The organism is Paraburkholderia diazotrophica (assembly GCF_900108945.1).
Lineage (GTDB): Bacteria > Pseudomonadota > Gammaproteobacteria > Burkholderiales > Burkholderiaceae > Paraburkholderia > Paraburkholderia diazotrophica.
Genome location: NZ_FNYE01000012.1, coordinates 171,394 through 219,293, shown reverse-complemented (window position 1 = coordinate 219,293; position 47,900 = coordinate 171,394). Strand labels below are relative to the sequence as shown.

At 64.5% G+C, this 47,900-nt stretch carries 39 protein-coding genes (1 of these 39 running past the window's edge); 23 read left to right on the top strand and 16 right to left on the bottom strand.

Going from position 1 to position 47,900, the window contains the following annotated elements; all coding sequences use genetic code 11:
• Positions 1 to 453, top strand: a 453-nt coding sequence (locus BMW76_RS17740) for a 4Fe-4S dicluster domain-containing protein (RefSeq protein ID WP_177200417.1), incomplete at its 5' end; no start/stop codon positions are given.
• Between the two features lie 90 nt (positions 454 to 543).
• Here the strand turns inward: BMW76_RS17740 and BMW76_RS17735 are convergent.
• The 4 genes from BMW76_RS17735 to BMW76_RS17720 all read right to left on the bottom strand — a co-directional run bounded on the left by BMW76_RS17735 (position 544) and on the right by BMW76_RS17720 (position 5,933).
• Positions 544 to 2,019: a tetratricopeptide repeat protein gene (locus tag BMW76_RS17735; protein ID WP_177200416.1), complete on the bottom strand. Its 1,476-nt coding sequence runs from the start codon at positions 2,017 to 2,019 to the stop codon at positions 544 to 546.
• Positions 2,020 to 2,077: 58 nt separating this feature from the next.
• Positions 2,078 to 3,178 carry a chorismate synthase gene (aroC, locus tag BMW76_RS17730; RefSeq protein WP_090867281.1) on the bottom strand — a complete coding sequence of 367 codons (1,101 nt, stop codon included), beginning with the start codon at positions 3,176 to 3,178 and terminating at the stop codon, positions 2,078 to 2,080.
• Between the two features lie 143 nt (positions 3,179 to 3,321).
• Positions 3,322 to 5,259 carry an MFS transporter gene (locus BMW76_RS17725; protein ID WP_090867279.1) on the bottom strand — a complete coding sequence of 646 codons (1,938 nt, stop codon included), beginning with the start codon at positions 5,257 to 5,259 and terminating at the stop codon, positions 3,322 to 3,324.
• A 206-nt stretch (positions 5,260 to 5,465) separates the two neighbouring features.
• Complete coding sequence (locus tag BMW76_RS17720; protein WP_087733662.1) at positions 5,466 to 5,933, bottom strand: CBS domain-containing protein; 468 nt, start codon at positions 5,931 to 5,933, stop codon at positions 5,466 to 5,468.
• Between the two features lie 377 nt (positions 5,934 to 6,310).
• On the opposite strand from BMW76_RS17720, the gene BMW76_RS17715 reads away from it, so the two are divergent.
• From BMW76_RS17715 to BMW76_RS17705, 3 genes are all read left to right on the top strand, one after another.
• Positions 6,311 to 7,672, top strand: a complete 1,362-nt coding sequence (locus BMW76_RS17715; protein WP_090867278.1) for an O-acetylhomoserine aminocarboxypropyltransferase — start codon at positions 6,311 to 6,313, stop codon at positions 7,670 to 7,672.
• Positions 7,669 to 8,526, top strand: coding sequence for an alpha/beta fold hydrolase (locus BMW76_RS17710; RefSeq protein ID WP_090867276.1), 858 nt, complete (start codon positions 7,669 to 7,671; stop codon positions 8,524 to 8,526). Before BMW76_RS17715 ends, BMW76_RS17710 begins: the two co-directional genes overlap by 4 nt.
• A 131-nt stretch (positions 8,527 to 8,657) precedes the next feature.
• On the top strand, positions 8,658 to 8,981 hold the full coding sequence (locus BMW76_RS17705) for an Mpo1-like protein (RefSeq protein ID WP_090867317.1): 324 nt from the start codon (positions 8,658 to 8,660) through the stop codon (positions 8,979 to 8,981).
• A gap of 104 nt (positions 8,982 to 9,085) precedes the next feature.
• Here BMW76_RS17705 and BMW76_RS17700 read toward each other — a convergent pair whose 3' ends face one another.
• Positions 9,086 to 10,405 carry a YihY family inner membrane protein gene (locus BMW76_RS17700; protein ID WP_090867315.1) on the bottom strand — a complete coding sequence of 440 codons (1,320 nt, stop codon included), beginning with the start codon at positions 10,403 to 10,405 and terminating at the stop codon, positions 9,086 to 9,088.
• Positions 10,406 to 10,615: 210 nt separating this feature from the next.
• On the opposite strand from BMW76_RS17700, the gene wrbA reads away from it, so the two are divergent.
• The 4 genes from wrbA (at position 10,616) to BMW76_RS17680 (ending at position 14,107) form a co-directional block, all read left to right on the top strand.
• Entirely contained in the window at positions 10,616 to 11,218 is a 603-nt protein-coding gene (gene wrbA / locus BMW76_RS17695; RefSeq protein WP_090867272.1) for an NAD(P)H:quinone oxidoreductase, read from the top strand.
• Between the two features lie 2 nt (positions 11,219 to 11,220).
• Positions 11,221 to 11,649 (top strand): DUF2069 domain-containing protein, encoded by a 429-nt coding sequence (locus tag BMW76_RS17690; RefSeq protein WP_090867270.1) that lies wholly within the window; start codon positions 11,221 to 11,223, stop codon positions 11,647 to 11,649.
• Between the two features lie 139 nt (positions 11,650 to 11,788).
• Entirely contained in the window at positions 11,789 to 13,216 is a 1,428-nt protein-coding gene (locus tag BMW76_RS17685) for an FAD-binding oxidoreductase (protein WP_090867268.1), read from the top strand.
• 27 nt (positions 13,217 to 13,243) lie between these two features.
• Positions 13,244 to 14,107, top strand: coding sequence for a metallophosphoesterase (locus tag BMW76_RS17680; RefSeq protein WP_090867265.1), 864 nt, complete (start codon positions 13,244 to 13,246; stop codon positions 14,105 to 14,107).
• 51 nt (positions 14,108 to 14,158) lie between these two features.
• Here the strand turns inward: BMW76_RS17680 and BMW76_RS41170 are convergent, their stop codons facing one another.
• A complete protein-coding gene (locus BMW76_RS41170; RefSeq protein ID WP_177200414.1) occupies positions 14,159 to 14,317 on the bottom strand; it encodes a hypothetical protein in 159 nt (52 codons plus the stop codon).
• A 220-nt stretch (positions 14,318 to 14,537) separates the two neighbouring features.
• Complete coding sequence (locus BMW76_RS17675) at positions 14,538 to 15,476, bottom strand: LysR family transcriptional regulator (protein ID WP_090867263.1); 939 nt, start codon at positions 15,474 to 15,476, stop codon at positions 14,538 to 14,540.
• A gap of 162 nt (positions 15,477 to 15,638) precedes the next feature.
• Between BMW76_RS17675 and BMW76_RS17670 the strand changes: the two genes are divergently transcribed.
• Genes BMW76_RS17670 through BMW76_RS17655 form a run of 4 tightly spaced genes read left to right on the top strand, consistent with a single transcriptional unit; the run spans position 15,639 to position 20,573 of the window.
• Positions 15,639 to 17,258, top strand: coding sequence for an efflux transporter outer membrane subunit (locus tag BMW76_RS17670; RefSeq protein WP_090867261.1), 1,620 nt, complete (start codon positions 15,639 to 15,641; stop codon positions 17,256 to 17,258).
• 16 nt (positions 17,259 to 17,274) lie between these two features.
• On the top strand, positions 17,275 to 19,506 hold the full coding sequence (locus BMW76_RS17665; protein WP_090867259.1) for an FUSC family protein: 2,232 nt from the start codon (positions 17,275 to 17,277) through the stop codon (positions 19,504 to 19,506).
• A complete protein-coding gene (locus BMW76_RS17660) occupies positions 19,496 to 19,696 on the top strand; it encodes a DUF1656 domain-containing protein (RefSeq protein WP_090867258.1) in 201 nt (66 codons plus the stop codon). Before BMW76_RS17665 ends, BMW76_RS17660 begins: the two co-directional genes overlap by 11 nt.
• Before the next feature lie 13 nt (positions 19,697 to 19,709).
• A complete protein-coding gene (locus tag BMW76_RS17655; protein ID WP_090867256.1) occupies positions 19,710 to 20,573 on the top strand; it encodes an efflux RND transporter periplasmic adaptor subunit in 864 nt (287 codons plus the stop codon).
• Between the two features lie 11 nt (positions 20,574 to 20,584).
• Here the strand turns inward: BMW76_RS17655 and BMW76_RS17650 are convergent, their stop codons facing one another.
• The 3 genes from BMW76_RS17650 to BMW76_RS17640 form a co-directional block, all read right to left on the bottom strand.
• Positions 20,585 to 21,427 carry a nucleotidyl transferase AbiEii/AbiGii toxin family protein gene (locus BMW76_RS17650; RefSeq protein ID WP_245763260.1) on the bottom strand — a complete coding sequence of 281 codons (843 nt, stop codon included), beginning with the start codon at positions 21,425 to 21,427 and terminating at the stop codon, positions 20,585 to 20,587.
• Positions 21,428 to 21,446: 19 nt separating this feature from the next.
• Entirely contained in the window at positions 21,447 to 22,514 is a 1,068-nt protein-coding gene (locus BMW76_RS17645; protein ID WP_090867251.1) for a type IV toxin-antitoxin system AbiEi family antitoxin, read from the bottom strand.
• Between the two features lie 181 nt (positions 22,515 to 22,695).
• Positions 22,696 to 24,366: a methyl-accepting chemotaxis protein gene (locus BMW76_RS17640; protein WP_090867249.1), complete on the bottom strand. Its 1,671-nt coding sequence runs from the start codon at positions 24,364 to 24,366 to the stop codon at positions 22,696 to 22,698.
• 462 nt (positions 24,367 to 24,828) lie between these two features.
• On the opposite strand from BMW76_RS17640, the gene BMW76_RS17635 reads away from it, so the two are divergent.
• Both BMW76_RS17635 and BMW76_RS17630 read left to right on the top strand, forming a co-directional pair.
• Entirely contained in the window at positions 24,829 to 26,094 is a 1,266-nt protein-coding gene (locus BMW76_RS17635; RefSeq protein WP_090867247.1) for an MFS transporter, read from the top strand.
• Positions 26,095 to 26,403: 309 nt separating this feature from the next.
• Positions 26,404 to 28,320, top strand: a complete 1,917-nt coding sequence (locus tag BMW76_RS17630) for a propionate--CoA ligase (RefSeq protein WP_090867244.1) — start codon at positions 26,404 to 26,406, stop codon at positions 28,318 to 28,320.
• Positions 28,321 to 28,353: 33 nt separating this feature from the next.
• On the opposite strand, the gene BMW76_RS17625 is transcribed toward BMW76_RS17630, so the two are convergent.
• A complete protein-coding gene (locus BMW76_RS17625; RefSeq protein ID WP_090867242.1) occupies positions 28,354 to 29,145 on the bottom strand; it encodes a 5'-methylthioadenosine/adenosylhomocysteine nucleosidase in 792 nt (263 codons plus the stop codon).
• A complete protein-coding gene (locus BMW76_RS17620; RefSeq protein WP_090867239.1) occupies positions 29,142 to 31,511 on the bottom strand; it encodes a UvrD-helicase domain-containing protein in 2,370 nt (789 codons plus the stop codon). Before BMW76_RS17620 ends, BMW76_RS17625 begins: the two co-directional genes overlap by 4 nt.
• Positions 31,512 to 31,823: 312 nt before the next feature.
• Between BMW76_RS17620 and BMW76_RS17615 the strand changes: the two genes are divergently transcribed.
• Together BMW76_RS17615 and galU are read left to right on the top strand one after the other, a co-directional pair.
• Positions 31,824 to 34,706: a valine--tRNA ligase gene (locus BMW76_RS17615; RefSeq protein ID WP_090867237.1), complete on the top strand. Its 2,883-nt coding sequence runs from the start codon at positions 31,824 to 31,826 to the stop codon at positions 34,704 to 34,706.
• 71 nt (positions 34,707 to 34,777) lie between these two features.
• Positions 34,778 to 35,659 (top strand): UTP--glucose-1-phosphate uridylyltransferase GalU, encoded by an 882-nt coding sequence (gene galU / locus BMW76_RS17610; protein WP_012400984.1) that lies wholly within the window; start codon positions 34,778 to 34,780, stop codon positions 35,657 to 35,659.
• 142 nt (positions 35,660 to 35,801) lie between these two features.
• Here the strand turns inward: galU and BMW76_RS17605 are convergent, their stop codons facing one another.
• The 4 genes from BMW76_RS17605 to BMW76_RS17590 all read right to left on the bottom strand — a co-directional run bounded on the left by BMW76_RS17605 (position 35,802) and on the right by BMW76_RS17590 (position 39,087).
• Positions 35,802 to 36,032 (bottom strand): sulfurtransferase TusA family protein, encoded by a 231-nt coding sequence (locus tag BMW76_RS17605; protein ID WP_087733718.1) that lies wholly within the window; start codon positions 36,030 to 36,032, stop codon positions 35,802 to 35,804.
• A gap of 139 nt (positions 36,033 to 36,171) precedes the next feature.
• Positions 36,172 to 37,194 (bottom strand): Gfo/Idh/MocA family oxidoreductase, encoded by a 1,023-nt coding sequence (locus BMW76_RS17600; protein WP_090867235.1) that lies wholly within the window; start codon positions 37,192 to 37,194, stop codon positions 36,172 to 36,174.
• Entirely contained in the window at positions 37,194 to 38,213 is a 1,020-nt protein-coding gene (gene iolG / locus BMW76_RS17595; protein ID WP_090867232.1) for an inositol 2-dehydrogenase, read from the bottom strand. Before iolG ends, BMW76_RS17600 begins: the two co-directional genes overlap by 1 nt.
• The gene (locus BMW76_RS17590; protein WP_090867230.1) at positions 38,206 to 39,087 is read right to left on the bottom strand and encodes a MurR/RpiR family transcriptional regulator; all 882 of its coding nucleotides are present in this window, start codon (positions 39,085 to 39,087) and stop codon (positions 38,206 to 38,208) included. Before BMW76_RS17590 ends, iolG begins: the two co-directional genes overlap by 8 nt.
• A gap of 271 nt (positions 39,088 to 39,358) precedes the next feature.
• Between BMW76_RS17590 and BMW76_RS17585 the strand changes: the two genes are divergently transcribed.
• The 7 genes from BMW76_RS17585 to iolB all read left to right on the top strand — a co-directional run.
• Positions 39,359 to 40,411 carry a sugar ABC transporter substrate-binding protein gene (locus tag BMW76_RS17585; RefSeq protein WP_090867228.1) on the top strand — a complete coding sequence of 351 codons (1,053 nt, stop codon included), beginning with the start codon at positions 39,359 to 39,361 and terminating at the stop codon, positions 40,409 to 40,411.
• A 331-nt stretch (positions 40,412 to 40,742) separates the two neighbouring features.
• Entirely contained in the window at positions 40,743 to 41,933 is a 1,191-nt protein-coding gene (locus BMW76_RS17580; protein ID WP_090867226.1) for an ABC transporter permease, read from the top strand.
• Between the two features lie 80 nt (positions 41,934 to 42,013).
• A complete protein-coding gene (locus BMW76_RS17575) occupies positions 42,014 to 42,817 on the top strand; it encodes an ATP-binding cassette domain-containing protein (protein WP_090867224.1) in 804 nt (267 codons plus the stop codon).
• A gap of 66 nt (positions 42,818 to 42,883) precedes the next feature.
• The gene (locus BMW76_RS17570; protein ID WP_090867222.1) at positions 42,884 to 44,923 is read left to right on the top strand and encodes a bifunctional 5-dehydro-2-deoxygluconokinase/5-dehydro-2-deoxyphosphogluconate aldolase; all 2,040 of its coding nucleotides are present in this window, start codon (positions 42,884 to 42,886) and stop codon (positions 44,921 to 44,923) included.
• Positions 44,920 to 46,857, top strand: a complete 1,938-nt coding sequence (iolD, locus tag BMW76_RS17565; protein ID WP_090867220.1) for a 3D-(3,5/4)-trihydroxycyclohexane-1,2-dione acylhydrolase (decyclizing) — start codon at positions 44,920 to 44,922, stop codon at positions 46,855 to 46,857. Before BMW76_RS17570 ends, iolD begins: the two co-directional genes overlap by 4 nt.
• A gap of 10 nt (positions 46,858 to 46,867) precedes the next feature.
• Positions 46,868 to 47,788 carry a myo-inosose-2 dehydratase gene (iolE, locus tag BMW76_RS17560; RefSeq protein ID WP_090867218.1) on the top strand — a complete coding sequence of 307 codons (921 nt, stop codon included), beginning with the start codon at positions 46,868 to 46,870 and terminating at the stop codon, positions 47,786 to 47,788.
• Positions 47,785 to 47,900, top strand: the 5' portion of a protein-coding gene (gene iolB, locus BMW76_RS17555; RefSeq protein WP_090867217.1) for a 5-deoxy-glucuronate isomerase. Its footprint extends 691 nt past the window's final position; only the first 116 of its 807 coding nucleotides appear in the window; the start codon lies at positions 47,785 to 47,787; its stop codon lies beyond the right edge, outside the window. Before iolE ends, iolB begins: the two co-directional genes overlap by 4 nt.

Sequence of the window (47,900 nt, the reverse complement as noted above, 5' to 3'; positions counted from 1 at the left end):
GGCACGCTGATGGTCGGCATCGAGCAGAAGCTGCTGGGCGGCAACGTGCCGTGGACGCTGCATCACCAGCACTGGGATCACGAGATGCTGAAGCCGGCTTCGCAGTGCAAGCCGATCGACTATCCGAAACCTGATGGCAGGCTCACATTCGACCGGCTCTCGTCGGTGTTCATCTCGAACACGAATCACGAAGAGAACCAGCCCGCGCATCTGACGCTGAAAGATCCGTCAGTGCCTGTCAAGGTGAATCTGCAAACCTACGCGGGCCCCGAGGGCCGCTACTGCCCCGCCGCCGTGTACGAGTTCGTGAAGAACGACGACGGCAGCGAGCGCCTCGTGATCAACGCGCAGAACTGCGTGCACTGCAAGACGTGCGACATCAAGGACCCGACGCAGAACATCGTGTGGGTCACGCCCGAAGGCGGCGGCGGGCCGAACTATCCGAACATGTGACGCGCGCCGCGTCTGGGCAAACGAAAAACGCCGCTCCTGGAGCGGCGTTTTTGTATGACGGCTTGTTGACATCCACACGGCCCACACGATTCAAGCCGCGAGCGCCTCCAGCCGCGCGCGCACCCGTTCGATAACAGGCGTCCACACACCGACGGACGGCTGGCGAAACAGCTCGACAGTCTGATACCACGGCGCGCGCTCCGTCTCTTCGCCCCAAAACCACGCGGACACGTAATCGATCATCAGCCACGTCGGCACGCCGAGCGCGCCTGCCAGATGGGCGGGACCGCTGTCGATGGTCACGAGCGCATCGAGATTCACGAGCAGCGCAGCCACATCGTCGAAGCCCGCTTCGAAGTGCTCGGTCGGATCGACGATATCGACACCTCGCGCCCGCCATTGTTCGACGGTTGTCTGACGCCCCGGCGACACCGCAAAAAACGTGATGCCCGACACGTTCAAAAGCGGCGCAAGCAGCTCGACGGGAACCGAGCGCCGCGCATCGCGGACGTGGTCGGGATTGCCGTTCCACACGAGGCCAACGGTCTTGTTCCCCGCCTTCGCAGCGCCCGCGACACGCTCGCGCCACAGCGCCGCACGCTCGGGATCGGCGCTCAGATACGGACGCCCCCACATCGACGGATCGTCGATGCCGAGCCGCAGCGGCAGACTCATCAGCCCGCAGTGACAATCCGGCTTCGTTTCGAGGCTTGTTTCGATCCTGATGCCGGCAGGCAGCATGCGTTCGAACAGATGCTGCATCGGCCCCGCATAGCCGAAGATCACGCGACCGCCTTCGCGTTGCGCGCGTTCGGCGAGCAGACGCAGAAAACGCACCGACCACAGGCAATCGCCGTTGCCCTGCTCGCCATATACGACGAGCGTCTTGCCCGCCAGCGATTCGCCGCGCCAGTTGGGGCTAATCGCGGCAAGTGCGACTTTCGCGGCGTTCACATCGTCGGCGAATGCGACGCGCGCTTCATAGTCGAGCCAGCCTTGCGCATATCGTCCCGCGCGCATCTCCAGCTCCGACAGATCGAACAGCGCGTGCGCATTATTCGGCGTCAGTTCCAGCACGCGCCGCAGCAGCGCCTCGGCTTCTGCGAAACGGCCCTGCTCCTTGATGCACAACGCGAGCTTGTGCAGCACGATGTGGTTGCCTGGCGCGGCCCGTGCAGCTTCATGCAGCAGACGTTGAGCTTCGGCGAAATCGTCGCGTTGCTGGAAAGCAGCCGAGCGCCAGACAAGCGCGTTCGCGTCGTTGGCGTCGCGCGCCAATAGCAGCGCCGTCGCCGATTCGACGAGCACCCAGTCCCGCAGAATGAAGGCCGTCTGTGCGATCTCGTGCAGCAGCCGCGCGTCGCAGTTCGCGTCGAGGCGGTATGCGCGCACGAGCGCATCGACCGCCTGGCGCAGTCGTGCCTTGTCGCCGTTCGCTCCCGCCAGCAGCGCATTGCCGAGCGCGAGCCAGTCCGTCGCAACGGCGTCGGGCGCCGACGTGCGCGCGTAAAGCTGCGCCAATGCGTCGGCGCGCGTGGAGTCGTTGTGATTCACGTTGTGACTCATGCTGACCGCCCTGTCGATAACCAGCGAGCGTGCAAAGCCGAGTTTCGACTATTCGACTTCAGGGCGCGCTCGCCGCGATCTTCGGCGTATCGACGACGACATCGCCGCACTGCGCGCGATGCCGAAGCGCATGGTCGATCAGCACGAGCGCAAGCATTGCCTCGGCGATCGGCGTCGCGCGAATGCCGACGCACGGATCATGGCGTCCGAACGTTTCGACGACAGCGGGCTGCCCGCTCTTGTCGATCGAGCGGCGCGGCGTGCGGATGCTCGACGTCGGCTTGATCGCGATCGACACCGTGATGTCCTGCCCCGTCGAAATGCCGCCGAGCACGCCGCCCGCATGATTGCCGACGAAACCTTCCGGCGTCAGTTCGTCGCCGTGCACCGAACCGCGCTGCGCGACGCTCGCGAAGCCCGCGCCGATCTCGACGCCCTTCACCGCATTGATGCCCATCATCGCGTGCGCGATATCGGCGTCGAGCCGGTCGAAAAGCGGTTCGCCCAGGCCGACGGGCACGCCCGACGCCACCACGTTGATGCGCGCGCCGATCGAATCGCCGTCCTTGCGCAGCGCGTCCATATACGCTTCGAGTTGCGGCACGATGTCCGCGTTCGGCACGAAGAACGGATTCTCGCGCACGTGCTGCCAGTCGACGAATGGCACGTCGATCTCGCCGAGCGCCGCCATATAGCCGCGAATCTCGGTGCCGAACTTCTCGCGCAGCCATTTCTTCGCGACGGCACCCGCCGCCACCGTCGGCGCCGTCAGCCGCGCGGACGAACGGCCGCCGCCGCGATAGTCGCGGATGCCGTACTTCTGCCAGTACGTGTAGTCGGCGTGGCCCGGACGGAAGGTTTCGGCGATATTGCCGTAGTCCTTGCTGCGCTGGTCCGTGTTGCGGATCAGAAGCGCAATGGGCGCGCCCGTCGTCTTGCCCTCGAAGACGCCCGAAAGAATCTCGACCTTGTCTTCTTCCTGGCGCTGGGTCACGTGCCGCGACGTGCCGGGCTTGCGGCGATCGAGTTCGAACTGGATGTCGGCCTCGACGAGCGACATGCCCGGCGGGCAGCCGTCGATCACACAGCCGATAGCCGGGCCATGCGATTCGCCGAAGGTCGTGACGGTGAAGAGCGTACCGAGGGTATTGCCGGACATGAGCGTCGTCCAAAGAAATGCGGGGAGAGCGTTATTATGCCAGCCCGGCCGCCCCGCCGTGGCGCGCGGGGACTCGGGCGATCGTTATAGGACAAACGCACAAAAGCGCGTTGCGCGCGCGGCGGGCAGCCGCGCCCGAAACGCTATTTCCGTGCGCCGCGCAGTTCGGACACGATCTGCTGCAGGACTTCCGGCGTCGCCTGCGCGGGTTCGAGCGGCTCGCCGACCGCCAGCGTCAGACGGCTCATCACGCCCTTGTGAATCGGACGCGGGAATCGCGCATCGGCGCTGCGCGACCAGACGCTGCCCCACAGACCGCGCAACGCCATCGGCACGACGGGCACAGGCGCCCGCCGCAGGATTTCCGACACGCCGTGACGGAACGGATTCATGTCGCCCGTATTGGTCAGCTTGCCCTCGGGAAAGATGCAGACGAGATCGCCATCGTCGAGCGCCCTTGCGCAGGCGTCGTAGGCACGCGTGAGCAGATCCGCGTCTTCGTGCGCGGGCGCAATCGGAATTGCCTTTGCATGTCTGAACAGCCAGCCGGCAAACGGCGTACGGAAGATCCGATGGTCCATCACGAAGCGGATCGGCCGCGGACTTTCCGCCATGATCACGAGCGCGTCGACGTAGCTGACGTGATTGCACACCAGCACGGCCGCGCCCTCTTCGGGAATGCGCTCGGCGTGAACGAGACGAATCCGATAGAACGTATGCACGAGCAGCCATGCGACGAAGCGCAATAGGAACTCGGGCACGAGCGAATAGATGTAGACGGCCACGATCACATTGAGCAGCGCCGTCACGAGAAAGAGCCCCGGAATGCCGACGCCCGCCGACGTCAGCCCAACGGCCATCAGCGACGACACGATCATGAACAGCGAGTTGAGGATGTTGTTCGCCGCGATGATCCGCGCGCGATGGCTCGGCTGGCTGCGGCTCTGGATCAGCGCATAGAGCGGCACGCTGTAGAAGCCGCCGAACATCGCGAGCAGGAACAGATCGGCCAGCACGCGCCAATGCGCGGGCTGCGTCATGAATTCGGCCACCGTCAGCAGATGCGCGGCTTTCGGCAATGCGTGGCTCGCGAAGAACAGGTCGATCGCGAACACGCTGATGCCGATCGAGCCGAGCGGCACGAGGCCGATCTCGATGCGCTTTTTCGACAAGCGCTCGCACAGCAGCGAGCCCGTGCCGATACCGATCGAAAAAGTCGCGAGCAGCACGGTCACGACATCGGGGTTCGCGGACAGCACGTCCTTCGCGAAACGGAAGAACGACGACAGAAATGTCGCGCCGACAAACCACAACCAGGAAATGCCAAGCAGGCTAAGAAAGACGGTCCGGTTTTCGCGCGCCAGTTTCAGATTGCGCCAGGTCTCGCTGATCGGATTCCAGTTGATGCGCAGATCGGGCTGCGATGGCGCCGATTGCGGCACGAAGCCAGATGCCACGCGACCGATCAGCGCAATCGCCACGCAGCCGAACGCGAGGATCGCCGCGCCATGCGCCTCGGAGCCCGCCGCCGCGCCGCCCGCAATCGTGCCGAGCAGAATCGCGACGAACGTGCCCATCTCGACCATTCCGTTGCCGCCGACCAGTTCCGTCTTGTCCAGATGCTGCGGCAGATACGCGTATTTGACGGGGCCGAACACGGTCGAATGGACGCCCATCAGGAACGTGCACAGATACAGCAGCAGCGCGTCATGCAGCCAGAAGCCCGCGCCGCCGACCAGCATTACGCCGATCTCAAACGACTTCACGAAGCGCGTGAGCATCGCCTTATCGTACTTGTCGGCGACCTGGCCGGACGTCGCCGAAAACAGGACGAACGGCAGAATGAAGATTGCAGAAATCAGAAAGGCTGCGGTGTCCGCATTCACGCCTGAGAATCGCGCGGCCTGATACGTGACGAGCGACGTAAAGCCGATCTTGAACACGTTGTCGTTCATCGCGCCGAGAAACTGCGTCCAGAAAAACGGTGCAAAACGGCGCTCGCGCAACAGGCGAAACTGCGAGCCGTGTTCGCGCGAGGTGCGCCTTGCGTGTTGGGCGGTGGACAACGGACGATCGCTCATCGAATGCGTGACAAAGAGGGCAGGCTTCGCGCAGATTCACAGCGGCGCTGCGGGAATGGCGGGCACAAAAAAGCGCACGCTTTTCGCGCGCGCTTCGAGGATGGTTCAGTCATGCGACAGCGGCATGTCGGCGCATTGCAAGCCGGCCAGACAGACCGATCGAGGCAACGAGGCCAAACGGCAGGCCAACGACGGGCCAACAAAAATCAGCGCGAGGGCTGCTCCTGCTGCGGCTCGTCTTCTGCGGGCCAGTCGCGAATATAGGCCTTCAGCATCCGGTTCTCGAAGCCCTGCTCTTCGACTACAGCTTTGGCGACGTCGTAGAACGAGATCACGCCCATCAGCGCGCGGCTTTCCATCACAGGGAGATAGCGCACGTGATGCTCGAGCATCATGCGGCGCACCTCGTTGACATCGGTTTCCGGCGTACATGTGAGCGGATGGTCGTCCATGATCTTGCGGATCGTCGTGCCGCCGACGCTGCCGCCATTGCGGCTCAGCACGAGAATGATCTCGCGGAAGGTCAGCATGCCGACGAGATCGCCATATTCCATCACGACGAGCGAGCCGATGTCGTGCTCGGCCATCGTGTTGACGGCCTCGTTGAGCGGCGTATCGGGTGTGACTGTGAACAGGGTGTTGCCCTTGACCTTCAGAATGTCGCTGACTCGCATGATTTGTCTCCTGTCGACCAGAGTTGGCGCCTTGGCGCGTTACCTTGCTCTGGTCCCATGCAGCATGGTGGCAGATGAGGCCCGGTGAAACATTAAGGGCATGACTGACTTTCGATGCTAGCGGAAAGGCCCGCAAAAAGAAAGCGGACGGGACGGACGATAGCGCGTCATCGAACGTCCGGCAGACGGCGCTCGCAGGCATGTCGGAACAGTGGCAGAGCGCGGGCCGTGCGATTCGCAACACCGCTGACCATGGCGGAATCATGCCCGCGAGCGCGTCGACATGCGGGCGAAAACGGAGTGGTGCGCACGCGGCCCGGTGATACGATGGCCGTCACTTTCACCTTCGCCGGGCCGCCGACGCCCGGCCGTCCACGATGCCTGCCAACCGTTTCGATACGCTTGCGCTGCATGCGGGCGCCGCGCCCGACCCCGCGACGGGCGCGCGCGCGACGCCCATCTATCAGACCACGTCGTTCTCGTTCCGCGACTCCGATCATGCCGCCGCGCTCTTCAACATGGAGCGCGCGGGCCATGTCTATTCGCGCATCTCGAACCCGACGGTCGCCGTCTTCGAAGAGCGCGTCGCCGCGCTCGAAAACGGCGCGGGCGCGATCGGCACGGCGAGCGGCCAGGCCGCGCTGCACCTCGCCATCGCGACGCTGATGGGCGCGGGCTCGCACATCGTCGCGTCGAGCGCGCTGTACGGCGGCTCGCACAACCTGCTCAGCTACACGCTGCCGCGCTTCGGCATCGAAACGACGTTCGTGAAGCCCGGCGATATCGACGCATGGCGCGGCGCGCTGCGCCCGAACACGAAGCTGCTGTTCGGCGAGACGCTCGGCAACCCCGGCCTCGACGTTCTGGACATCGCGACAGTCGCGCAGATCGCGCACGAGCACCGCGTGCCGCTGCTGGTCGACTCGACGTTCACCACGCCGTATCTGTTGAAGCCGTTCGATCACGGCGCCGATTTCGTCTACCACTCGGCGACCAAGTTTCTCGGCGGTCACGGCACGACGATCGGCGGCGTGCTCGTCGACGGCGGCACGTTCGACTTCGAGGCTTCGGGCCGCTTCCCCGAATTCACAGAACCCTACGAGGGCTTTCACGGCATGGTGTTCGCCGAGGAAAGCACCGTCGCGCCCTTCCTGTTGCGCGCGCGACGCGAAGGGCTGCGCGACTTTGGCGCGTGCCTGCATCCGCAAGCCGCCTGGCAACTGCTGCAAGGCATCGAAACGCTGCCGTTGCGGATGGAACGACATGTGGCGAATACGCGCAAGGTCGTCGAATTTCTGGCTGCGCATGCTGCCGTCGAATCCGTCGCGTATCCGGAACTGCCCACGCATCCGGACCATGCGCTGGCGCAACGCCTGCTGCCGCGCGGCGCGGGCGCCGTGTTCAGCTTCAACTTGCGCGGCGACCGTGCCGCCGGCCGCGCGTTCATCGAAGCGCTGTCGCTGTTCTCGCATCTGGCGAATGTCGGCGACGCCCGCTCGCTCGTGATCCACCCGGCATCGACGACGCACTTCCGCATGGACGCCGCTGCCCTCGCCGCAGCGGGCATCGCGGAAGGCACGATCCGCCTTTCGATCGGCCTCGAAGACCCGGACGATCTGATCGACGACCTCAAGCGCGCGCTCAAGGCTGCGCAGAAATCCGCGGGCGGCTCCTCCCCACAATCCGCCCCGCAATCCGCCAACAAGCCGGCGGCCACTGGACGCAAGGAGTCCGCATGATCGTCGACGTGAACGGCAAACCGGCCTATGCATACACAGGCGGCAAGGCATTCGATGCCGCGCTGCCCACGGCCGTCTTCATACATGGCGCCGAGCACGATCACAGCGCGTGGGCGCTGCAGACGCGCTACTTTGCGCACCACGGCTTCAGCGTGCTCGCCGTCGATCTGCCCGGCCATCATCGCAGCGCCGGCCCCGCGCTGACCAGCATCGGCGCGATGGCCGACTGGCTGGCCGCATTGCTCGACGCGCTGAGCGTCGCGCGCGCGTTCGTCGCCGGACACAGCATGGGCTCGCTCGTCGCGCTCGACTTCGCCGCCCGCTACCCGTCGCGCGCGACGAACATCGCCCTCGTCGCGACGGCCGTGCCGATGGCCGTCTCCGACACGCTGCTCGACGCCGCCCGTGAGCGCGAGCCCGACGCGATCGAGATGGTGAACCAGTGGTCGCATTCGACCATCGCCGCCAAGCCGTCGTGCCCCGCGCCCGGCTTCTGGTTGCACGGCATGAACCAGCGGCTGATGGAGCGCGTTTCGGCAACGGGCGAGCCGCAGCTTTTTCACACCGACTTCAGCGCGTGCAACGCATACACGGACGGCCTCGCCCGCGCTGCGCAAGTGACGTGCCCAGTGCGCCTGATCGTCGGCCGGCGCGATCTTATGACGCCGCCGCGCGCCGCCAGAGCGCTCGCCGACGCGCTGCGTGAAGCGGGCGTGCCCGTCGACACGATCACGCTCGACGCCGGTCACGCGCTGATGTCCGAGCAGCCCGACGCGACTCTCGATGCGCTCTACACGTTTGCGACCACACGCAGTTCGAACCGTCCACCTGCGTCACCCACCGCTACACACTAACCGCGCCGGAAAGCGCGCGCCATATGCCGGATGGCCAGGTTGCACGTGCCTGTCGATAGCAGCACAATGATTCCATGCCTGGGCGGGTCGGACGAAACCTGCGCCGACGCGGGCAGGCAATGGAGGCGATCATGAGCCATCAGACAACGCACGACGCGCACTTCGCGAGCTTCGCGGAGTTCTATCCGTACTATCTGACCGAGCATCGCAACACGATGTCGCGGCGGCTGCATTTCATCGGATCGCTGGGTGTGATCGGCTGTGTCGCGATGGCCGTCGCGACGGGCGACTGGCTATGGCTGCCTGCTGCCGTCGTGTGCGGCTACGGGTTCGCGTGGGTCGGGCACTTCTTCTTCGAAAAGAACAGACCCGCGACATTCCGGCATCCCGTCTACAGCCTGATGGGCGACTGGGTGATGTTCAAGGACATCTGCACGGGGCGCATTTCGCTCTAGCGTCGGCGCCGGATGAAGTGCGCAAGTTCGTGCGGAAGAGTCGAAGCGACAGTCAAAAAGCAGCAGTTGAAGGTCAAGCAGCTTCAGGCGAAGGGCAAACAGCTTCAAGCCGTCTGTTGCGGCAACGCGGGCGTGCCGTTCGCGCCCGTCTCAGGAGGCTGCTGCGCGATTCCACGAGAAGCCTCTCGCGCCGCCAGCAAGCTCGCGAGCGACACGCCGAGCCGCTCGGTATCGAGGGCGGCGAGCAGCATCGCGCTGTCGACGCGCGTCGAATCGAGTTTCAGCTGATAAGCCAGCTCGTCACGGTCGATCACGAACAGGTCGAAGAGCCGTTTGACCGTGATCTGATTCGGATTCGCGACCAGCAGAAAATGCGGCCGCTGGCCGTTCTCGTCGAGCTGGACGATCCAGTCGATCGCCTCCAGTTGCTGCAACAGGCGCACGGTCGTCGCCAGATCGCGCCGCAATGCCCGAGCGAGTTCGGGCACCGTGTAGCCGTGCGTGCCCGCGTCGCGCGCTTCGGCGAGGTGCGCAAGCAGTTCGAGCGAATCGAGCAGATCGCTGCCCGGAAAGTCCCGGCGATGAAACTGCCCGATGCGTATTGCCGGCAGCGCCGACGCGATCATCGCGCCCGCCAGTGTGATGAACCAGCTGAGGTACATCCACAGCAGAAAAAGCGGCACGACGGCGAACGCGCCGTACACAGCCGTATAAGTGGGAATGCGCCGGATGTAGAAGCCGAAGCCGCGCTTCGCGATCTCGAACGCAATCGCGGCCGTCACGCCGCCGACAATCGCGTCGCGCCACTCGACGCGGCAGTTCGGCAAGAACACGTAGAGCAGCGTGAACGCGAGCACCGTCAACGGCAGCGCCGCGCCCGCCAGCGCCCATTCGATCAGCGGCGTGATGCGCTGCGCGGCCGTATAGCTCATCGACTGCGTGAACAGATACGACGAGATCGACAGGCTGACGCCGATCAGGATCGGCCCGAGCGTCAGGATCGCCCAGTAGACCAGCACGCGCTGCGCGAATGGCCGCGCCTTGCGCACGCGCCAGATCACGTTGAACGCGGATTCGACCGTCATCATCGTCATCACGGATGTGACGAACAGCACGATCATCCCGAGCGTGGTCAACCCCTTCGCCTTCGACGCGAACTGGTTCAGATACTTGAAGATCTGGCTGCTGACCTGATCGGGCATCAGGTGTTCGGCGAGAAACGTCTGCAGCGACGCCTGGAATTGCGCGAAGATCGGGAACGCAGTGAAGAGCGCGAACGCGACCGTCGCGAGCGGTACCAGCGACAGCATCGTCGTGAACGTCAGACTGCCAGCCACCTGCGGGATGCGATCCTCGCCGCTGCGCTTCGCGGCGAATTCCGCGAGACGCTTCAGCGCGTCGAGATCGAGACGCAACCTGGACAACAAGACAACCTCCTCCGACTTTCGACTTCGATACACGCGCCTGCATGCGCGTGACGGCCGACGCATCATCAGGCGTTCGATGAACCTGCGGTCAATTCATCCGAAAGCGGTCACCCGAAAGCGGACCGCAAGCAAGAGAGAGGAACGCCGACAGACTCGCGGCACCGTCAGCAGACCCACCCCTATAATACCCGTTCACTGCAAATGCCTATGAAAGACATCCTCGTGCTTTACTACAGCCGGCACGGCGCCACGCGCGAACTCGCGCTGGCGATCGCGCATGGCATCGACAGCGTTCCCGGCATGCAGGCGCGCGTGCGCACGGTGCCGCCCGTCTCGACCGTCTGCGAGTCCACGCAACCCGACATCCCGGAAGAAGGCCCGCCCTACGCGGAACTGCGCGATCTCGAAGAATGCGCGGGACTCGCGCTCGGCTCGCCGACGCGCTTCGGCAACATGGCCGCGCCGCTCAAATACTTCCTCGACGGCACCACGCCGCAATGGCTCTCGGGCGCGCTCGCGGGCAAGCCCGCTTGCGTGTTCACGTCGACGGGCAGTCTGCACGGCGGCCAGGAATCGACGCTGCTGTCGATGATGCTGCCGCTTCTGCATCACGGCATGATGATCCTCGGCATTCCGTACACCGAAAGCACGCTGACCACGACGCTCACGGGCGGCACGCCGTATGGCGCGTCGCATTTCGCGCGCGCGGACTCGGCGGGCCACGGCATTTCCGCCGACGAGAAAACGCTCGCGATCGCGCTGGGCGCGCGCATCGCCCGCGCGGCGGCGTCGATGAGCGAGCGGCCGTGAACATGCCGCGCGACGCAACCGGCATGGGCGCGCAAGGCAATCGCGCCGCCGCATCGGGCGCGGCGCTTGCGCTCATCGCGTTGATCGCGCTGTGCGTCGCCTGGGAATGGTGGCTCGCACCGTTGCGCGCGGGCGGCTCGCTGCTGGTGCTCAAGGCCGTGCCGCTGCTGCTCGCGCTGCCGGGCGTGTTCCGCAAGCGGCTCTATACGCTGCAATGGGCGTCGATGCTGAGCCTGCTGTATCTGATGGAAGGCATCGTGCGCGGCATGTCCGACCGCGGCCTGAGCGCTCGCCTCGGCTGGTGCGAGGTGCTGCTCGCTGCAACGTTCTTCGTCTGCGCGCTCGTCTATGTCGCGCCGTTCAAGCGCGCGGCGAAACGCCATGCGCGCGAGAATGGACCAGCAAGCGGACCTGCGAGCGGTTCCGCCTGAATTGCGCGCCGCCGCGCGACGCCAGCCCCGCCGCGCAGCGCCCTGATGACCCGGTGGCCGCCATGGCCACGGCGGCCCAACCCGCGCGAACCGATTCGCGCACCAGCCGAACATGCGCTACCCGTTCTGACCGACCAACATGAATTCCGCCGCCACTTCGCCCTTCGTCGCCGCATGCATCGATGCCATCGGCGCCGCGCACGTCCTCACCGATCCGCACGACACCGCGCCCTTTCTGACCGACTGGCGCCGCCGCTACACGGGCAGCGCGTGTGCAGTGCTGTGTCCGTCGACGGCTGAAGAGGTCGCCGCGCTCGTGCGGCTCGCGAACGAGCACCGCGTCGCGATCGTGCCGCAAGGCGGCAATACGGGCCTCGCCGGCGGCGCCACGCCCGATGCGAGCGGCGCGCAAGCGGTGCTGAGTCTCAAGCGCCTGAACCGCGTGCGCGACGTCGATCCGCACAACAACACGATCACGGTCGAAGCAGGCGTCGTGCTCGCGGACATGCAGGCGCGCGCCGAAGCGGCGGGACGCCTGTTCCCGCTGAGTCTCGCGGCGGAAGGCAGTTGCTCGATCGGCGGCAATCTGTCGACGAACGCGGGCGGCACGGGCGTGCTGCGCTACGGCAATGCGCGCGAGCTGTGTCTCGGCCTCGAAGTGGTGACGCCGCAAGGCGAGCTGTGGGACGGGCTGCGCGGACTGCGCAAGGACAATACGGGCTACGATCTGCGCGATCTTTTTATCGGCGCGGAAGGCACGCTCGGCATCATCACGGCCGCCGTGATGAAGCTGCATCCGCAGCCGGCCGCTCGCGTGACCGCGCTCGCCGCGTTGCCGTCGCCGCATGCCGCGCTGGATTTTCTGTCGCTCGCGCAGCGTCACGCCGGACCGCTGCTGACGGGCTTCGAGCTGATGTCGGATTTCTGCCTGCAACTCGTGGGCAAGCATTTCCCGCAGATGCGCTATCCGTTCGCACAACGGCATGCGCAGATCGTGCTGCTCGAACTGTCGGACAGCGAGAGCGAAGAGCATGCGCGCGCGCTCTTCGAGCGGCTGATGGAAACGGCGCTTGGAGACAACGTCGTCGAAGATGCCGTGGTCGCGGAGAATCTCGCGCAGTCGAAGGCATTCTGGAATCTGCGCGAGCACATTCCTCTCGCGCAGGCCGAAGAAGGGTTGAACATCAAGCACGATATCGCCGTACCGATTTCGCGCATCGGCCACTTCATCGGCGAAACCGACGCCGCGATCGCGAAGGCCGTGCCGGGTGCGCGCATGGTCACGTTCGGTCATCTCGGCGACGGCAATCTGCACTACAACGTGCAGGCACCGGAAGGCGTCGATGCGAAAGCGTTTCTCGCCCAGTACCAGAGCACGATGAATCAGATCGTCTACGACAGCGTGCATCGGCATCGCGGCAGCATCAGCGCGGAGCATGGAGTCGGGCAGCTGAAAATCGACGAAGCCGCGCATTACAAGTCGGACGTCGAAGTGCGTCTGATGAAGACATTGAAAGCCGCGTTCGATCCGCTCAACCTGATGAATCCCGGCAAGGTGCTACGCTAACGGCATCGGTATCGACGAGAGGCGTTTATGAAAATTCGCGTGCTGTCCGACCTGCATCTCGAGTGCGACCAGCCGGAAGTGATCCCGCATGCAAACGCCGATCTCGTCGTACTGGCAGGCGACATTCACAACCATGCGGAAGGCTTGCGCTGGGCGGCCGAGACGTTCGACGGCGCGGTGCCCGTCGTCTACGTGCCGGGCAATCACGAGTACTACGACGGCGAGTTCGGCGCGCTCGAAGCGGCGATGCACGACGCGGCCGCGAGCATCGACAACGTTCACTTTCTCAACAACGCGACGCTCGTCGATCCGGACGGCAACTGGCGCGTGCTCGGCACGACGCTATGGACCGATTTCGACCTGTATGGCGTTGATGAAGAGTCACGCTCGAAATCGATTGCAGCCGCCGAGCGCGTGATGCTCGACTATCGCGGATGGATTCAGGTGACGTGGACGGCGGGCAACGATGCCGGCCATGCAACCGATCCGCAACGCGCCAACCGCGCACAGGACCGCGTACAGGACAACACGCCGCGCAACCTGACCCCCGCCGATACGCTTGCGCTTCACAGGCACGCACGCGCGTGGCTCGAAGCGGAACTGGCCAAGCCGTTCGATGGCAAGACGATCGTCGTCACGCATCACGCGCCGCATCGGCGCAGTCTCGCCGAGCGTTACGCGGACGACCCCGTGTCCGCAGGCTTCGTGAATCATCTGCCGTCGCTCGTGCGCGCGCCGGTCGCGCTGTGGGTGCACGGACATACGCACACGGCCTTCGATTATGTGGAGAACGGCACGCGCGTCGTCTGCAATCCGCGCGGCTATATCGATCGCCGCTCGCGTCGGCTCGAAAATGACGAGTTCGCGTGGGACAAAGTCGTCGAACTCTGAAGGTCTGCCTGACGGTTGCCTGAGTCTGCTTAAGGGCTTGCTATCCGCGGGCTACATGCTGCTGGCATCGCGCGAGCGCCGCGCGGGCCGCTCCGCGCGCACGGGCACGAGCCGCGCCTGAGGCCGCAACCACCGGAGAATGTCGCGCGACGCGGCGATTCCGATCAGTCCGAACATGACGGCGACGCCGATCATCAGATGCGTATCCATGATTTCCCCTTCGTTTCAATGTGCCTGCGTGCCGGAAGCTCTCGGCCTTGACGCAACGTTAGCAAACCCGATGCGGTGCGGAAGTAAGGAAGTGTTGCGACGCAACGGCGGGATGTAACAGAGCGTCAAAGGTCCTTTCTGCGTCTTTCCTGCATCACGCAGTACCAGTACATCACACGCCGCATATCGCATGCCGCCCTTCGCGCCGCGCCGGTTGGTGTCAGGTGCGCGCGAACTTGCGCAGTTCCGCCTGATCGGCGGCGAGCGTCGCGGGCAGTTCGTCGCGCAGGAATTCGACCCATGTGCGGATCTTCGCGTCCAGATACTGCCGTGACGGATACAGCGCGTACACGTTCATCTCCTGCGAGATGTACTCGGGCAGAATCCACACGAGTTCGCCGCTGCGCAGGCCCGCAATCGCCGAATAGATCGGCAGCACCGCGACGCCCATCCCTTCGCGCACGGCCACGGCCATCGCTTCCGCGACGTTGATCTGGAACGTGGTCGCGCCGAGATGCAGCGTCTCCTGGCCGTTGGGACCGTCGAACGTCCATTCGTCGGCGGGCATGACGGGCGTGATCATCTGCAGGCAGGTATGGCCGCGCAGATCGGCGAGCGTCTGCGGCACGCCGTTGCGCTCCAGATAATCGGGCGACGCGCACGCGATGCTGAACGCGCTGCCCAGGCGCTGCGACACGAGCCCGGAGTCCGGCAGGCTCTGCGCGAGCACGAGCGCGACGTCATAGCCTTCGTCGAGCAGATCGGGCATGCGCTGCGCGAGCGTCAGTTCGAGATGGACATCGGGATAACGCCGCTGATAGCGGCTGACGGCGGGCACCACGTAGTGCTGGCCGAAGCTCGTCATCGCATGGACTTTCAGCTTGCCCGACGGACGCGCGTGCGCGTCGCTAGCTTCGGCTTCCGCCTGGTCCACGTACGCGAGAATCTGCTCGCAGCGCTGCAGATAGCGCTCGCCCGCTTCCGTGAGCGCGATGCGGCGCGTCGTGCGGTTCAACAGACGCGTGCGCAGATGCGCCTCCAGATCGGACACGGCACGCGACGCATAGGCCGTCGTCGTGTTGAGATGCTGGGCCGCGCCCGTAAAGCTGCCCGCTTCGACGACGCGGACAAATACGCGCATGTTCTGAAGCGTATCCATATTTCGAATCCAATCTCTCTGTACAGGAAAGATTGTTGCACGATTTGGAAAGACGATTATCTCATTCTGCGTAAGTATGCGTTGCACCCTTACGGGTTATTCCTTAATTACCCAAAAAATATAATGAGGCCCTAGCTTAAATAGCCTCTTGGAGAGCAAATCGTGCAGTTTCCGGTTAAAAAAGGGATCGCCGCACTGTCGGTTCTTACGATCTCGTTGATAATCGCCGGCTGTGCGAGTACCGGGCACATTGCTCCCGAATCCACCCGCACCGATCCCGCGACGCTCGACGTCGGCGCGGCGATCCGCGCGGCCGATGCCGACGCCCAATGGCCCGCCGCCGACTGGTGGCGCGCCTATAACGATCCGCAGCTGAATGCATGGATCGAAGCGGCGCAGGCGGGCAATCCGTCGCTCGCCGCGGCGCAGGCGCGCGTGCGCGAGGCGCAGTCGATGGCGGGTGTCGCGAAGTCCGCGCTGCTGCCGCAGGTCAACGGCGGCATGCAGATCCAGCGCAAGCAATGGCCGGACAACGTCTTTTACGGCCCCGGCCCGCTCGCCGGCCAGGAATCGTGGAACAACACGGCCGAGCTCGGCTTGTCGTACCACCTCGACCTGTGGGGCAAGGACAAGAACGCCGCGGAACAGGCGCTCGACGTCGCGCATGCCCGCGCCGCCGACTACCGCGCCGCGCAGCTCGAACTCGAATCGAACATCGTGCGCACCTACATCGAGATGTCGCTCAACTACGCGCTGCTCGATATCGCGAAGTCGACGCTCGAACAGCAGCAACAGGTCGCCGCACTGGCGAACGGGCGCCTGAAGGGCGGCATCGGCACGCAGCTCGAAGTCGCGCAGGCGCAAGCGCCGCTGCCCGAATACGAACGCCAGATCGACGCGCTCGAGGAGTCGATCGCGCTCGGCCGCAACCAGCTTGCCGCGCTCGCGGGCAAGGGTCCCGGCGCGGGCGATTCGATCACGCGCCCGCAGCTGTCGCTATCCGCGTTCGCCGGCCTGCCGTCGACGCTGCCCGCCGAGCTGATCGGCCATCGCCCCGACATCGTCGCCGCGCGCTGGACGGTCGCCGCGCAGGCGCGCGGCATCGACGTCGCGAAGGCCGACTTCTATCCGAACATCGACCTGCTCGCGTCCGTCGGCGGCTATGCGGCGATGGGGCCGCTGTTCGGCTTTCTGAAGTCGGCATCGGGCGGCTGGACGGCGGGTCCCGCGCTGTCGCTGCCGATCTTCACGGGAGGACGTCTGCGCTCGCAACTGGGCGCAGCATCGGCGGGCTACGACGTAGCCGTCGAGCAGTACAACCAGACGATCGTCACCGCGCTCAAGGAGATTGCCGACGAGGTCGTGCGCATGCGCTCGCTCGATACGCAGCTGAAGGACGCTCAGCGTTCCGTCGCGGCGGCGAACAAGAGCTACCAGCTTGCGCGCGAGGGTTATCGGCGTGGCCTGACGGATTACGTGAACGTGCTGATCGCGCAGACGCAATTGCTGCGCGCGCAGGAAGGCGTCGCGAAGGTGCACGCCGAGCAGCTGTCGGCGCACGCGAAGCTCGTCACCGCGCTCGGCGGCGGCCTGATCGATCCTGCCGATGGCCCGACTCAAAAGGACGTGCTGCCCGCGCACGGCAAGGGCAAGGACAGGTCTGCGGACCGCGCGGCCGCCTCCACGGCCGACACGTCGAAGGGCGTATCGAAGGGCGTATCGAAGGACGCGCCGAAGGGCACATCGATGGGCGCGATCACGGGCGCGTCCAGCGTCCGCTAACACGGAGAAGCCGCCGATGTCCACCAACCATTCCGTCTCGCGCACGCCCCAGACACCCGGCGCGCTCTACGCTGCGTTCGTCCACTGGGCGCGCACCGACGGCCGCACGTGGATCTACCTCTTCAAGGCGCTCGCCGCGTGTTTTCTCGCGCTCGGCATCGCGATGCGGCTCGACCTGCCGCAGCCGCGCACCGCAATGACGACCGTATTTATCGTGATGCAGCCGCAAAGCGGCATGGTGTTCGCGAAGAGCTTCTACCGGATCTGCGGCACGCTGATCGGTCTCGTCGTGATGCTCGCGCTGATCTGCCTGTTCGCGCAGCAGCCGGAACTCTTCATCGCGTCGACGGCGATCTGGGTCGGCATCTGCACGGCGGGCGCCGCGCGCAACCGCAACTTCCGCTCATACGGCTTCGTGCTGGCGGGCTACACGGCAGCGCTGATCGGCATTCCCGCCTCGCAGCATCCCGATGGCGCGTTCATGACGGCCCTCACGCGGGTCGCCGAAGTCGTGGTCGGCATCGTCTGCTCGGGCGTCGTGAGCGCGCTGGTGTTTCCCGAGCACGCGGGCGAGCAGATGCGCAGCACGGTGCGCGCGCGCTTCTCGTCGTTCGTCGACTATGTGTGCGCGGCGCTGTCGGGCAAAGCCGATCGCGCGCAGATCGAGGACACCAATGCGAAATTCGTCGCGGACATCGTGGGCTTCGAAGCCGTGCGCAGCGTCGCCGTGTTCGAGAGCCCCGATTCGCGGATGCGCAACGGCCGTCTGTCGCGTCTGAACAGCGAGTTCATGACGGTATCGACGCGCTTTCACGCACTGCATCAGTTGATGAACCGCCTGCGCGCGGCGGGCGCGACGGCCGCGGTGGCTGCGCTCGAGCCGTACTTCCGCGAGATCGCGCCGTTGCTCAGCAAATCGGGCGAGCCCGTGCTCACGGCTGCCGACGCCGCGCATGCCGCCGCGCAGCTCGAAACCTACAAGGCCGAACTGCCGAAGCGCGTGCGGGCGACGCGCGCCGAACTCGAAGGCAACGCCGATGTGCCGTTGCTCGATTTCGACACGGGCGCGGAACTGCTGTACCGCTTTGTCGACGATCTGCACGCATATGCGGCGACCTACGCGTCGCTTGCCGTCGCGACGCATGAACGCGAGCGCTGGATCGAGCGCTATGAGCCGAAGACGAACGGCATCGCGGCGGGCGTCGCGGGTCTGCGCGCGGCGATCGTGATGTCGATACTCGGCGCCTTCTGGATCGCCACCGCCTGGCCGAGCGGCGCGACGCTCACACTGGACGCAGCCGCCGTCTGCGCGCTCGCGTCGTCGTCGCCGAATCCGACGCGCAGCGTGTTCCAGATGGCGGCCGGCACGACGTTGTCGTCGCTGCTCGCGATGATGCTGACGTTCGGCATCTATCCGCACATCGACGGCTTTGCGCTGCTGTGCGCGGCGCTTACGCCGTTCCTCGCGCTCGGCGTGTGGATGACGACGCGCCCGAAGCTGACGGGCTATGGCGTCGGCTATTGCATCTTCTTCTGCTACCTCGCGGGCCCCGACAACGTGATTCATTACGACCCAAGCAGCTTCATCAACGATGCGCTCGCGCTCGTGATCTCGATGCTGGTCGCGTCGATCGCGTTCGCCGTGCTGTTGCCGCCGTCGACGCCATGGCTGCGCAACCGTCTGCTGAACGACCTGCGCGCTCAGGTGGTGCTCGCGTGCCGTGGTCACATCGGGCCGCGGTGGGAACGTCTGTGGCGTCTGCGCACGCGCTTCGAGAGCGGCACGCGCGACCTGATGCACCAGATCAACGCGCTCGCGCCGAACGAGCCCGACGTGAAGCGCGACACGATGCGCTGGATGTTCGCGGTGCTGGAAATCGGCAACGCGACGATCGACTTGCGCAGCGAAATTGCGACGCTGCCGCGCGATGCGCGCTACGCGCCGTCGATGCCGTGGCGCGTGACGCTGCGCGCGACGTGCGACGCGATTGCGCGTCTTTTCGCGCGGCCGCGCGCGAGGCGCCTCGACCGCGCGCTCGCCACGACAGCCGATGCGATCGCCGCCGTCCAGCAGACGCTCGCGACGTTCACGCCGCCGCGCGAAGAGCGCCATCAGTTGCAACGCATCTTGAGTCACCTGCATTTCATCCGGAGCGCGCTGCTCGATCCGCAATCGCCGCTGGGGCAGCTCGGCGCCGATTGCGATGCGAGCGGCGACGCAACACAAGGAGTTCGCCGTGCCACGTGAGATCGCCGTCCTCGACGCGTACATGCCCGCGATCGTGCTGCTGTTCATTGCGGGTGCCGCGATCACGTGGCTGCTGGATCGCGTGATCGCCTATACGGGCGTGTATCGCGTCGTATGGCACCCGTCCCTGTTCCGCGCAAGCCTGCTCGTGTGTGTGTGCGGCGTGTTGGGCCTCGCCGTTTATCGTTGACCAGAGTCGAATCATGACTATCAGAAACATCATTGGGTTTATCGCGACGGCCATCGTATTCGTCGTCGCGATCTTGATCGGGCGTACGCTGTGGGTGCATTACATGGACGAGCCGTGGACGCGCGACGGCCGCGTGCGCGCCGAGGTCGTGAACATCGCGCCCGATGTGTCGGGCGCCGTCGTCGAGCTGCCCGTGCGCGACAACCAGTTCGTGCACAAGGGCGATCTGCTGATGCAGATCGATCCGTCGCACTATCAGATCGCCGTCGAGCAGGCGCAGGCCGCCGTCGCCGCGCGCAAGGCAGAGTTGCAGATGCGCCGTGACGATGCACGGCGTCGCGCGGATATGGACAGCCTCGTCGTATCGAAGGAAAGCCGCGAGAACGCGACGCACACCGCAACGGCCGCCGAGGCGCAGTACCAGCAGGCGCTCGCCGCGCTCGATGCGGCGAAGCTCAATCTCGAGCGGACTCGCGTCGTGTCGCCCGTCGATGGCTACGTCACGAACCTGAACGTCTATCGCGGCGACTATGCGATTGCGGGATCAGCGAAGCTCGCTATCGTCGATAGCCACTCGTTCTGGGTCTATGGGTACTTCGAGGAGACGAAGCTGCCCCACGTGAAGATCGGCGACAAGGCCGATATCCGGCTGATGAGCGGCGGCACGCTGAAAGGCCACGTCGAAAGCATCTCGCGAGGGATTTACGACCGGGACAATCCGGAAAGCCGTGAATTGCTGGCCGATGTGAATCCGACGTACAACTGGGTGAGACTGGCGCAGCGCGTGCCGGTGCGGGTGAAGATCGATTCGGTGCCGGACGGTGTGCTGCTTTCTGCGGGGACGACCTGTACCGTCGTGGTGACGCCTTCGTTGTGAGCCATGCCCTTTCAGGGCTCGGCCATGAAGCCGTCACGGAATGCCTCGACGTCTGCCTCCAGCTTGTCTGCAAAGCCCTCTTCGAATGGAACGGCGGCCGCGCGTGCCAGAAGATCTCTCACAAGCGTCTGGAAAGTGCGTTCGTCGCCGAGCAGCGAGCGAATCTTGTCACGCGTCGACGGCAACGCAAGATTGCGTGCGTCACGTCCGAGCAGCGCGCATGAGGCCGTCGAGTCGTTGAACGCATAGGCCTCCATTAAGTCGGCTGCCTCGGTCCACACGCGCTCTTCGTTACCCGCCCACAGATAACTTCGCAGAATGAGCAAGAGGTCGGACGCGTCCTTGTTTTCCTGTCGTCTGCGGTCTTCCCAGGCGAGCAGTTTGAGCAGCGTAAGTGCGGGAAGCGTGACGACGGGCACCACCAGACCGGCTTCGATCTCGATCTGGGACGCTGTGGCGACGGCCTCGCTGAAGCCGAGCACCGTGAGAACGAACTCCCTCTCGGGCGGCCACGCGATCGAACCCTTCGGTACTTCGATATCGCCGAAAGGCACCAGGTCAAGCGGGATCGTCATGCCCGTATCGGCGTGCGCCAACAGCAGCCGCTGCGGAGCGCGATGGTCCTGACGGAAGCCCTCCACGTTCACGAGCTCGCCGATCAGCATCTCGTACGATGCCCAGCTCACTGCACAGACAGCCACATCGACGTCTCGCGTAGCGCGTTCCGCGCGAATGCCGTGAACATGCCAGAGAACGATGTCGCGCGCCGTTGCTCCCGCGATGACGAACGGCGTGCCCAGACGCTTCGTCGCATCGCAGACTCGCCTGAGCAGCGCCGAAGTCGCGGGGTGCATGGGACGTTCTTCGCTGACTCTAAGCATGAAGATTTCCGACGTAGCGCTCGTACAGGTGTTTCGCGACGGACAGGTTTCGGCTGTCTCCGGATGCGATCAGATCGGCGTACACAAGCAATGGATGCACGACGGGAAGTGGCGGCGGCGTATCCCATTCATAATCGGCCGGTTCGCGCCAGAAGGAAGCAAGAACCTCGACCTCGCCGTCGGGACTCGGGCGCAGCCGCGCCGCCTTCAGAAAGTCTGCACCCGGGTTCTGTCGCGCGTAGATCGTCACACGAACCGCCTTGAGCTCCTGCGTGACGAGATCCGCCGCCGCTTCGCCGCCAAGGCGGGCGTCGAACTTGAAGAAGTCGAACGCACGCCACCAGTCCGGCGACGCGGCGGCGTACGTCGACAATGCCAGCTTCGGCCTCAGGCGCGTGGGGTACAGGCTCACCCATTCATCGACATATTTTTGCCAGTCCGGAAAGATTCGCTCGCCGTTTCGGCGCGTGACGAGCAGACCACGCGCCAGCAGATCGTCGACCACCTGATTCACCGTGCTCAAGGCTGCGCCGGAAGCCTCCGCGATCTTGCGGTATGGCTCGCTCGCGAGACCCGGTTGCGTGGCAAGCGCGAACATGACCTGCAAGCCTTTGCTGGTCGTGGATCGCGAAGTCTGTGTGCCCGTCGCCCACGGCAGGCGCGGGCGCCCCATGATCATGATCGTGGCCTCGGGCTCGCGGATGAACGTGTTGCCGACCGCATCGAGAAAAGGGATGTTGCGATCGATCAGATCCATTGCCAGGTCGGGGTCGACATAGGGCGCGACCAGCATGAGCGGACGGCCGTCGACGCTGACGGATTGCAGGCGGTCGGAGACGAGAAGAACGTTGGCACGGTTGGCACGGGATGCCACATGAACGGGCATCACCAGCTTCTTGCCGTCGAGATCGAACTGGATGGCGCCGTCGGCGCCCAGGCCGATTCTGGTGGCGGCGACGGGTTTAGCCTTGTAAATGCGCGTCGAAGACCGGAACGCACGACACGCTCCAGCCAGAATTTGCTGCCCGGTTATCGACAGAACATCGGGTCGCGAGATCATCCGGCACCTTTTGTACGATTTCTGAGTAGTGTACGAAAAAATCGTACAGAGTCAATAAATCGTACGATCCGGACTTAACCTATTGAAAAATAAAGATATATAAAACGCTTTGTATGCTTTTATGTCTCTGTACGAAAAAATCACACCCTATGATTTTTTCGTACGCGCCTTCCCTTCAGCGTCACTCCCGCAATGAAAACTTCGCCACCGCCGCCTTCAACGCCTGCGCCTGATCGTCGAGCGCCCGAGCCGCCGCCGTCGCCTGCTCGACGAGCGCGGCATTCTGCTGAGTTCCCGCATCCATCTGCGAAACGGCGAGATTGATTTCTTCGATTCCCGAACTCTGCTCGGCGGAAGCGGCCGAGATTTCCCCCATGATGTCGGTGACACGCTTCACGGCCTTGACGACTTCGTCCATCGTCTGCCCCGCGTCCTGCGCGAGTTGCGAGCCGTTGCTCGCGCGCTCGACCGATGTGCTGATCAAGCCCTTGATCTCCTTTGCCGCCGCGGCACTGCGTTGCGCGAGGTTGCGCACTTCGCCCGCCACGACAGAGAATCCCCGGCCTTCTTCGCCGGCGCGCGCCGCTTCGACGGCGGCATTGAGCGCAAGGATGTTCGTCTGGAACGCGATCCCCTCGATGACGCCGATGATGTCGCCGATGCTCTTCGCGCTGTCGTTGATCTCGCCCATCGTCGACACGACGCGGCTCACCACTTCGCCGCCCTTTTCCGCGATCGCCGATGCATTGTCGGCCAGCGTGCGCGCCTGCTTCGCGTTGTCCGCGTTCTGACGCACCGTCGATGTCAGCTCTTCCATGCTGCTCGCGGTACGCTCGAGCGCCATCGCCTGCTGCTCGGTACGCTGCGACAGATCGAGGTTGCCCATCGAAATCTCGCCCGATGCGGACGCAATCGCCTCCGCGCTCGCCGCGATATGCGCGACCGTCGACGAAAGGCCGTTCTGCATGTCGCGCAGCGCGAACAGCATGCTCGACTTATCGCGCTTGCCGAGCACGATGTCGTTCGACAGATCGCCCGCCGCGATGCGGCTCGCGATCTCCTTCGCGTACACAGGCTCGCCGCCCAGCTGGCGCGACAGACGCCGCACGACCCATTCACTGATCACGAACGCGAGCACGATCAGCGCGACGGTCATTACGGCCATCATCACGAACGAGGACTGATAGATGAACGACGACGCGTCGATGGTCGCCTTCGCCGCCTTGCCGCGCTGCGCGACGAGTTCGTCGACGAGCTTTTCGAGCTTGCCCGTCTCGACGAGCAGCGACACGTCGGTCGTGCCGACCTGCCAGTTCATCTGCGACAGGTCGAGCGGCTGCGCCTTCACGAGTGTCACGAAATCGCGCAGATGTCCGCTCCACACGCCGATTGCGTCGGCGAATTTCTTCTGCTGCGCGGCGACCTCGGCGGAATCGGCGTACTGCTGGAGCGTGTTGAGTTCGGCCGACAGGCCCGCCAGACCCTTGTCGATGTCGGCGCCGAGTTCGTCGCGTTCCTTCGCGGTCGTCGCCGTCAGCAGCATCTTCTGGGCGCGGCTTGCGCGCAGCAGGTAGCCGCGCGCTTCCTCGGCGGCCCGGCTCGCGACGTGGCCCTGCTCGTAAATCGAGCGCATCTGGCCGTTGAGCCGGCTGATCTGCGTCAGCGAGAACACGCCGATTGCCAGTGTGCCGACGAGCAGCACGGCGAAGGCGAAGCGCAACGTCGTCTTCACGGACCATCCGCGCGGCTTGCCGCCCGCTGCCCGCTGCCCCGAACGCGCCGGCCCACCGGCCGCTTCGCCATCCGGTACGAACCCCGCGCCCGGTTGGCCACCCAGCGAAACTGCTTTCATATTTCCTGTCCCCACATGACTAACAACAACCGGAAGGTCGGTTCCGGCATGCCTTCTTATCTCTCCGTGTTGACGGCATCGCGGGCGGTGTTCTTGAGGCCCGCCGTCCTGTCGTCGCCCGGTCCTCGACGCGCCGCTTCGTGGGCCGCGCGCCGCGCCGGATTTATACACGGCCAAAATTCGCCCGGCGCGCTTCCCGACGCTTTGCGCTGACCTGTCTCATCGGCTGGCGCGAATATCAGTGGCGCGAAAGGCGCTCCACGACAGTCCTCACGCGAGCCGCCCGCACCGGAAGCAGGCGCCGCCACCTGAATTGCGTGTCCGATTCGCGACAAAGCTTGGCCGGACAATTGGCGGGAGACACACTACACTTCATCAAACGCTAAAAACATCGGCCGCCGCCGACGGTTCCGCCCGACCGCCGGCGCTGGCATCCCAAGTCACTCTCTCCAGACCGACCACATGGAATCCAGCCTCGACAAAGGCGCCCTGGCGGGCGCCGCCGGTGCTTCCGGCGCCCCCGCTCCAGCTTCCGCCGCGGCAGGCAAGCCGCAGGCGCGCACCGTCTATTCGATCCTCGGCGCGATCAGCTTCTCGCATCTGATGAACGACATGATCCAGTCGTTGATCCTTGCGATCTATCCGATGCTGAAGGACAACTTCTCGCTGTCGTTCGGGCAGATCGGCCTGATCACGCTCACGTACCAGATCACGGCGTCGCTGCTGCAGCCGCTCGTCGGCATCTATACGGACAAGCATCCGAAGCCCTGGTCGCTGCCCGTCGGCATGGGCTTCACGCTGTCGGGCCTGCTGTTGATGTCGGTTGCGCCGAATTTCGGCGTGCTGCTCGTCGCCGCGGCGCTGGTCGGCTGCGGATCATCGGTGTTCCATCCGGAGTCATCGCGCGTCGCGCGGATGGCGTCGGGCGGCAAGCATGGCCTCGCGCAGTCGCTGTTCCAGGTGGGCGGCAATGCGGGCTCGTCGCTCGGGCCGCTGCTCGCCGCGTTGATCGTGATTCCGCACGGGCAGCGCAGCATCGCGTGGTTCTCGGCGGCGGCGCTCGTCGGCATTCTCGTGCTCACGCAAGTCAGCCGCTGGTACAAGCAGCATCCCACGACGAAGAAAGCGCGCGCGGGCCACGTTTCGCACGCGACGCTCTCGCGCGGCAAGGTTGCGTTCGCGATGGGCATCCTCGTGCTGCTGGTGTTCTCGAAGTACTTCTACCTCACGAGCATCAACAGCTACTTCACGTTCTATCTGATCGACAAGTTCCACCTGCCCGTGCAAGCCGCGCAGGTGCATCTGTTCGTGTTCCTTGCGGCCGTCGCAGCGGGCACGCTGATCGGCGGCCCCGTCGGCGACCGGATCGGCCGCAAGTATGTGATCTGGGTATCGATTCTCGGCGTCGCGCCGTTCACGCTGCTGCTGCCGTACGCGAACCTGTTCTGGACGGGCGTGCTGACGGTGATCATCGGCATCGTGATCGCATCGGCGTTCTCGGCGATTCTCGTGTACGCGCAGGAGCTGATTCCGGGCAAAGTCGGCATGGTCGCAGGGTTGTTCTTTGGCTTCGCGTTCGGCCTGGGCGGCATCGGTGCGGCGGTGCTCGGCCAGCTCGCCGACTCGACGAGCATCCCGTACGTGTACAAGGTCTGTTCGTTCCTGCCGCTGCTGGGCATCCTGACCGTGTTTCTGCCGGATATCGAGGGGAAGCGGGTGAAGGCATGAGCACGCGCTAAATCGCCGCAACCGTTCGGCTCGAAGCCAGCCCTCGACAAGGCGCCGCTCATCGCGGCGCCTTTGTTTTTGCGGCTGACGGCGCCACGTTCGACGAATCGTGCACTGCAGCGCTCATGGTGAACCCCCGTTGTCCACGAGCCCGCGCCTGCTCTATGCTGTGCTGACGTGCGCATGCACAGGCCAAGGGGTTCGCCACAACGGCCCCAACGGGTTCACCCCGTCGCCGTTCGTGCGCCGCCACGCCGCCGTTGTCGTTCATTCGCCCGCTCACCCACGCAGCCCGAAGGATCGCCGCCGATGACCACCTACCGCGAATTCCACCGCCGCTCGATCGAGGCCCCCGAAGACTTCTGGCGCGACGAAGCGCGGCGCATCCATTGGGAAACGCCGTTCGATACCGTGCTTGACCGCTCGAATCCGCCGTTTGCGCGCTGGTTCGTTGGCGGTCGGACGAACCTCTGTCACAACGCGGTCGACCGGCATCTCGCGCAGCGCGCGCAACAGAACGCGCTGATCTACGTGTCGACGGAAACAGGCATCGAGCGGCGCTACACGTATGCAGAACTGCACGCGGAAGTGAACCGGATGGCGGCCGTGATGCGCTCGCTCGGCGTCGGGCGCAGCGATCGCGTGCTGATCTATCTCCCCATGATTCCCGAAGCCGTGTTCGCGATGCTCGCGTGCGCGCGGCTCGGCGCGATCCACTCGGTCGTGTTCGGCGGATTCGCGGCGCCGAATCTCGCCGCGCGCATCGACGACGCGAAGCCCGTGCTGATCGTGACAGCCGACGCCGGCGCGCGCGCAGGCAAGGTGATCGACTACACGCCGCTCGTCGACGAAGCGCTGGCGCGCGCGACGCACAAGATGGCAAAGGTGCTGCTGATCGACCGGCAGCTCACGCCCGAGCGGCTGAACGCGCCCTATCTCGTCGCGTACGAGCCGCTGCGCGAGCAGTTCTTCGACGCGCACGTGCAATGCGAATGGCTCGAATCGACGGAGCCTTCGTATGTGCTGTACACGTCGGGCACGACGGGCAAGCCGAAGGGCGTGCAGCGCGACGTCGGCGGCTATGCGGTCGCGCTTGCGGCATCGATGGACTACATCTTCGAAGGCAAGGCGGGCGACACGATGTTCACGGCGTCCGATGTCGGCTGGGTGGTCGGCCACAGCTACATCGTCTACGCGCCGCTGATCGCGGGCCTCACGACCGTCATGTACGAAGGCACGCCGATCCGCCCCGACGGCGGCATCTGGTGGCGGCTCGTCGAGCAGTACAAGATCAACCTGATGTTCACCGCGCCGACCGCAATCCGCGTGCTGAAGAAGCAAGACCCGGCATTCCTGAAGCAGGCCGATCTGTCGAGCCTGCGCACGCTCTTTCTGGCAGGCGAGCCGCTCGACGAACCGACAGCGGCATGGATCGCCGATTCGCTCGGCAAGCCCGTCGTCGACAACTTCTGGCAGACGGAAACCGGCTGGCCGATCCTCGCGATCCAGCGCGGCGTCGAGGCGCTGCCGCAAAAGCTCGGCTCGCCGGGCGTGCCCTGCTACGGCTATAACCTGACGCTGCGTAACGAGCACACGGGCGAGCCCTGCGCGACGGGCGAAAAAGGCGTGATCACGCTCGGCTATCCGCTGCCGCCCGGCTGCATGTCGACGGTGTGGGGCGACGACGCGCGCTTCGTGAAGACGTACTGGGAAAGCGTGCCGAACCAGCAGGTGTACTCGACGTTCGACTGGGGCATCCAGGACGAGAACGGCTACGTGACGATCCTCGGCCGCACCGACGATGTGATCAACGTCGCGGGCCATCGCCTCGGCACGCGCGAAATCGAAGAGGCGTTGTCGAGCCACAAGGCCGTCGCGGAAGTCGCTGTCGTCGGCGTGACGGATCAGGTGAAGGGACAGGCGGCGATTGCGTTCGTCGTCGTGCGCGATGCGCCCGCGTATGAATCCGACGATGCGCGCGCGAAGCTCTCAGCCGAGTTGTGCGCAACCGTCGATCGCCAGCTCGGCGCAATCGCGCGGCCGGCTCATATCGTGCTCGTATCGATGCTGCCGAAGACACGCTCGGGCAAGCTGCTGCGCCGCGCGATTGCGGCGCTCGCCGAAGGCCGCGACCCGGGCGATCTGCCGACGATCGAAGATCCGTCGGCGTTGCAACAGATCCGCGATGCCGTTACGTCCGGCGGCACTGGCGCGCGGGGCGGCTGAACGTCGCGAGGAAAGCGGCGTGCTTCTTATTTGCTAACCGCGCGCCGCGAGAAACCGCCTGAGAATCCCGCTCGAATACGTGCCCGCGATCTCGGTGAGGAACGACACGAACGACACAGGCGCATGCGCGTCCGCGGTGTCGGAAATGGTTCGCACGATCGCGCACGGCACACCGTATTCGTAGCAAACCTGCGCGATGGCCGCGCCTTCCATCTCGACGGCAAGCGCGTCGGGCAATGCGGCGCGCAGCAGATCGACGGAAGTCGCGCTCGCGACAAACTGATCGCCGCTGATGATCAGGCCGCGATGCACGGTCGGCAGCGCCTCGGTCAGGAAACGCTGCGACAGCGCGGCGCCCTCCTCGTCGATGAAATGCTCGCACGCGGCCGCCAACGCGGTCGTCAAAGGCGCATCGGCGTCGAAGCGCGACATGCCCAGTAGCGGCACTTCGAAGCGCGGAAACAGCGGCGACGCATCCATATCGTGCTGCATCAGCGACTCGGCGACGACGATATCGCCGATCCGCACCGTCGGCCCGACGCCGCCCGCGACGCCCGTGAACACGACGGCTTCGACATCGAACGCATGAATCAGCGCGCTTGCGGTGGCGGCCGCCGCGACCTTGCCGACACGCGCAAGCGTCACGACGCATGGCGCGCCGTGCACCGTGCCGACGTGATAGTCGCGCTTGCCATGCGTGACGGTTTCGATGCCGCCCTCAGCGCGCATCGCCGCGACGAGATCGCCGAGTTCCTGCGGCAGCGCCGCCATCACGGCGAGCGGACGACGCGGAATCGCCGCTTCGAAAGGCAGCGGCGCGCTCATTCGACCGCCTGCAGTTTTGCAACGGCCAGCGCGAGCCACTTCTCGCCGTGGCGCTTGAACTTGACCTGCGCCTTCGCGTCGGCGCCGCCGCCTTCGAGCGCCGTGATCGTGCCTTCGCCGAACTTGGTGTGGAACACCTGCTGGCCAATGCGAAAGCCCGATTCCGCCGCGCGCTGCTCGTTCGCGAACGCGGGCAGCGGCGCATTGGTGGTCGCGTAGCTCTCGCGGCCCTGATAACCCTGCTGGCGATCGGGCCGCGCGAGCCAGTCGCGTCCCCAACCCGCATTGTCGGAGCGGCCGCCCCAGCGCGCGCCCGCTTCGACTTTCGGCGTGAGCCACTTGAGCGTTTCCTGCGGCAGTTCGTCGAAGAAGCGCGAGCGGATGTTGTAGCGCGTCTGACCATGCAGCATCCGGCTCTGTGCGAACGACAGATACAGCCGCTCCTTCGCGCGCGTGATCGCGACGTACATCAGGCGGCGCTCTTCTTCGAGCCCGTCCGCTTCGATTGCGCTGTTTTCGTGCGGGAAGAGCCCCTCTTCGAGACCGGTGATGAACACGGCCGTAAATTCGAGGCCCTTCGCCGCGTGCACCGTCATCAGTTGCACCGCTTCCTGGCCGGCCTGCGCCTGGTTGTCGCCGGCTTCGAGCGACGCGTGCGACAGGAAGCCCGCGAGCGGCGTCATCGTGTCGGGGTTCTGCGCGGGGTCGGCGGGATTCGCGGCGTCGAGCACGTCGACGCCGGGATCGTCGGTGGCGACCACGAGTTCCGGCGAGGCCGTCGCGCCCGGACGCAGCGGAATCGAACGCGCGGGCGTGTCGAGCCCGTAGCCTTCTTCGCTGACGAAGGCCGTGGCGGCGTTCACCAGTTCCTGCAGGTTCTCCAGCCGGTCCTGCCCTTCGCGCTCGTTCTGATAGAACTCCGACAGCCCGCTTGCGCGCACCACATGCTCGACCGTTTCGGGCAGGCTCATCTGCGCCGTTTCGGCACGCATCTTCGCGATCAGGTTCGCGAACCCGCCGAGGCTCGTGCCCGCCTTGCCCGTCACGTACGGAATCGCCGCGGCCATCGAGCAGTTGTACATGCGCGCGGCGTCCGCCAGTTGTTCGATCGAGCGCGCGCCGATGCCGCGCGCCGGGAAATTGACGACGCGCGCGAACGCGGTGTCGTCGTTCGGGTTGTCGATCAGGCGCAGATACGCGAGCGCGTGCTTCACTTCCTGACGCTCGAAGAATCGCAGGCCGCCATACACGCGATACGGAATGCCGACGTTCACGAGCGTGTGTTCGATCGTGCGCGACTGCGCGTTGCTTCGATACAGCACGGCGATCTCGCTGCGCGACAGGCCCGTGGTGATCAGCGCGCGAATCTCTTCGACGATCCAGCCCGCTTCCTGCGAATCCGTCGCCGCTTCGTAGACGCGCACTGGCTCGCCATGCCCTGCATCCGTGCGCAGGTTCTTGCCGAGACGCCGCGCGTTGTGCGCGATCAGCTGGTTCGCCGCATCGAGAATATGGCCGTGCGAGCGGTAGTTCTGCTCGAGCTTGATCAGATGCTGAACCTTGAACTCGTGTTCGAAGTCGCGCATGTTGCCGACGTTCGCGCCGCGAAACGCGTAGATCGACTGGTCGTCGTCGCCGACGGCGAAGATCGCGTTGTGCTCGCCCGCGAGCAGCTTCAGCCACGCGTATTGCAGCTTGTTCGTGTCCTGGAACTCGTCGACGAGAATGTGCCTGAAACGCGCCTGATAGTGCGCGCGCAGCGGCGGGTTATACGACAGCAGTTCGTAGCAGCGCAGCAGCAGCTCCGGAAAATCAACGACGCCTTCGCGCTGGCATTGCTGGTCGTACGCTTCATACAGTTCGACGAACTTGCGGTTGAAGTTGTCGGAAGCGTCGACGTCTTTCGGACGCAGCCCCTGCTCTTTCGCGTTGTTGATGAAGTACTGCAGGTTCTTCGCCGGATATTTTTCGTCGTCGATATTCAGACCCTTCATCAGGCGCTTGATCGCCGAGAGCTGATCCGACGTGTCGAGAATCTGGAACGTCTGCGGCAGGCCCGCGTCGCGGTGATGCGCGCGCAGCATCCGGTTGCACAGGCCGTGGAACGTGCCGATCCACATGCCGCGCGTATCGATGGGGAGCAGCGCCGACAGGCGCGACATCATTTCGCGCGCGGCCTTGTTCGTGAAGGTGACGCCGAGCAGGGTCGCAGGCGTTGCGAGTCCGTGCTGGATCAGCCACGCGATCCGCGTGATCAGCACGCGCGTCTTGCCGCTGCCTGCGCCCGCCAGAATGAGCGCCGGTTCGTTCGGCAGCGTGACGGCGGCGTGTTGTTCGGGGTTCAGGTTCGCGAGCAGTTCGGGCATGGATGACGAGAAGAAACTACGATTGCGGCGGGTGGTCCGTCATTATAAGACCGCGACGCCCGGAGCCTCGTGCGCCGCTGACGCGCGTGAGGCTGTCAGTCGTCGATTCCGCCAGGATCGCGCGCCCGATCGCGCCCTGTCTTGCTCGCTGTCTTGCTTCCTGCCTCACATGCTGGCTTGCGCCCCATCCCGCGCCCGTCCTGCCCCAGTCTTGAGCGCGAGCAACAGCCGGCGCGGACCGCCGCCTCGCGCCACCCTTTATAATTCAAGGTTTCGGGCATCTTTCCACGTATTTTCCGGCAGATTTTGACGATGACGACAAGCGACAGCACGCTGGCCAAGAGTTTCGAGCCGCAGACGATCGAGGCCCACTGGGGCCCCGCATGGGAAAAACGCGGCTACGCCGCTCCGGCGTTCGAACCGGGCCGCAAGAACTTCTCGATTCAACTGCCGCCGCCCAACGTCACGGGCACGCTGCACATGGGCCATGCGTTCAACCAGACGATCATGGACGGCCTGACGCGCTATCACCGCATGCTCGGCGAAAACACGCTGTGGGTGCCGGGCACGGATCACGCGGGGATCGCGACGCAGATCGTCGTCGAACGGCAACTGGACGCGCAGGGCATTTCGCGCCACGACCTCGGCCGCGAAAAATTCGTCGAGCGCGTGTGGGAATGGAAGCAGCAGTCCGGCTCGACGATCACGAACCAGGTGCGGCGCCTCGGCGCGTCGATCGACTGGTCGCGCGAATACTTCACGATGGACGACAAGATGTCGGCTGCCGTGCGCGACGTGTTCGTGCGTCTGTATGAACAGGGCCTGATCTATCGCGGCAAGCGGCTCGTCAACTGGGACCCGGTGCTGCTCACGGCCGTGTCCGACCTCGAAGTGGTCAGCGAGGAAGAGAACGGCCATCTGTGGCATATCCAGTATCCGCTCGCCGACGGCTCGGGCCATCTGACCGTCGCGACGACGCGTCCCGAAACGATGCTCGGCGACGTCGCTGCGATGGTGCATCCGGAAGACGAACGCTACGCGCACCTTATTGGCAAAACCGTCAGGCTGCCGCTGACGGACCGCGAAATCCCCATCATCGCCGACGACTACGTGGATCGCGAGTTCGGCACGGGCGTCGTGAAGGTCACGCCCGCGCACGATTTCAACGACTACCAGGTCGGCCAGCGCCACAAGCTGCCGCAAATCGAAATCCTCACGCTCGATGCAAAGATCAACGACAACGCGCCGGAAAAATATCGCGGCATGGATCGTTTCGACGCGCGCAAGCAGGTCGTCGCGGATCTCGAAGCGCTCGGGCTGCTCGAATCGGTGAAGCCGCACAAGCTGATGGTGCCGCGCGGCGACCGCACGGGCGTCGTGATCGAGCCGATGCTCACCGACCAGTGGTTCGTCGCGATGAGCAAGCCGGCCCCTGATGTCACATTTGGCACGTTCAATCCGGGCAAGTCGATCGCCGAAACGGCGCTCGACGTGGTCCGCAACGGCCAGATCAAATTCGTGCCGGAGAACTGGACGACCACGTACTACCAGTGGCTCGAAAACATCCAGGACTGGTGCATCTCGCGTCAGTTGTGGTGGGGCCATCAGATTCCCGCGTGGTACGGCGAGAGCGGCGAGATCTTCGTCGCGAAGACGGAAGAGGATGCACGCGCGCAAGCCGATGCGAAGGGCTACAAGGGCACGCTCAAGCGCGACGAAGACGTGCTCGACACATGGTTCTCGTCGGCGCTCGTGCCGTTCTCGTCGCTCGGCTGGCCGAACGAGACGCGCGAGCTGGAAGCGTTTCTGCCGTCGTCGGTGCTCGTCACCGGCTTCGACATCATCTTCTTCTGGGTCGCGCGCATGGTCATGATGACCACGCACTTCACCGGCAAGGTGCCGTTCGACACCGTCTATGTGCACGGTCTCGTGCGCGACGCCGAGGGTCAGAAGATGTCGAAGAGCAAGGGCAACACGCTCGACCCGATCGACATCGTCGACGGCATCGGCCTCGACGCGCTGGTCGCGAAACGCACTACGGGGCTGATGAATCCGAAGCAGGCCGCGTCGATTGAAAAGAAGACGCGCAAGGAATTCCCCGAAGGCATCCCCGCGTTCGGCACGGATGCGCTGCGCTTCACGATGGCGTCGATGGCGACGCTCGGCCGCAACGTGAACTTCGACCTCGCGCGCTGCGAAGGCTATCGCAACTTCTGCAACAAGCTGTGGAACGCAACGCGCTTCGTGCTGATGAACTGCGAAGGCCACGACTGCGGCTTCTCGAAGCCGGGCGCGTGCCAGCCTGGCGATTGCGGGCCGGGCGGCTACACGGACTTCTCGCAGGCCGACCGCTGGATCGTGTCGCTGCTTCAGCGTGTCGAAGCCGAAATCGAAAAAGGCTTCGCGGACTATCGTTTTGATAATGTGGCGAACGCCCTATACAAGTTCGTGTGGGACGAATACTGTGACTGGTATCTCGAACTCGCGAAGGTGCAGATCCAGACAGGCACGCCGGAACAGCAGCGCGCTACGCGCCGCACGCTGTTGCGAGTGCTCGAAACGGTGCTGCGGCTCGCGCATCCTGTGATTCCGTTCATCACGGAAGCGTTGTGGCAAAAGGTGGCGCCGCTCACGGACATGTACCCTGAAGGCAAGGCGGAAGGCGAGGCATCGATCATGACGCAGCCCTACCCGGTCGCAGAGCCGCGCAAGATCGACGAAACGGCCGAGCAGTGGGCCGCCGATCTGAAAGCCGTGATCGACGCGTGCCGTAATCTGCGTGGCGAGATGAACCTGTCGCCGGCAACGAAGGTGCCGCTGCTCGTGACGGGCAACGCCGGGCGACTCACGTCGTTCGCGCCCTACGCGCAGGCGTTGGCGCGTTTGTCCGACGTGCAGATCATCGCGGACGAGGCAACGCTCGATGCACAGGCGCATGGCGCGCCGATTGCTATCGTAGGAACGGACAAGCTCGTGTTGAAGGTGGAGATCGATGTCGCCGCCGAACGCGAACGCCTGTCGAAGGAAATCGCCAGACTGAATGCAGAGGTTTCGAAATGTAACGCCAAGCTCCAGAACGAGAGCTTTGTTGCAAAAGCACCGCCGGCGGTCGTTGAGCAGGAGCAAAGAAGACTGGCAGAATACCAGACCACGATTGGCAAGCTGACGGCACAACTGTCACGCTTGCCGGCCTGATTTACGCCCCATGCGTGCCGCGCCAAGCGGCGCCTCCACGCATTCCAAACCAGAGGACGTAGGGTACACACATGCTAAAAGTTACTAAGGCAGTTTTTCCGGTCGCGGGTCTCGGTACGCGCTTTCTTCCTGCCACGAAGGCGAGCCCGAAGGAGATGCTGCCTATCGTGGACAAGCCGCTGATCCAGTACGCAGTCGAAGAGGCCATGGCGGCCGGCATCACCGAAATGATCTTCGTGACGGGCCGCAGCAAGCGCGCGATCGAAGACCATTTCGATAAGTCGTACGAAATCGAGGCCGAGCTGGAAGCGCGCGGCAAGGCGAAGCTGCTCGAACTGGTTCGCAGTATCAAGCCGAGCCACGTCGACTGCTTCTACGTGCGTCAGCCGGAGGCGCTGGGTCTGGGCCACGCCGTGCTGTGCGCGGAAAAGCTGGTCGGCGACAACCCGTTCGCCGTGATCCTCGCGGACGACCTGCTGTACGGCAAGCCGCCCGTCATGCAGCAAATGATCGAGGTGTTCGATCACTATCACAGCTCGGTGATCGGCGTCGAAGAGATTCCGCCGTCGGAGACGAAGTCGTACGGCATCGTCGACGGCAAGGAGTGGGAAGACGCGATCATCAAGATGTCGGGCATCGTCGAGAAGCCGGCGCCCGAAGTCGCGCCGTCGAATCTCGGCGTGGTCGGCCGTTATGTGCTGAAGCCGCGCATCTTCGATCACATCCGCGCGCTGAAGCCGGGCGCGGGCGGCGAACTGCAACTGACGGACGCGATCCAGTCACTGCTCGCCGATGAGCAGGTGCTTGCGTACAAGTATCACGGCACGCGTTTCGACTGCGGCAGCAAGCTCGGCTATCTGAAGGCGACTGTCGAATTCGCGCTGCGCCACCCGGAAGTGGCCGCGGACTTCGAAGAGTATCTGCGTACGCGTTCGCCCGTGCTGGAAGGCTGATCGAACGTTCGGCCCGCGCGCAAGTAGCACGGCGGGCTGTCAAGCAGGCGACAAGCAAAAGGCGCTGCGCCCTTCGGGGACGCAGCGCCTTTTTTCATCAGCTTGTGACGCGAGATGTCGTGTCGAAAACCGCCGCGAAACCTCAGCGACGCCGCATCAGGAACACGAACACCTTATCCGGCAGCGTCGACGACTCGACGATCTCGTTGCCCGTCTGCTTCGAGAACGCGGCGAAATCACGCTGCGAGCCGGGATCGGTGGCGAGGACCTTGAGAATCTGGCCGCTTTCCATGTCGGCCAGTGCTTTCTTCGCGCGCAGAATGGGCAGCGGGCACTTCAAGCCGCGCGCATCGACTTCCTTGTGAATCTGAATTTCCATCGACGATGACCTTCGTGAGGCGGCGCATGCATTCCGTTCGAATGTTCACGGAAAGCGGCGCCATGCAGAGGGTCAAATTCTAACGCATGCGCTTCGAGCGCGCCCAGGCCGCGACAGTCCGGGCGCGTTTCGCTTACAGATCGACAGCCCGTCCGCTTGCGAGCGATTCGCGCAGCGCATAGCCGATGCGCGTCGCCTCCATCGCGTCCGCGAGCGTCGCGCCGCTCTGCCGCCCTTCCCTCACCGCGGCGACGAACGCCTGCGCTTCGCACAGGAACGCCTCCTCGAACCGATCGAAGAAAGTCGGCGTGCACTCGTTGCGAATGCCGCTCGCGTCAGCGATCTCGACGCGGTTTGCGCGCGGATTGCGTCCGATATACAGCGCGCCCGCCGTGCCGATCACCTCGCTGCCCGTGTCGTTGCCATGCGCGAGCGTGCGCGACGCGTAGAACATCGCGATGCGTCCGCCTTCGAACTCGCAGATCGCGACGCCGTTATCGACGTCGCCGAACTCGCGCAGGCCCTCGTGCAGCGCGACCACGCCGCTCGCATAGACGCGCTTCGCGTTCGGCATCCCGAGCAGCCAGCGCGCAACGTCGATGTCGTGAACCGTGCAGTCGAGAAAGATGCCGCCCGAGGTCGGCGCAAAGCGCACGAAAAAACCTTCGGGATCGTTCTGGTCGCAGGTCTGCGAGCGCACCATGAACGGCCGCCCGATCGCGCCCGCATCGATCTTTTCGAACGCATTGCGATAGCTCGGATCGAAACGGCGCATGAAGCCGATCGTCGCCTGCAACTGCGGATGGCGCTGCGCTTCGTCGATCACGCGCTCGCATTCGGCGAGATCGAGCGACAGCGGCTTTTCGCAGAACACATGCTTGCCCGCGCGCAACGCATCGATGATCTGCTGTGCGTGCAGCGCGGACGGTGTGACGAGCCACACGGCATGGACGTCGCGATCGTCGAGCAACGCGTGATAGTCGTCGTAGACACGCGGCGCGGGCAGCGCGTCGCGCGCCCACGTCCGCTCCGCTTCGACGGGACTGCATGCGGCCACGAGCGCCGCGCCCGACACGCGATACGCGAGATTCTCCGCGTGCCGCTTGCCGAGCCGACCCAGCCCCACCACGCCAACACGCAACGGCCCCGCGCTCATCACGACGCCTCGCTGAGCTTGACGGTGCGCCCTTCGCGCCACGAACGCGTCGCGGCTTCCGCGAGTTCGAGCGCCTTCATGCCGTCGGCGACCGTCGTGCGAACCGGCTTGCCTTGCGTGACGGCGTCGAAGAAATGCGCGATTTCGAGCGCATACGCGGCGCGATAGCGTTCGAGGAAAAAGTGCTCGGGCACGTCGCTGGAGACAGCCGTCTTCGAATACGCGGACACTTGCGTCGGACGCACGTTGCCCGCCTGCAGCATGCCGTCGCTGCCGAGCACTTCGAAGCGCTGGTCGTAACCATACGCGGCGCGGCGCGCCGTATTGATCTGGCACAGACGCCCACGCTTCGTGCGGATCGTCACGGCTGTCGAATCGATATCGCCCGCATCGGCGATCGCGGGATCGGACAGACAGCTGCCCGTTGCGTGCAGCGTGTCGGCTTCGTCGTCGAGAATCCAGCGGAAGATGTCGAAGTCGTGAATCAGCATGTCCTTGAAGATGCCGCCCGAGTGCCTGATGTACTCGACGGGCGGTGCGCCCGGATCACGGCTCGTCACGACGAGCATCTCCGGCGTGCCGATCTCGCCCGCATCGAGGCGCGCCTTCAGCGCGGCGAACGTCGGATCGAAGCGCCGCTGAAAGCCGATCATGCAGACGACGCCCGCTTTCGCGACGGCATCGGCGCAGGCGCGCGCGCGTTCCAGCGTCAGATCGACGGGCTTTTCGCAGAACACGTGCTTCTTCTGCGCGGCCGATTGCAGGATCAGCGCGGCGTGCGTATCCGTGCTCGAGCAGATGACGGTCGCGCCGACGGACGCATCGCCCATCGCGCCGTCGACGTCCGCGACCTGCGCGCCGTATTGCGCTGCGAGCGCGGCCGCCGCGTCGCGATTCACATCGACCACATATTTGAGCCGCACGCCCGGCTGCCGCGCGAGATTCGACGCATGAATCTTGCCGATGCGTCCCGCGCCGAACACAGCTACGTCGATCGTCTTGCCTGCCACATCAGTCATCGTATCCTCCAGTGTCTGTCGACTCTTCCACGTTCAGTTCCAGCTTGTACGCGAGCGCGATGAACAGCGCCTGGCACAGGCAGATCGTGCTGGTCAGCGAGCGGAATGCGAATGCGCTGCCCTCTTTCACATACAGCTGCGTCGTCGCATAGCGCGCGAGCGGCGACAGCTGGCTATCCGAAATGACGAGTGTCTTCGCCTGATGGTGATGCGCGACGCGCAAGCAGTACTGCGTCTCCTTGCCATAGGGCGCGAAGCTGATCGCGATCACGACGTCGCCCTTCTTCACGCTGCGAATCTGCTCGCGATACATCCCGCCGAAACCCGACACGAGATGCACGCGCTTCGGCGTGTGCTGCAACGCATAGACGATGTAGCTCGCAACGGGAAACGAGCGCCGCACGCCGACCACATAGATGTTCTCGGCCTGCTGCAGCATCTTCACGGCGGAGTCGAATTGCGCGTCGTCGAGTGAGCGTTCCAGCTCGTCGAGACCGTCGCGGCACGCGGCCATGAATTCGCGCGCGACGCTGCCGCCCGAGAGCCGCCCCGGCTTCTCGTCGATGAGCTTGCGGATGCGCTGCTGATAGCTCTGCGACGACGCGCCCTGCGTCGTATATGCCTGGCGAAACACCGCCTGCAAATCCGAAAAGCCCGAAAAGCCGAAACGCTGCGCAAAGCGCACGACGGCGGACGGATGCACGCCGCAACTCAACGCGATGTCGCTGGTGCGATCGACCATCACGCTCGACCGGTGCTGCTCGATATACGTCGCCACGCTCTTCAACTGACGCGGCAGCGACTCGTAGTTCTCCGCGATGCGCTGCATCAATTCATCGACGCTCGGCAATTCTTCTGTGCTGTCTTCCGCCATGGTTCTGACCTCTGTGCTTTTTGCAACGCAAAACCGCGCCGCAAGCGTTCGCGGCAACCTCGACGCGCTGTCCCGACGATGCCGAGTATAGGCATAACCGAAAGCAAATGGAATGGATTTTCCATTTTTCTTTGACATGAAATTTTCATTGCAACTCTCGAAAAGTTGGCCTACTCTTGGTCCTGAGCGATGACGCAACGGCGAGCCGGCATACCTCGCAAAGCGTCAGACGCTCCCCTCAAAAACGAACAGACCGAGAAAGGTGGAGACAATGAGACTTTGCAAGGGCAAGGCTTCGTTCAAGGTTCTGGCAGCCGCCATTACGCTGGCGGCGGGCATCGGCGCGATGACAGCGCCGGCGGCACAGGCGGCCGACGCTCACTTTGTGCTGATCAGTCACGCGCCGGACTCCGATTCGTGGTGGAACACGATCAAGAATGCGATCAAGCAGGCCGACGAGGATTTCAACGTCGAAACCGACTACCGCAATCCGCCCAACGGCGACATCGCCGACATGTCGCGCCTGATCGAGCAATCGGCGGCGCGCAATTACGACGGCGTGATTGTCACGATCGCCGACTTCGACGTGTTGAAGAGTTCGATCGGCAAGGTCACGGCGAAGAAGATTCCGCTCGTCACGATCAATTCCGGCACGGAAGAGCAAAGCGAGAAGCTTGGCGCGATCATGCACATCGGCCAGCCCGAATACGTCGCGGGCAAGGCGGCGGGCGAAAAGGCGAAGGCAGCGGGCGTGAAATCGTTCCTGTGTGTGAACCACTTCGCGACGAACGCCGTTTCGTTCGAGCGCTGCCGTGGCTTTGCCGATGCGCTCGGCGTGAACTACAAGAGCTCGACGATCGATTCCGGCCAGGACCCGACCGAAATCCAGTCGAAGGTGAGCGCGTATCTGCGCAACCATCCGAACACGGGCGCGATCCTGACGCTCGGCCCGACGCCTGCGTCCGCGTCGTTGAAGGCCGTGCAGCAGATGGGCCTCGCGGGCAAGATCTATTTCTGCACGTTCGACTTCTCGGATGACATCGCGAAGGGCATCCAGAACGGCACGATTGCGTTTGCGATCGACCAGCAACCGTATCTGCAGGGCTATATCCCCGTCGCCGTGCTCGCGATCGTGAAGAAGGAACACACGACCGACCCCGCGAAGATCAGGCAGAGCCTGGAAGCCAATCCGAAGTTCAAGGCGCGCATGCAAACGTATGGCCTCGAGCCGTCGTATGGGCCGAAGAACATCCGCTCCGGTCCCGGTTTCATCACGAAGGCGAATATCGACACGGTCGTCAAGTACGCGGGCCAGTACCGCTAATCGACTGACCTTTTACCTGGTCATACGCGGTACCGGGCGCGCCAGCCAGTGCGCGACCCCGGCGGCCTCTTGCACTTCGCACTTTTGCACTTCGCGATTCGCGTGCGAGCTTGCAGCCGCCATCGTCGGGCGCCCGACCGCGAGATTGACCGGCCTTCTGCGCACTCTCCCCACTCTCACGAGTGAACCGCGCAGCAAGGCCGGGTATCAGCAACTATCGTGCATGTGACGGCAGCAGGCGCTCACGCACCCACTACCGTCGACCGCAATTGCTTGCATGGGACCCGGGCGAGGCGCTCAAGCACCGACTCGAGTCCACAAAGGAGACATCATGGGCGTAGCCGGCAAACACTTTCCTTCGCATGGTCACGACGCGGCGGACAACGACGCGCAATCGTCGCAATCGTCGCAATCGTCGCAGTCGGTCCCGGCATCGGCGGCCGATGAGCGAATCAGAAAGGAATCGTTCTTCGGACATCTGCTGAACCGGCCGGAATTCGCCGCGATTTCCGGCACCGTGCTCGTGTTCCTCGTGTTCGCGATCGGCGCGAGCGGCTCGGGCATGTTCAATCTCGATGGCGTGATGAACTGGTCGCAGGTGTCCGCGTATCTGGGCATTCTCGCCGTCGGCGCCTGTCTGCTGATGATCGCGGGCGAGTTCGATCTGTCCATCGGTTCGATGATCGGTTTTGCCGGCATGATGGTCGCGATACCCGCCGTCTATTTTCACTGGCCGATCTGGGCCGCGATCGTGTTCGCGTTCGCCGGATCGATGGCGCTCGGCGCATTGAACGGCTACCTGGTGATGCGCACGCGTCTGCCGTCGTTCATCGTGACGCTCGCGTTCCTGTTCATCCTGCGTGGCCTGACACTCGCGCTGTCGATCATGGTCGCAGACCGCACGATCATCTCGGGTGTCGGCGATCTCGCGCAGGCCGACCCTGTGACGAACTTCCTGTTCCATGGCGTCGCGCTGCACGCCCTCTTCACGAGCCTCGCGCATATGGGCATCGGCTCGCTGCTCGACAACGGCCAGCCGCTCGTGCCGGGCATTCCGAAAGTGCTGCTGTGGTGGTTCGGGCTCGCTGCCATCTGCGCATTCGTGCTCGCGAAGACGCGTTACGGCAACTGGATGCTCGCGGTCGGCGGCGATGCGAACGCCGCGAAGAACGTTGGCGTTCCCGTGCGCCGCGTTAAGATTTCACTCTTCGTGCTGACGGCCTTCTGCTCGTGCCTGTTCGCCGTGCTGCAAGTGTGCGACATCGGCTCGGCTGCCGCCGACCGTGGCCTGCAAAAGGAGTTCGAGGCGATCATCGCCGCGGTGATCGGCGGCACGCTGCTGACGGGCGGTTATGGCTCGGTAGTGGGCGCCTGCTTCGGCGCGCTGATCTTCGGCGTCGTGCAGATCGGCATCACCTATACGAATGTCAGTTCCGACTGGTTCCGCGTGTTCCTCGGCGTGATGCTGCTGATCGCGGTGCTGTTCAACCACTATGTGCGCCGCCGCGTGTCCCAATCGTGACACGGCCGTGACCTTGCAATCGTAATCACGCCATCGCACCAGACGTGCGATAGACACGCATCCGACACGAGGAAACGGCCATGTCCGACACTCTCAAGCAAGACGACATTATTCTGTCGCTCGAAAACGTCAGCAAGTATTTCGGCAAGGTGATCGCGCTCTCGGGCGTCACACTGCGGTTGAAGCGCGGTGAAGTGCACTGCCTGCTCGGCGACAACGGCGCGGGCAAGTCGACGCTCATCAAGACGCTCGCGGGTGTGCACCAGCCCTCGTCCGGCGACTACCTGGTGGACGGCAAGAAGGTGATTTTCGAATCGCCGAGCGACGCGCTCGACCTCGGCATCGCGACCGTGTATCAGGATCTCGCGCTCGTGCCGCTGCTCTCTGTCGCGCGCAACTTCTTCATGGGACGCGAGCCGCAGAAGAAGCTCTTCGGTCTCGTCAACGTGATGGATCTCGACACGAGCGCGCGCATCGCACGCGACAAGCTCGCCGAAATGGGCATCATGGTGCGCGATCCGCATCAGCCGATCGGCACGATGTCGGGCGGCGAGCGGCAATGTCTCGCCATTGCGCGCGCGATTCACTTCGGCGCGCGCGTGCTGATCCTCGACGAACCGACGGCGGCACTCGGCGTGAAGCAGAGCTTCAACGTGCTGAAGCTGATCCACAAGGCGCGCGCGAAAGGCATCTCCGTGATTTTCATCACGCACAACGTGCACCACGCGTATCCGATCGGCGATTCGTTCACGCTGCTCAATCGCGGCAAGTCGATGGGTACCTACACGAAGGAAACCATCACGAAGGACGAAGTGCTCGACATGATGGCGGGCGGCGCCGAAATGCAGAAGATGATCAGCGAACTGGAAGGCGCGACGATCTGATTCACGCGGCTTGCCGCTGCATCGCTACGCCCTTCTCGCTGCGTGCACCACACTCAGGACATACCTATGGCTATCACCAGCACACCCAACGCCAACAGCGCGAGCCGCTTCGCGGCGGGACGCAGCCGCGACATCGTCTGCCTCGGCCGGCTCGCCGTCGATCTGTACGCGCAGCAGATCGGCTCGCGGCTCGAAGACGTCGCGAGCTTCGCGAAATATCTGGGCGGCTCATCGGCGAACATCGCGTTCGGCTGCGCGCGGCTCGGCCTGAACGCGTCGATGCTCGCGCGCGTCGGCGACGACCACATGGGCCGCTTTCTCACCGAAACACTCACGAAGGAAGGCTGCGACGTCAGCCACGTGCGCGTCGATCACGAGCGGCTCACCGCGCTCGTGCTGCTCGGCCTGAAAGACCGCGACACGTTTCCGCTAATCTTCTATCGCGAGAACTGCGCGGACATGGCCGTCGATGAAGCCGATTTCGACGAGGCGTACATTGCGTCGTCGAAAGCGCTGCTCATTACGGGCACGCACTTCTCGACGGAACAGGTGAACCGCACGAGCCGCCGCGCGTTGGATTACGCGCGCCGCAACGACGTGCGCACCGTGCTCGACATCGACTATCGGCCTGTGCTGTGGGGTCTGACAGGCAAGGCCGATGGCGAGACGCGCTTCATCGCGAACGACAGCGTGAGCGCGCACATTCAAGGCATCCTGCCCCTCTTCGATCTCGTGATCGGTACGGAAGAAGAATTTCGCATCGCGGGCGGCAAGGACTCGCTGATCGAATCGCTCGTGCAAGTGCGCAACGTGACGCCCGCGACGCTCGTCGTGAAGCGCGGGCCGCTCGGCTGCCAGATCATCGACGGCGACGTGCCCGCTTCGATCGACGATGCGCCGATTCACGGCGGCGTCGAAGTCGAAGTGCTGAACGTGCTCGGCGCAGGCGATGCGTTCGCGTCGGGCTTTCTGTCGGGCTGGCTGCGCGATCAGCCGCTCGAAGCGTGCGCGAGCGCCGCGAATGCGAGCGGTGCGCTCGTCGTGTCGCGTCACGGCTGCGCGCCCGCCATGCCGACGCCCGCCGAACTCGACTACTTCCTGCGCGAAGCGAAAGCGGACCCCGCACGCATGCGCCGCCCCGATCGCGACGCGACGCTTGCGCGACTGCATCGCGTGACGCCCGCGCGCACGGCTTGGAATGAAGTGCTCGGCTTCGCGTTCGATCATCGCAATCAATTCTTCGAACTCGCGCAGCAAACCGGTGCGGACCCCGCGTGCATTTCGAAGCTGAAGAGCCTGTTCGTCGAAGCCGTCAAGCAGACGGAACAGGCGCTCGGCTTGCAGGGCCGCATCGGTGTGTTGATCGACGATCGCTACGGCCAGGATGCGCTCAACGAAGCGACGGGACGCGGCTGGTGGATCGGCCGACCCGTCGAACTGCCGGGCTCGGTGCCGCTCGTGTTCGATCACGGGCGCTCCGTCGGCACGACGCTCACGAGCTGGCCGCGTGAGCACGTGGTGAAGTGCCTTGTTCAGTTCCATCCCGACGAGCCGATCGAGCAGCGCATCGAACAGGAAGCGCAGCTTCGTTCGCTCTATGACGCCGTGCAGGAATCCGGCCACGAACTGCTGCTCGAAGTGATTCCGCCGAAACACCTGCCTCATCTGCCTGCGGGACCCGACATCGTGTTTCGCGCGTTGAAGCGCCTCTACAACATCGGCATCTATCCGGAGTGGTGGAAGCTCGAACCGATGGAAGCGTCGCAGTGGCAAGCTGTCGATGCGCTCATCCACGAACGCGATCCGTACTGCCGCGGCGTGGTGCTGCTCGGCCTGTCGGCGCCTGTCGAGCAGATGATCGAAGGCTTCCGCTCGGCCGCGCAATCGACGACGTGCAAGGGCTTCACGGTCGGCCGCACGATCTTCCACGAGCCGAGCCAGGCGTGGCTCGCGGGCCAGATCGGCGACGACGAATTGATCGCTCGCGTGCGCCGCACATTCGAAACGCTGATCCAGTCGTGGCGCGATTCGCGCGCGACGGCTGGCGCAGGTGGCACGTCGAATGCGGCTTCGCCGCGTAACGTTCATCAGGAGCAGGTGGCATGAATCAGCGCGTGTTGCATCACGATGTGGCGGCCTCGTCCGACGCGGCCGCGCAAGTGTCGGCGGACGGCACGATTCGTCTGACGGCAGCGCAGGCCGTCGTCCGCTATCTCGCAGCGCAACTCGTCGAGACGGAAGACGGCGAGAGCACCGAGCCACTCTTCGGCGGCGTGTTCGCGATCTTCGGGCACGGCAACGTCGCGGGCCTCGGCGAAGCGCTCTATCAGCATCGTCACGAACTGCCGACGTATCGCGCGCACAACGAGCAGGCGATGGCGCACAGCGCGATCGCGTTCGCGAAAGCACATTTCCGCCGACGGATGATGGCCGTCACGACGTCGATCGGCCCGGGCGCGACGAACCTCGTCACGGCAGCCGCGCTCGCGCACGTGAACCGCTTGCCCGTGCTGCTGCTGCCCGGCGATATCTTCGTGTCGCGCGCGCCAGACCCGGTGTTGCAGCAGGTCGAAGACTTCCACGACGGCGGCATCTCGGCCAACGATGCGTTCAAGCCCGTGTCGCGCTACTTCGATCGCATCGTGCATCCGGCGCAACTGCTCAACGCGTTGCCGCGCGCGATTCGCGTGCTGACGGATGCCGCGCTGTGCGGTCCCGTGACGCTCGCGATGCCGCAAGACATACAGGCCACCGCCTACGACTACCCCGCTGTGTTTTTCGAGCCGCGCGTCGTGAAGCTGCATGCGCCCTCGCCCGTCGTGAGTGAAATCGACGATGCGCTGCTGGTGCTGCGCAACGCGAAGCGTCCGATGATCGTCGCGGGCGGCGGCGTGCTGTATGGCCGCGCAACGGACACGCTGAAGGCGTTTGCGCACGCGTACGGCATTCCTGTCGCGGAGACGCAGGCGGGCAAGAGCGCGCTCGCGTGGGACGATCCGCTCAATCTCGGTCCGCTCGGCGTGACGGGTTCGCCGGGTGCGAACGAGCTTGCGCACGAAGCCGATTGCGTGCTCGCTGTCGGCACGCGCTTGCAGGACTTCACGACGGGCTCGAACACGCTCTTCACGCAGGCGCAGGTGATCGGCATCAACGCGAATGCGTTCGATGGTCTCAAGCATCGCGGCTGCATCGTGCAAGCCGATGCGCGTCTCGCGCTCGAAGCGATCACGTCGCAACTCGAAGGCTGGCAAGCGGATGCATCGTGGACTGCGCGCGCCCAGCAGCGCGCGAACGAATGGCGAGACATCGTACACAGGCTCACGCACGCGCCGCAAACCGACAATGCGCTCCCCTACGATGCCGACGTAATCGGCGCCGTCCAGCGTTCGAGCGCGCGCTCGACGACGGACGACATCGTCGTCTGCGCGGCAGGCACGCTGCCCGCCGAACTGCACAAGCTGTGGCGTGCGGGCCGGCCGGGCGCGTACCACGTCGAGTATGGCTACTCGTGCATGGGCTACGAGATCGCGGGCGGACTCGGCGCGAAGCTCGCGCGGCCCGGGCGCGAAGTGATCGTGATGGTCGGCGACGGCAGCTATCTGATGATGAACAGCGAAATCGCGACCTCGGTGATGCTCGGCGCGAAGCTGATCGTCGTCGTGCTCGACAATCGCGGCTATGGCTGCATCAACCGGCTGCAACAGGCGTGCGGCGGCGCGCCGTTCAACAATATGTTCGACGACTGCGTGCAAGGCGCGCCCGGTGCGCCGAACATCGATTTCGCCGCGCATGCGCGCGCGATGGGCGCGCAGGCCGAGCATGTCGCCAACGTGCGGGAACTCGAAGCCGCGATGCAGCGCGCGCGTGCCGCGGACCGCACGTACCTGATCTGTATCGATACCGACGCCGCGCGCACCACGGGCGAAGGCGGCTGGTGGTGGGAAGTCGCCGTTCCGGAAGTGTCGCCGCGCGAAGGCGTGCGCGACGCGCGCGCCGACTACGACGCGCACATGAACGCGCGCGGCAGGGACAACCAATGAGGAAGCGCACATGAGCCAGTTCGAAGTACGCATCGGCATCAATCCGCTGTCGTGGATGAACGACGATCTGCCGTCGCTCGGCGGCGAGACGCCGCTCGAAGTCGCGCTGACCGAAGGGCGCGAAATCGGCTATCAGGGGTTCGAGCTCGGCAACAAGTTTCCGCGCGAGCCCGAGGCGCTGAAGGCGCTGTTCAAGCAGTACGATCTCTCGCTCGTCTCCGGCTGGTATTCGGGGCGGCTCGCGGACTTCAGCCGCAGCATCGAAGATGAATGCAAGGCCGTCGATTCGCATCTGGAACTGCTGTCGAGAAACGGCGCGACCGTGATGGTCTACGGCGAAGTGCACAACACGATACAGGGCTCGCCCTTGCCGCTCTATCAGCGTCCGCGCTTGTTCACGGACGAGCAATGGAACACGTACGCGAAACGCCTCGACGAATTCGCGCGCTATACGTTGAGCAAGGGCGTGCGCGTCGCGTATCACCATCACATGGGCGCGTATGTCGAAACGCCCGCAGACGTCGACCGCCTGATGGCACTGACGAGCGATGATGTCGGCCTGCTGTTCGACGCGGGGCACATTACGTTCGCGGGCGGCGATGCGCTGACGGTGCTGAACAGACATATCGGCCGCGTCTGTCACGTGCATTGCAAGGACGTGCGCCCGGCCGTGATGAAGCTCGCGCGCAATCGCAACTGGAGCTTTCTCGATGCCGTGATCGCGGGTGCGTTCACGGTGCCGGGCGATGGCGCCGTCGATTTCCCCGCGATCATCGATACGCTCAAGCGGCACGGTTATCGCGGCTGGCTCGTCGTCGAAGCGGAGCAGGACCCCGCCGTCGCGCCGTCGTATGCTTATGCGCAGAAGGGGTATCGCACGCTGCGCACGCTCGTCGATGCGCCCCTCGATGTCGCACAGGAGGCAGCATGAGTTTGCTCGTGAAAGCACAGCGCGAAGGTCAGACGATCGCGCGCGTCACGCCCGATACGGCGGGCTGGAAATACGTCGGCTTCGCCGCGTACCGGATGGAGCCGAATGAAGT

Coding starts and splice junctions, on each gene's coding strand:
- wrbA (WP_090867272.1), top strand. CDS start 10,616: ATGAAAGACATCCTCGTGCTTTACTACAGCCGGCACGGCGCCACGCGC.
- BMW76_RS17685 (WP_090867268.1), top strand. CDS start 11,789: ATGAATTCCGCCGCCACTTCGCCCTTCGTCGCCGCATGCATCGATGCC.
- BMW76_RS17710 (WP_090867276.1), top strand. CDS start 7,669: ATGATCGTCGACGTGAACGGCAAACCGGCCTATGCATACACAGGCGGC.
- BMW76_RS41170 (WP_177200414.1), bottom strand. CDS start 14,317: ATGGATACGCATCTGATGATCGGCGTCGCCGTCATGTTCGGACTGATC.
- BMW76_RS17655 (WP_090867256.1), top strand. CDS start 19,710: ATGACTATCAGAAACATCATTGGGTTTATCGCGACGGCCATCGTATTC.
- iolG (WP_090867232.1), bottom strand. CDS start 38,213: ATGACTGATGTGGCAGGCAAGACGATCGACGTAGCTGTGTTCGGCGCG.
- BMW76_RS17575 (WP_090867224.1), top strand. CDS start 42,014: ATGTCCGACACTCTCAAGCAAGACGACATTATTCTGTCGCTCGAAAAC.
- BMW76_RS17725 (WP_090867279.1), bottom strand. CDS start 5,259: ATGAGCGATCGTCCGTTGTCCACCGCCCAACACGCAAGGCGCACCTCG.
- aroC (WP_090867281.1), bottom strand. CDS start 3,178: ATGTCCGGCAATACCCTCGGTACGCTCTTCACCGTCACGACCTTCGGC.
- iolE (WP_090867218.1), top strand. CDS start 46,868: ATGAGCCAGTTCGAAGTACGCATCGGCATCAATCCGCTGTCGTGGATG.
- BMW76_RS17640 (WP_090867249.1), bottom strand. CDS start 24,366: ATGAAAGCAGTTTCGCTGGGTGGCCAACCGGGCGCGGGGTTCGTACCG.
- BMW76_RS17585 (WP_090867228.1), top strand. CDS start 39,359: ATGAGACTTTGCAAGGGCAAGGCTTCGTTCAAGGTTCTGGCAGCCGCC.
- BMW76_RS17570 (WP_090867222.1), top strand. CDS start 42,884: ATGGCTATCACCAGCACACCCAACGCCAACAGCGCGAGCCGCTTCGCG.
- BMW76_RS17650 (WP_245763260.1), bottom strand. CDS start 21,427: ATGCACCCCGCGACTTCGGCGCTGCTCAGGCGAGTCTGCGATGCGACG.
- BMW76_RS17715 (WP_090867278.1), top strand. CDS start 6,311: ATGCCTGCCAACCGTTTCGATACGCTTGCGCTGCATGCGGGCGCCGCG.
- BMW76_RS17630 (WP_090867244.1), top strand. CDS start 26,404: ATGACCACCTACCGCGAATTCCACCGCCGCTCGATCGAGGCCCCCGAA.
- BMW76_RS17665 (WP_090867259.1), top strand. CDS start 17,275: ATGTCCACCAACCATTCCGTCTCGCGCACGCCCCAGACACCCGGCGCG.
- BMW76_RS17645 (WP_090867251.1), bottom strand. CDS start 22,514: ATGATCTCGCGACCCGATGTTCTGTCGATAACCGGGCAGCAAATTCTG.
- BMW76_RS17615 (WP_090867237.1), top strand. CDS start 31,824: ATGACGACAAGCGACAGCACGCTGGCCAAGAGTTTCGAGCCGCAGACG.
- BMW76_RS17690 (WP_090867270.1), top strand. CDS start 11,221: ATGCCGCGCGACGCAACCGGCATGGGCGCGCAAGGCAATCGCGCCGCC.
- BMW76_RS17600 (WP_090867235.1), bottom strand. CDS start 37,194: ATGAGCGCGGGGCCGTTGCGTGTTGGCGTGGTGGGGCTGGGTCGGCTC.
- BMW76_RS17580 (WP_090867226.1), top strand. CDS start 40,743: ATGGGCGTAGCCGGCAAACACTTTCCTTCGCATGGTCACGACGCGGCG.
- BMW76_RS17675 (WP_090867263.1), bottom strand. CDS start 15,476: ATGGATACGCTTCAGAACATGCGCGTATTTGTCCGCGTCGTCGAAGCG.
- BMW76_RS17680 (WP_090867265.1), top strand. CDS start 13,244: ATGAAAATTCGCGTGCTGTCCGACCTGCATCTCGAGTGCGACCAGCCG.
- BMW76_RS17590 (WP_090867230.1), bottom strand. CDS start 39,087: ATGGCGGAAGACAGCACAGAAGAATTGCCGAGCGTCGATGAATTGATG.
- BMW76_RS17735 (WP_177200416.1), bottom strand. CDS start 2,019: ATGAGTCACAACGTGAATCACAACGACTCCACGCGCGCCGACGCATTG.
- BMW76_RS17705 (WP_090867317.1), top strand. CDS start 8,658: ATGAGCCATCAGACAACGCACGACGCGCACTTCGCGAGCTTCGCGGAG.
- BMW76_RS17635 (WP_090867247.1), top strand. CDS start 24,829: ATGGAATCCAGCCTCGACAAAGGCGCCCTGGCGGGCGCCGCCGGTGCT.
- BMW76_RS17620 (WP_090867239.1), bottom strand. CDS start 31,511: ATGCCCGAACTGCTCGCGAACCTGAACCCCGAACAACACGCCGCCGTC.
- iolD (WP_090867220.1), top strand. CDS start 44,920: ATGAATCAGCGCGTGTTGCATCACGATGTGGCGGCCTCGTCCGACGCG.
- galU (WP_012400984.1), top strand. CDS start 34,778: ATGCTAAAAGTTACTAAGGCAGTTTTTCCGGTCGCGGGTCTCGGTACG.
- BMW76_RS17625 (WP_090867242.1), bottom strand. CDS start 29,145: ATGAGCGCGCCGCTGCCTTTCGAAGCGGCGATTCCGCGTCGTCCGCTC.
- BMW76_RS17720 (WP_087733662.1), bottom strand. CDS start 5,933: ATGCGAGTCAGCGACATTCTGAAGGTCAAGGGCAACACCCTGTTCACA.